Raw genomic sequence first — 56,801 nt, 5'->3', positions numbered from 1 at the left:
AACGTCGTCCTCCTTGTCGGTCGCGTCTTTGCCCGTTGCAACGCCGAGGTGCTTGTTGCGGCGCTTCGCCGCCTTGTCCGGATATTGCGACAGCACGTCCGCTATAAGCTTTTCATGCAAAGCGCCGTTTTTCTCGTAGTCGAGGCTCATAGGGCCTGCCCTCTTTTAAGGTTCGGATGTCGCCTCGCGCTGAGGCGCGTTCTCGGGAAGGACGCGCCGGGTCAAGGGCCGGCGCGTCCGTCGAAAGCGGCGGTTATTGGGCGGCCGCCACCTTCGATTCCTTGGCCTGAAGTTCCGCAAGCATCTGCTCGTCGGTCTTCATGATGCCGAAGTCGAGCAGCATGTCCTCGAGCTCTTCCATGGTGATCGGGGTCGGGACGGTCCCTTGACCCGAATTGGCATGAATTTTCTCAGCCAGGGTGCGATATTCTCCGGCCTGTTTGGAATCCGGCGCATACTGGATGACCGTCATCTTCCTGAGCTCGGCGTGCTGGACGATGTTGTCGCGCGGCACGAAATGGATGAGCTTGGAATTGAGCCTGGAGGCCAGGGCCTCGGCGAGGTCGATCTCGCGGTCCGTCTGGCGCTCGTTGCAGATCAGACCCCCGAGCCTCACGCCGCCTGCATGGGCATATTTCAGGATGCCCTTGGCGATGTTGTTTGCCGCGTAAAGCGCCATCATCTCGCCGGACATGACGATGTAGATTTCCTGGGCCTTGTTCTCGCGGATCGGCATTGCGAAGCCGCCGCACACGACGTCGCCGAGCACGTCATAGGAGACATAGTCGACATTGTCGTAGGCGCCGTTTTCCTCAAGGAAGTTGATGGAGGTGATGACGCCGCGGCCGGCGCAACCAACACCCGGCTCCGGGCCCCCGGACTCTACGCACTTGATGCCCTTATAGCCGATTTTGAGCACGTCCTCGAGTTCGAGGTCTTCCACCGAACCTTCCTGTGCCGCTAGATGCAGCACGGTGTCCTGCGCCTTCGAGTTCAAGATCAGGCGGGTGGAGTCGGCTTTGGGATCGCAGCCGACGATCAGGATCTTCTGCCCGAGATCGACAAGGGCTGCGAGCGTATTTTGTGAGGTGGTGGACTTGCCGATGCCCCCTTTGCCGTAGAATGCGATTTGACGCAAATCTGACATGTTGCCTTCCTTCTTTCGTTCCATCCGTCGCGGAGTACGGTCGGCAGCTCGCGCCGCCCGCCGAGAAGCGTTTCAAAACGCGTGCCAAGTTGGCAGTCGACTTGAAGGGAAACTCTCTTGATTGTTTTTCAGCTATTTAGCTGCGCCAGACATGCGCTCCAACTGGACAAGCCTTTGTCGCGGGCCCGACAAATCGGACGCAATGTGTCGCAGTAAACTGATAAAGCCTGGCGATCGGAGGGTGCCGCAGGTTGGCCAAGACCACAGCGGGACCAAAGAATTTTTAAAATTGGAGACAATCCCACATCAAATCGTGCCACTGGCGAAGCACCCGGGTTTGCCTCAAAACAATGCCAAACCAGTTGAGACCCCAACTGCTTGTTCGGCCGCATCATGCCCCAGGATCGAAAGCGGCATATCCATGCGGCGCGACCCACACGAAACGGATAGGACAGCCTTGGCAATTTATGCGTTTGGAATCAGCGGTAAGCGCAGGGATCCAGGTAAGCTGCGCAATATTCCTGGCGGCCGGTCGCGGACAAGCTCGCATGCCCAATGGCTTGAAAAGTTTGAATGCATCGCAGCCGCATCAAGCGAGCCGGCCGTTTATCCGGCGTAAACTTTCGGACGAGTGGGCTTCATTGTCGGAGCATCTTGACGTTCCGCAGCCGGCGGCGAAACCATCCGGGCAGCCTCCCGAATTAATGTCTCCCGCATCCAAAGGCTTGCCGCATCGCTATTGTGGAGCGCGGGCCATTGGACGGCCTCGGTCAATGTGGCGATCGGAAGCGGAAGCTCCATGATGCGCAGGGGCGTCGTTTTCGCACAGTGCTGCGCCAGCCGCAAAGGCATTGTCCCTATACGGTCGGTACCTGCTAGCATGGGCGGTATCATGCTAAAGGATTGCACCACGACCTCGATACGTCGCTTGAAACCCCGCTCGCGCAAATACCATTCGTCAATGGCAGGCCTAAGGCCACTTCCAAATCTGACCGCAACATGGCCCATCGACATGTATTGCTCGAACGTGAACGGCTCTGATAGCTGCTTGTTCGTACTACACCCTACGCACACGAATATATCGTCGAACAGTGCAGCATGAGGATGCTTCGACATGAACACTTTCGGCATAATGAGGAAGTCGACGTCGCCGCGCTGGAGGAGCTCATCGAAGTCGTCTGAAACAGGTAGAAACTCGAAGCTGATGGCAGGAGCTTCCTGCGCCATACGCTCGACGACCTTTTCAAGAAACACGAGTGTCACGTAGTCGGATAGGATGATCTTGAAGCAGCGATCCGAATGAGCCGGATCGAACGGTTCCCAGGCAATAACGGAGAGCTGGATATACAGCAAAGCCTCTCGGACGGCCACGGCGAGCCTTTCGGCACGTGGCGTTGGGACAAGTTCACGGCCAACCATCGTAAAGAGATCGTCGCGGAAATAGCTTCGCAGCCGCGCGACGGCCGCGCTCATCGCGGGCTGGCTCAGATTGATGCTTCGTGCCGCTGCTGTGAGGTTGCGCTCGGTCATGAGGGCGTCGAGCACGACAAGGAGATTTAGATCAAGACCTTTAAAGCGCATGTTTTCCTTCATCCACGGCGTGGAGGTGTGCCATACACGCCATCGATCATCGTGCCTATTGAAAGAATATAAGTTGACCGAAATCAAGTAAATCGAGTGCACAGTTGCATTGGCTCGCCCGAACGGTCGCATAAATCGGCCTTGGGGATGTTTGGGGTTTACTCTCGTTGCGCGTCTTGGCAACTCTCTTAACCGGGCAACCCCTTTGGGGGCGGTCGTGAGACGACAAGACGTGGAACCTTCCACGCATCGTTGCATGGTATCGGACAAAATTTCGGGCCGACCCAGGAGCTCGGCATAAAGGCCTCCACTCACGTCATCGCGGCAAGAGCAATCGCTTGGTTCGAATATCAGAGCGAACGTGGCAAGCACCCGCCGTTGCCGAACACGCCGCCGTACGGGATCCACGCGAAGGAGATCGGCTATCAGCGCGTTTAATATCCGCTCATCCCCATTCCTTAACGCCTTGGCGATCTGACATCCGGTGGGGAGTCTTCAACAGGAAACTGCCGTACGGAAATGCCGGTGTAGATCGGCATCATGAACGGGTCTCAGTCCCTGAAACTGCGGAGCTGTGTCTTGATTTATCCATATCGTAAATAAGCGTTATCTAAACAATAAATTTGCAAACGAAGTCAAGAATCGGTTCCTATGCCTCCACATTGATCGTTCGAAAACAAACTTTAGGGAAATTGATGTTCAGTCATGCAATCAAAGCCGGTGCTCCCGATTTCCGCTCATTGGGCTAGGTCCGACTGCGCCTAATGTCAAATCTGGTTTCAATAAGAGGAGCAACGAACACATTCCCTTGAACGAATCCTCCCCTGGACAAGGCCAGCAAAGGCGCGTGCGACAGCACACCGCCTTTGCACATTCCGTTGATCCGTTACTGGATTTCATAGCATCAACAGGAACACGTTTTGTCGAGACTATCCGTATCGAGTGCAGGTTCTTGCCCGCAGGAGGAACTTCCATCATCCATGAAAGGCGATCGAATGCTCAGCTCCGCAAACTCCAACCCGAAGGACCTCGAACAGATCGCGCGCAACGGCGGGGTATTTCGTCGGATGGTGTCTCGAATTCCAACCTATCTCACTGATATGCGGGAGAACCCGGCTTGGCTACCAATGTTCCTGCTGGCACGCACGATGCCGTTCCGCAAGGCACATTGGCTGACCGCAAGACAAGCGCCGCGGCAGGAAAGTCGCAAGCCCTCGATGTTTGGTGACCTCAAGGCAGAGACGATCGCAGCCGAATTGAGAAGTACGGGCCTTTTTGCCGGCTTGACGCTTCCCACCGCAATCTGCGAGGAAATTGCCCGTTTTGGACATGAGACGCCTTGCTTCGGCAATTTCGACCGAAGGTTCGACTTCTTGGCCAGCGACCATGTCGAAGCCGAGGGGTGGTTTGGCAGGACGATACTAAGTGGCCACCATTACGAACGGGCGTTACGATGTGATGCCGTCGTTGCCGTTCAGCAAGATCCGCTGCTTCTCGACGTGGCAAGGCATTATCTCGGCGGCAACGCGAGATTGATCACCACGCGGACGTGGTGGAGCTTTCCGACGAAAAACGCTTCGGATGCGGATCTGAGCCGCGCTTCCTTCAAGTTTCACTTCGATCTTGATGATTGGCGGATGCTGAAGTTTTTCTTTTACCTCTCCGACGTCGATGGCAATTCCGGTCCGCATGTCTACGTGCGCGGCAGCCACAACCGTCGGCGCTTGAGGCATCAATTGACTCTGCTCGTTGGCCATCCGGCGCACGAGGTGCTTGATTTCTATGGCGCAGAAAATGCCATCACTTTGACCGGCAAAGCGGGTTCAGGTTTCGTCGAGGATCCTTTCGGCTTTCATATGGGTACCTTGGCAAAGCAGAGGCCGCGACTGATGATGGAGGTCGGTTTTGGCGTCTCAAAACCATCAAAACGCCGTTTCCATGGAGAGCCGGTTCTTCGCTAGACGAGCAACCGTTCCGGCGCGGATCCAAGTTCTGACAGGCCGCTTTCGCCTGTTGGAATGCACTCCGACTGCCTTCCTGGCAGGCCCTCTTCTGCCATGCAGTTGCCGCGCGGCGACCTAAGGGTCGATGATACCGTTTATGATGGAGGGAGTGCCTCGCCGCTTCAAGTCGATCTGCTGCTTTCCTCAACCAGTCACAGACGTTCCGAAAAGCCGATCGCATCGCGAAGGAAACCGTAACCTAGGGCTAGGAACGCCGCCTGCTCGCGATCGTCCGCGCCGGCACCATGACCACCGACCTCAGCTTCGTAGAAGTAAGCGGGGCAGCCGAGTGCCTGCAGCTTTGCAGCCATCTTACGTGCGTGCCCCGGATGGACGCGGTCGTCCCCTCTTCGGGTCGCGAGCAGGATGGGCGGGTAGAATTGCCCGGCTTCGGCCGTGTGATAGGCAGACATTTGACTGAGAAAGGCCCAATCCTCCGGCTTGTCGGGATCACCCTTTTCGTCAATCCGGCTCGCGCCCGCGAGGAGCTTGGTGTAACGACGCAGATCGAGAACGGGTACTGTGCAAAAGAGTGCGCCGAAACGCTCCGGATATCGAGTTAGCATGTTGGCGATCAGGAGACCGCCATTTGAACCGCCCTCGGCAGCGATCCGTCCGGGACGCGTGACACCCCGGCGCACCAGGTCGGCGGCCACGGTGGCGAAATCGTCATGGGCAAGACGCCTTTTCGCCCTTTTTCCAGCCTCGCGCCAGCGCGTACCGAACTCGCTGCCGCCGCGGATGTTGGCCACCACGCTCGTGCCGCCGGGTTCGAGCCACAGCTTGCCTATCGCGGAGTTGTAATGGGGCAGAACCGATTTGCCGTAGTCGCCACAGGCGGTGAGGTGGACCGGCGCATTTCCGTTTCCGTTTTCCGGCCCGACCTGTGTATAGGGGATTATTTCACCATCCGTCGAACCCGCCTCGTGACGCGTGACCAGCAATCCTGATGCATCGAATTTGTCTGGATCGCGTTTCAGGACGACGGGGGCGCCGAGCCGCGGCGCCCCGTTAAGATTGAACAAGAGAAGCTGCGGCGGCGTCACTGGATCTTCAGCCGAGACGAGGACTTCCCCATTGCTCTCGTGAACTTCCGCATCTAAGGGCCAGGCTCGAACAGTCGTCGCAGCGGGCATGGTGTCCAACGTTCGGTGCGTCCAATCCTGTCGTCCAGGCGTGAACATATCGAAGCGAGGAACGAGATTGTCGAGGAGGGATACCACGAGCTTTCCATCGTTCCAGAAGAAGGACTGCAGGGCGCACCTTTCGTCCGGTTCAAACAGCGTAGCAAAGTTACGCGCGCCGGCGATGAACGAGGACAGGGAGATGCCGATCAGTGCGTCAGCTGAATGGGTCGTTCCTCCGACCGTCCATGCGTTACGCAACTTCACAGCCAGCCAATCACCGAAGACGTTCCAGCTAGCATCTCGAGGAAGATCGATCTTGGTCTTCGGACCGCTCCTGTCGCCGATCCAGCCGACCGTACTGAAAAAGCCCCGCTCGATGAACCAAACGCGTTCGCTTGCGGCGGTACGATCCAGAAAGCCGAACACGAGGATGGAATCGGGACCCGCCTCGAAGATAACCGGTGCGGCGAGCGGATCGGAGTCACGCGTCCATAACCGCACTGTGCGCGCATAGCCGGAGCGCGTCGCCATGCCATCGCCGAGAGCGATGGAAAGCAAAAGAGTGTCGTAATCGAGCCAGGCAACATTGCCTTTGGCCTCCGGGAGATTGAAGCCGTCGGTAACGAGGCTTCGCGTGGTTAGATCGTACTCGCGATGCACGACCGCATCGCTGCCACCCAGCGACAGGTGAAGGACGGCGCTTTCGCATCTGCCCGGTTCGATCGAGGCACTGTCCCATATCCAGTCCTTTCCCTCGGCCTTGGCAAGGGCATCCACGTCGAGAACGATCTCCCACTCCGGCTCCGCCGCCATGTAGGCGGCGAGTGTTGTTCTGCGCCACACGCCTCTCGGGTTTTCGGCATCGCGCCAGAAATTATAAAGGTATCGGTCCCGGCGCGTGATCCCCGCAATCTTGTCAGGGCAGTCGAAAATGCCCGCGAGCGTGTCGCGGTCTCCTTCGAACGGCGGCCCGCCAAAACGCGAAAGCGTTCGCGCCGATTGCTCAGTGACCCAAATCAAAGCTTTCTCGCCATCGATGTCTTCGAGCCAGAGATAAGGGTCGTCATCGGGGGCATTCAGTGTCGGCCGAGCATCGATAACACTCATGTGCGAAAAACTCCTAATCGGGAAGAACTCCGTTGTGCGGGGAGGTAAGTCTGTGATGGCGGACACGATGGCCGTACGATCTGTCCCGAGAACGGATGGTATTGTCCTTGCCTGGTTTTGTGTTGCCGAGCCTCCGAAGGTGAGAAACACGTGGCTGTTTTAGCCGACCAAATGGATTTAGCCCTGCCAGAAATCGTTACTGCTCCCGTGGCCGCTGGGCGATGATCTCCGCAAACGGAGCAATCGTCAGACGGTTCGGTCTAGGCTCGCGGAAAGCTCGCACAGAACTAGGGCTCCACTCACCTCCGCAGGAAAAATCGTAGCTGGCGCGGCAAAGAAAAGGCGGTCCTCAATTTGGCGCCAGAACGGCTGTTTCACCGCCGCACCTGCGCGACTCTAATCCGACGAATGCGAAAGTCGGGTAAGCACATGTTCATTGAAACCAGCGGGGTTCATTGGCGACTATTGGTCGAGCCGAGTAATTATGAGAACGCCGCCACTCCAGCAATCGAGCGTTCCGATGCCAGGCAGGTAACGGTCCTTTTGGACTTAATGCGGATCTGCGCCAGACTTGGCATGATGCCTTTCTCCTCCTTTCATCGGATCGATCTCGTCACAGGTCATCGTTTCTATCACCTCCTGGCAAAGGAACTTCAAAAGCCGTGCCAGCTGCGCAAAGAGCGTGAAATGACCGCTATCCCAACGGTTCAAGCATGGATGCGTCAGTTGGCGAACACGTCGGTGTCGCGGACGGAACAAATCCGACATCGTCCCCCGAAGCAAAAACATCGCGAAGATTTATTGAAGTTTCAGGCGAGCGCGTGCCGGTTCATCACAGACCCGGTAATCGCGCCAATCGGCCAGAAAGCGGCAATACCGTCGGGAAGCTGACACACGGTTGACAGTGGCCGAGGCGCTGTTTGGCAAGCTGTTTGCTTGCAGAGCTTGGGGCAGCAAAGTCGACAAAGCATGGTCGGCAGCCAGTGGCGACATTGGGTTCTACTAATCAGCCCACAGGAGGAGCGACGGCGGATGACATGCATTGTCGGTTTGATCAGCGACGGATCTGTTCACATCGGCGGCGATAGCGCTGGTGTGGCCGGCTATTCGCTTACCCTCCGAGCCGATCGCAAAGTTTTCCGCAACTAGGACTTTCTCTTCGGGTTTACCTCTTCGTTCAGAATGGGCCAGCTATTGGCACATTCGCTCAAGCCGCCCAAAAGAGATCCTGAAACGGATGTCTATGCCTTCATGGTGACGGATTTCGTCGACGCGCTTCGCCAGTGCCTGAAAGATGGCGGCTACGCACGGCGGCAGGACGAAGTCGAGCGCGGCGGCACCTTCCTCGTCGGCTATGCCGGAAGGCTTTTCAGAATTGACGATGATTACCAGGTTGTTGAGCCGGTCGATGGCTTTGACGCCTGTGGATGTGGTCAGCAAATAGCACTGGGCGCGCTCTATGCATCATCAAGCTCACCGCCTCGCGAAAGGTTAGAGATGGCTCTGAACGCCGCCGAGCGTTTTTCCGCCGGGGTACGCGGCCCATTTCACTTCGAGACACTCAGTCTCGCTGGGTGATGATGGTCACTACGGCAGTTTATTGTAGCGAGTTCGCCAAAGTCTAAGCTTGACTTTGTACAAAATCTCTTTGGAGTTTCGGGTTTGTAGCGGCGGCGCTGATCTTCCGCGTACTGGCAGCGTGGCGCGCGCGGCACTCTCATTTTGAGGCAATTTGAGCGGGGTGAATCAATTCGCCGCAGTCTCTCTGACTTGCCTGTTTCGCGTGACCGGATTCGAACCGGTGGATGACCGATCATAATGAGAACTGCGTCGGGTCGGGTGATCCTGTTCCGCAAATCCTTCGCCAGTGGCTGTCGTCGTTTCGTCCCTGGTTCACGGCACCCAGCTGGGAGCATCTCCTGGTCCTGGTGATGGGTGCGATCCTGTCTCCAGGCAAACGAACAGTGACGTCCTGTTTGCGGATCACCGGCCGCGCCGAGGCTGGCAATTTTTCCCTCTACCATCAGCTCCTCAATCGCGCGCGTTGGAACCCGCGTACGTTGGCTTCGCGGCTGTTATCGGTCGTTGTCGCCAGCCTCGTACCCGATGGTCCCATTGTGATCGGTATGGATGACACCATCGAACGCCGATGGGGACCAAAGATTGCCGCGCGTGGCATTTATCGCGATCCAGTGCGCTCCAGTCACGGTCACTTCGTCAAAGCCAGCGGCTTGCGCTGGTTGAGCTTCATGGTTCTTGCCCCGGTCCCATGGGCCAAATGCATCAAGGCCCTACCAGTCTTAACGCTTTTATGCCCCTCAGAGCGCTACGACAAAAAGAGGGGACGAAGGCACAAACTGCTGACGGATTGGGCAAGACAGGGCGTGATGCAGCTTTGCCGCTGGCTGCCTGGACGCGATCTCATCTTTGTTGGCGACAGCAGTTTTGCTGTCCACACATTGGCTGCAGCGCTACCAGGCAGAGCCACCCTCATCACACGCCTGCGTCTCGACGCCAGTCTGTTCACCCCGCCAGATCCGCGACACGAACATACGCTCGGGCGGCCCGCACAAAAAGGCATGCCCTTGCCCAAGCTCAAGGCGGTCCTCAACAATCCCAAGACCGTCTGGCAACGCGTCATCGCGTCAACCTGGTATGGCAGACAAACCGATAAACACCTTGATATCACGACAGGCACTGGCTTGTGGTATCGGCGGGGAACCCCACCAAGGCCAATTCGCTGGGTCCTGGTTCGAGACCCGACCGGCCGCCGCGAACCGCAGGCGTTTATGAGCACCAATACCGAGCTCGAGCCGACCCAGATCATCGCCTATTTCGTTCGGCGCTGGCAGATCGAAGTGACGTTCGCCGAAACACGCGCCCATCTCGGTGTGGAGACCCAGCGCCAGTGGAATGGCAACGCCATCATCCGCACAACACCTTCGCTCCTGGCCCTCTATAGTCTCGTGACGCTGTGGGCGGGAGATGTTCTCAGCCAAAGCACGCGCCCTTACGCCGCCGCATGGTACAGGAAAACCGATCTGACATTCACAGATGCGATTGGCGCTGTGCGTCTCGTTTTGTGGAGCGACGATCTTTATCGACACTCACCGTCAAACCTGGAAATGCATAAAATACCGCCAGGGCGACTTGTCCGTATGGCGCAGGCGCTTTGCTTCGCCGCATAATGCACAAAGTCGAGCTAAGAGGCTGACTCAAAAAGACCTCAGCAATATCTTTATCTTGCGAGCCGCCGTGTAAGGATGCGGATGTGGGCGATTGTGATCCATGCCTCGGCGGAGGCGATCGTTTTCTCCCAATCCTTGGCCAGTCTACGGCAACGACCGAGCCAGGCGAAGGTCCGTTCCACCACCCAGCGGCGCGGCAGGACAGTGAAGCCCTTGGCCTTGTCGGAACGCTTGACGATTTCAATTGTCCACTGGCCGAACTTCGCCAATCTCCCCTTCAGCTTGTCGCCCGCATAGCCGCCATCGGCGAAAACATGTCGGAGCCAGGGCCAGCGGTGGCGGATCGATTTCAGGAGACCGAATGCCCCATCACGGTCCTGAATGTCCGCGCCATGCACTATCAGGCCGACCATCAGCCCCAGCGTGTCGACAATGATGTGGCGCTTTCGCCCCTTGAGCTTCTTGCCGGCGTCATAGCCCGAAATCCCGCCGCTTTCTGTGGTTTTCACGCTCTGACTGTCGATCACGCCAGCGGACGGCGAGGCTTGCCGACCTTCCAGCTCGCGCGTCTCCATCACAAGACGATGGTTGATCCGGCCCCATAAACCCATTGCCCGCCATTCGTAGAAATAGGCTTGAACTGTCGTAAACGGTGGAAAGTCCTTTGGCAGCATTCGCCACTGACAACCCGTCGAAGCAATATAAAGCAGCGCATTCACGACCTCGCGAAGATCGGTTCTCCGTGGCCTGCCCAAACGCCTTGGCCCAGGTAGGCAAGGCGAGATCAACCCCCACTCCCGGTCCGTCAGATCACTTGCATAACGACTCGCGCGTCGGGCATATTGCCGACGGGTGAAATCAGTCCAACCCATTGTGGTCTCCGTTCGTCCTAAGCAAACAAACAGAATCACAAATGACTGATTTCACTCAACTCTTTTTCGGTCAGGCTCTAAATCGCCGTCTCTTCTGGCCAGAGATCCGGATCGTCAGCGAGGGCCGTTCGCCGTGAACCGAGACCGACTTCAGTGATATCCAGACGGTTCATCATCAAAAATTGCTCTGTGATCTCGGAAGGGGTTATCCGGTCATGGCTGCGCATGACCGAGCGACTTGTTGACAGCCGGGATGATCTTGTCTCCCCAGAGTTCGATTTGCCGCAGCATCGCCTGATGATCGAAATCGCCCAATTGGCAGTGAATTGCGATCTGGGACGGCTTCAGCACACTGATCTCTTCGAGCAGGCGATCGATCACCCGATTCACACTGCCGATTGGTAGATTGTCGCGCATCGTCTGAAACGACAGGTCCTGCTTGGTCGGGGTTTCCTGCAGAAGATAGCCGTCCTCGGTTTGTTGGCGGCGCTGATGAAGCGCTTCCGATAGCCGGCGCTGGAAACGGGCGTTGTCGAGATAGCTGTTGATCTCCGTTTCGTTATCGCTGGCATAACAACAACGCAACAGCGAAATCTTGGCATCCGCGGCATCCTTACCTTTTGCGAGTGCCGCGTTCTCGACGCTCTCGCGAAGCTTGCTTAAAGCGCCCAAGCCATCGTGGAATGCCGTGACGAAAAGATTGTGTCCTTCCCGATAGGCCCGGCCCATGTTGTATCCGGACGCCGTAGCGATCCAGATTGGGGGGGCCGGCTTCTGGATAGTCCGCACCGAAATCGCCGTCGGTGGTACCTTTAAATATTGGCCATTGTGCTCAAAAATCTTTTGCGTGAGGCCCTTGAGAAGGACGTCCAGATATTCCGAAAAGACAGCGGGCGCCTCATCGATATCGACACCAAAGCGGTCAAACTCAAACTGCTGATATCCAGAGCCGACGCCAAGCTCCAGGCGGCCGCTCGAAACGATATCGGCGAAACCTATCTCGGAAAGCAGGCGCTGCGGTTGATAAAGCGGCAATACGCAAACACCAGTGCCGAGGCGGATGGAGTTCGTCCGGCCGGCGCAATGGGCCACCATCATCAACGGCGATGGAACGAGGCTATAGTTGTTGAAGTGGTGTTCGGCAAACCATGCGGTGTTGAAGCCAGCTTGCTCCGAAAGGACTGCCTGTTCGATTGAGTTGCGGATGATTCTGTCGGCCGATTGATGATAGCCCCGCTGGGAGGCAAGGATGAAGGTCGCAAATTCCATAACGTTTCCTCATTCACGTTGGGTCCATTCGCGAATGGTCAGCGGGCATGTATCCGTGGCTACTGATCCAATCGGCTTTTTTGATATTCGGGGCTTTGAAACAAAATCGCTTGCCGTTCCCCGGCCGCAAGTGCTCCTTAAAACTGTCAAATTCGATGACGCTCCGGATGCCGTTTGGCACACAGTGTCGTTTTCGATTTCCCGTGAATGCTTCCGATCGTGGGTAGAATACAACATTGTCCGAAGTCAGCCGGCGCCGACGTAGAGGGTCGATCCGTTGATGTATGAAGCATCTGGCGAAGCTAGGAAGAACGCGGCGTTTGCCATGCCTTCGAACTGCCCCCCGCCAAGGGCTGGGTTGCGGCGGCTGATCGCGTTCTGTGCGCTATCAGGTGTGTGAATGAAGCCAAGAGCAATCGTCGCAGTCCGAATGCCAACCGGCCCGAGTTCGGCCGCCATGCAGCGGGTCAGCATTTCCAAGCCCGCCTTTGATGCGCCATATGCATGGCGCTGGGCAATCGTCAGGGAGCGGTTGATGGATCCGATATTCAGGATTACCCCGTCGGGCCGCATCATTTTGATAGCCTCACGCGCGCAGGTGAAGGCACCGGTGAGGTTGACATCAATGACGCGCGCGATCTCGGCAGGCGTTTGCTCAACTCCCGACTTGCAACTGTCGGGCCAAGCGGCACTGTTGACGAGGACATCAAGCCCCCCGAACCGCTCCCGCAAATCGTCGAACAGTGCTACCACCTGCATTTCGCTTGCAATGTCCACGGATTTTCCAATGTGCTCGCCGCCGAGGGATTTTGCGAACTTCGCCGCCGCGGCGCCGTTTATGTCGGCAAGTACGACGGTATCGCCATTTGCTGCAAAGCGGCGAGCAACGGCCGCGCCTATGCTGGTCGCGCCGCCCGTGACGAGGACAATCCGCTTATTGGTTGATTGTGGCGGACGGGAAAGTTCGGCTTGTGGTATTTCGCTTACTCGCGGGTGCGCGTCGCCAGGCTGGTTGAAGGACATCCACCCGCCATCAATTGTCAGCACCGTGCCGTTGATACAGTGCGCATCCGGGCTGGCGAGAAACCGCACGGCTCGTGCAATTTCGTCCGGACGCGCCATGCGCCCCATCGGCACACGGCTGCGCACCGCCTCTAAGTTCGTCTGGCCAGCGTGTTCCAATTGCGCGACCATCGGCGTTCGCACATAGCCCGGCGCCACTGCCATCACGCGGATGCCAAGTGAAGCCAACTCGCAGGCGAGCGACTTCGTAATCGAGATAAGGCCCGCTTTCGAAGCAGCGTAGGCGTTGCGTTTTGGATTGCCAATTATCCCGGCCATCGAGGCGACGTTGATAATCGCAGCACCTGGCTGCATCCGCCGTGCGGCTTCGCGAGCCATGAGGAAGGGCCCGATCAGATTTACCGCCAATACGCGTCGGAAGTCGTCGATGGGGGTCTGCGTGGTCGCGGCCATGCTGGGCCCCATCGCCGCGTTATTGACAAGAACGTCGATGTGGTCGAACTGCGCGTCGATCCGCTCATAAAGGACAAGGATGTCCTCTTCCCGTGAGACATCGAATTCAAGTCCGAGATCCGCAGCGCCGAAACCGCGAGCCAGTTCAAGCACACCGCTGTCCGGGAGGTCCGCGGCAACAACAATGTCCCCGACATTGAGATGAGCGTCGACGAGTGCGCGGCCGATCCCGCCTGCAGCGCCTGTAATGATGACGACGCGTTGCTTTCTCATGAGGAATTCTCCTGACCGTTTCCCGGACCTTTTTTCCGGACAACCATCCCGACATGGCGGTAGACAGAAAGGTCACGTTTCCATTTCGCCGCCGACGAAGATCTGAAACCGCTCATCACCGAGGCGTTTTCGCCATGTGGCCTTCACGTTTCTGAAGAAAACGACGGTTCAAGAGCGCATAGACCGGATCGATTGGATATGATGCCCCGATCGGCTGCCGGAGACCGAAACGCTCCGTCTCGGAGGTCACTGGCGCGGGCTGTTCCTCGAACCAATCGTAGACGACAGTCCGCTCGGCGATGCGCCACTCACCTTCCCTTTTCTGAAACAGATCGCAATAACGGCCGCACAAGAGAACCTGACGTAGTGTCCTTGCCCCGTCCGGTCCGCGTTGCAGCGCAGTGAAGTAACTCTCGACGGCAGCCTCCGCCGGGTCGATGAACTCGATCAGAATGTTCGTGATCTGATGGATGTTGCGCTGTTCGGTCTTGAAGACACCGCGCGCGAACTCTATGAACCCCTCTGCCGAGCCCGAATAAGCGCCGTGATTGTCATGCGCATCCGGCCAGTACGCACTGCGCAGCGCCGCCTCGTCTGCCCGATCTATCCCGCGACAGTATCGATAAAGACAATCACGGATCGCCTCCCGATCAAGTAATTCGGTAATTTGTTCGTGGCGCATCGCTTTGTCGCTAATTTCAAGATGGGAAGAGGCATTCGTACATTGAGCGACGCCGCAACGGCGCCAGGATATTCGGAGCCGGCGGATCATCGAGGAGATGCTACACTTTGCACCTGGCACGGGGCGGCCCGCCAATATGCTTCTCATCTGTCAAACCGTCGTTTGGTTCGACGTCCGTAAGTTCGCTCAGCCGCGGCTTAAAGTTGTCGGGAATATGGCACGTCAGACCGTTCGCTCTTTTGGCTTCCATTGTTCTCTTCTTTGACAAAATCCGATTGGACGATTTGATACGGTCCGCCTTTTCTCCTGCCGACCGGATCGAATAATCGTTTACAGGTCAGCATCGCCATTCCAGCACCCATCCCATTCAAATCTCACGCCAACGCGACCCGTGTCGCCGGACGGAATGGTTTCGTTCGTCAATTTCAAATGTTTAGCGTGGGACGGCGAGAAATTGACTTAACAAAACCCGTGTCGGTTATCTGACGAATTGGACAGTGTGTGCGTTTGAATCTTCACGACGCCGCCTCTGAGGTGTTCGCTATCTTCAGCCCTAAGTCGGTAGGAAACATTGAGAAAACTTTTCGCGGGCTCGCTCTGCAAAGTTGGCATGGTTTTTGAGGTTGTTGCGACGCAGTGAGAGCCGCCGAGACATATTTCTCTCGTTGGTCGCTGCGTGGAACACTGGATCATGTAGGCCTACAGCTAAATGAAAGGCCCGTCAGCTTGAGCATCCCGGACAAAGAGCCGTAGCACGTTCGAGACGTCTCCAACATCGTTCGGTGAAGAATTGCGGAGAAATGGAGGAAGAGCGACTTTTCAAACGCGACGAAACTTCTCGACATTAGGTTCAACGTAATCGAGCTTGCTCTCCCAAATGGCGTTGAACGGATGCAGTTGTACGCTGCGGCTTTTCAGAAGGTCTCAGTTCTCCATCTGACATCGAGAAGCCCGCAAAACCTACATGGCGCCTTCACAGTGGCAGGGCGAGGTTCAGGCATGTTCACCCAAAGTCTTCCCCCATGCGGCTTTTCAATAGTTGTCAAGTTCCACGGAAGCCTCATGCATGATCTGTCGGTTTTTAGGACGGCTGTCGCCGAACTCGAGCGCTTGGTCGAGCGTGGACATCGAATTTTGGTCGTTCCTGGCGGAGACTTAAACGACAAGGCGATTGAGCGTGTTGAAGACCTATATCCTCCCCCATCGGTGATGACCCATCACGCGTGCGCTCTTGTCCAAGATGAGACAGGATATTTGCTGGCGAATCGTGCCTTCTCTTCGAAACTTGTTCCGTCTGCAACGTTGAGCGAATGTCGGAGCCTGGCAAAGGTTGGCAAAATTCCGGTTCTGCTTGCCTCGCGCATGCTCTTCACAACGGATTCGGTCGAATGGAGTTTGGACATAACGTCTAACGCTGTGGCGGCGTGGATTGCGTGGGTAACCAATGCTCCGCTACTGGCAATTCTGACCGATGTAGACGGCGTCTATCGCAATGCGGCAACTCACGATCCGGGGGCGTTGATCGAGGAAATAGATGCCCACGATCTTGCCGAGCTTGGTCATGCGTCAGTCGATGCTTGTGCAGCTCATTTCATGTCATTGCGGGGTGCTGCGGGGGTCGTTATCAACGGCACCCATCCAAACCGGCTGCGTGATTGGACCGAGGGAAAGCATGTGAGAGCGACCTACATCACCACAAATGAAAGGGTCCCATCATGTTCTGCTTAGTTAACGATAATGCCGACTTCAAACGGACGATCGTGGTACCTTTCTGCGGCACGTTCTTTCAAAATCTCGTCACCGATCACAGTGACGGCGGCTCCGCATCCTCGATAGGCTCGATGATATCGGGGCGGTCATTCAAAGCCCACATCCTTGCCGATCGGCCACATTGTCATCAGCTCGGCGGGAAAGTGTCTCATTAAGTCGTCCGGATCGGGCTCCGCAGACACCGTACCGAGGCTGACCGCTTCAGCTTACAAATGCTAATCACGCGCGCAGAGAGATACCGATTTTCGCCGAAGACGGTTCACCATAACGCAGCGGGTCCGTCGTCGAGCTTCGCGACCTCCTGCCCAATCGGCCCGGCGCTTGCTTCGGCGATGATCCAGTTGTACGCGGCCCGCATACCTGCAATCGCTGCACGCATCGCATGGTTGACCCAGACGACATTCGAGATGCCAGCCTCATGATGCGCTGAAATGACTGTGCGATAGTAATTCGAAGGCGCAATCATGATAGGAAGCCGTTTCCATTGCTTCGCAAAGGTGAGAACCTCGTGCGTCTTCGCTTCCCCCGAGTGGATCAGGATTGCATCGGCGCCGGCGTTCGCGTAGGCGTCCGCGCGCAATAGTGCCGCCTTGAGACCGTAACCGGCGATCAAGGCTTCGGTGCGAGCGACAAGCACGAGGTCGTTTCCCGTGGCATCCTTAATCGCCTTTAGGCGGCCGGAAAACTTTTCGATATCGTCCAGCGGAGGACGATTGCCGACAGAGGAATTCATTTTCGGGAAGCTCTTATCATCGATGCACACACCAGAGGCACCATGCTGCAAGAGCCTTGCTGTCATTAACCGCGCGCCATTCATGTTCCCGAAGCCGGAATCACCGTCAGCGAGGATCGGCAGGCCGCTGGCGTCCGCCATTCGTTCCATCACCTCTATCAAATGTGTCCAGCTTGCCTCCTTGACGTCGCGATAGCCGAGGCTCTTCGAAATGCACGGGCCAGACGCCCAAATGGCCTTGAAGCCCGCCTGCATGGCGACCGCCGCGGAAAGCCCATCATGCGCTCCCATCAGGTGCGTCAGGTCTGGGGAGGAAATCAGATCGCGGAGCGATTTCGTCGGATCCTCAATCGCCCCGATGCTCTTTGGAACGAAAACCTTTTGATCCATGTCATGCTCCATCAAAAATCGGAAAGTTCCAAGCGCAGCGAACAATCAAAGACGCAAGTTGCATGCCGGATGAGCGCGGGCGGCCGCACTGCACGACTTGCCCCGGCCGGCGGCCAGGCCTTGTAATCCAATCGTCGGTCTCCCGACATTCTTGTCCCGTTTCGCACATCAAAAGGTTGGCGAATGACCCCGCGAGGGAGAACCTAATCATTCAATAGCGATGACACGGCACGAACTTTTAATCTCATTGCGACCGGACACGCGGGCGCCTTGCCGAAGAGCTGGAGGGTGGCGCACGTCCCGATCTGGATATGATCGAGAGCAACAACAGCGGCACATCAGTCGGTGCAATGAGAAGAGCTGTCTCGGCAAATCGCTATGCCTAAGAACGCGAGCACGGCGGCCACGTCAAAGCCTGCCGGCGGTGCTCGTTCAAGGATCTGACATGACTATCCGAAACGGTTCCGTCTTTTGCGAACATCGGACGCTTGCCGATAACAAGCGACCCAACCGATGTCACCGCGGCGGAGGTCATTCGAGGTGAGAAGGTTGGGTCAGCGCCCTTGTCGGAGGCGCTCCTACTCAAACCCAGGCTCCTTCCGGCAGTACAATGATTTTCTGCATTTAAGGCAAATGGCATGGCGCTTGCTTGATCAATATATATCGACCGAGATCGGATATGCAGCCGCAATCGCCAAACATCGCGTCAATTGTCGGTATGAGGAACAGTTAGATGAACATCAAAAAGAAGGTTCCCTTCGTCACATTCCGGACGCGTGTTCGCGATGAGGCCCTACCAGGGCCGAACCCTTATCGGTGGAAAGACAAGACATCCGACGACTATTTCCGCGGCAAGCGCGTCATCTTGTTTTCGCTGCCAGGCGCCTTCACCCCCACCTGCACCAACCAACAGCTACCGGATTTCGAAAGGCTTTATGGGGAGTTTCAAAAGAAGGGCATCGATGAGATTTACTGTCTCTCCGTAAACGATGCATTCGTCATGAACGCCTGGGGCAAGTCCGTAGGGCTTCTCAACGTCAAGCTCATCCCTGACGGGTCGGGAGAATTTACTCGCAAGATGGGCATGCTCGTTGCCAAGCACAATCTCGGTTTCGGAATGCGCTCCTGGCGCTACGCGGCGCTGGTCGATAACGGCGTGGTAGAGCAGTGGTTTGAGGAAGAAGGCTTCTCGGACAACTGTCAAACCGATCCCTACGGCATTTCATCGCCGCAAAACGTCCTGGAAACGCTGAAGGCCACGGCCGCAGCATAACCACCGGAGGACTGAAGCCTCATAAAATGAAAAATTCGCGCGACGAAGTACCAAGATCGATAGGGGTTTCTCTCTTAGGATGCAGTATTTAGCAAACCTTCTCCAGCGCCAAAAGCAATCGCTGGTTATTACGCCTCAGCTCATCCAATCTATTCGCTTGCTGCAACTGGCGCATGGCGAACTGCATCAGTTCATCGAGCAGGAATTGGAGAAGAACCCGTTTCTAGAACTGGCTTCAAGTGACGGCATCGCCTCTGACGATGTCGTCTCGACCTCGGAGAACAGGCCCGATAGTGCCACACACGATGGCAAGGTTGATGCGCCGACAAGGCTCGAGGCTCCCGAGCCACTTGGAGAATGGAAATCAATTCGAAGTTCCGCCAACGCGTCGTCAGAGCACCCGCCGGGCTTCGAGGAGTTTGCTGCTTCTACTGAAACATTGCACGACGATGTCGCCCGGCAGATCGCCCTCACAGCATTCAGCTCACGAGATCGGCTGATTGCCGGTGCGCTTGCCAATCATCTGGAAAGCACTGGATATCTTCAGGTGCACCTATCAGAGCTGGCGGCAAGGCTGGGTGTCCACGAGGCTGACGTCGAGCGAGTCCTCGCGACCTTGCAGGATTTCGATCCACCTGGAATCTTTGCACGAACTCTTAGGGAATGCCTCGAGATACAGTTACGGCAGCAAGATCGGTTCGACCCTGCTATGGAAGCGCTGGTCGCAAATCTTGAGTTGGTTGCACAACGTGACTTTCGCGCATTGAAGCGGCGCTGCGGTGTCGACGACGACGACCTTCTCGACATGTTGCATGAGATCCGGACACTCGATCCGAGGCCCGGAAACCGGTTCCAATCGGGACGGCCGGAGGCCATCATACCGGACGTTCGAGTTCTGCCCTCGACCGCAGGCGGGTGGCAGATCGAACTCAATCCCGAGATGTTGCCCAAGGTGCTCATCAACCAAACCTATTTTGCCGAAGTCTCTCGTCTGACCGCGCATGATACCGGTGATCAGGCATTCCTCAACGAATGCTTCCAGAACGCGAACTGGTTGGTTCGCAGCCTCGATCAGCGGGCCAAGACGATCCTTAAGGTAGCAACTGAAATCGTCCGCCAGCAGGATGTCTTTCTGGAACGCGGCACTGCCTATCTTCGGCCTCTCAATCTTAAGACTGTCGCCGACGCGATCGAGATGCATGAGTCGACGGTGAGCCGTGTGACTTCGAACAAATACATGCTCACCCCTCGCGGCGTGTTCGAACTGAAGTATTTTTTCACGGTCGCGATTGCATCCTCGGAAGGCGGCGAGGCACACTCGGCCGAAGCGATCCGCCATCGCATCAGGGCAATGATCGCCGCGGAAACGGAGGACAGTGTGCTCTCCGACGACAATATGGTCGCCCAACTTCGGGAAAGCGGGATCGATATTGCGCGCCGCACCGTCGCAAAATACCGGGAAGCAATGAATATCCCCTCTTCCGTTCAACGTCGTCGAGAGATCCGTGCGGGATTTGTATAGGCGCCGACCAAGCGCTGACGATCTTGCACTGCTCGCGAAAGCGACTTAACGACGGGCTTCATCCGTTTCGGGGCCGAAGCACGCGTTAAAATCACTGCATTCCTGACAGCTGGGAGCGGCGCAGAGCGAGAAACCTTCAGCCTCGCAGAGCTTGCGGTAAAGGTACTTCTTCCACCTCATATTGTTGGTATTGCCTGCCGCTAGCGTCGGAAAATGCATGGCAAACAACCGACCAAGCTCGGCTCGGTCAAATAGACCAAGGTCCTGCCATAGATGGTCGTCGCGCAGGGCACGGCGGGCAATGATTTTAGCAAACCGGGCGCTGAATGGATCGTTTGGACGGGCATGCGAAAGTAGCAAGTCACGCAGGAGCTCTTCCTCCGTGCCGAGCTCTGGATCGCTCGCCTCTTCCGGAAAAAAGGCGTCGATGAGCTTGGCATGAAAACTTCGTGTCAGGATGTCCCGCAGCTCGGCGCGAGAAAGCCCGGTCGCCTCGGTCGCCGACGCCTGGCCAGCTTCAATCTCCTGAAGCGCTCGCGAAAAGACACAGGTAAGTACATAGTCGTCAAAGTCTATCTCCAAGCCCATTCGCAGCCATAGCCTGGCATTGGATGACTGTGAATGTCGCCACCGATCAGACATTAGTATCCTGGGACTGATGCTCTTTCCCTTTAAGATCTGGAATTGATGCTGATCTGACACGGCGCTTTTGCTCCTTCGTTTCATTGATCAAGGTCGCCTGCAGCTATAGCGGCCATGACGAGAAAGCTTCAAAAATTATGCCAGCCTGGCGATAAACAGCGTCGGCACAACTCTCCGGGAGTTTCTCAACAACGTGATGAGCGTGCAAATACAGATTGGCCAACGCAAAATGTCGGCTAATCGACAAACCAGACAATCGTTGTTGGTACCCAGGGCCTTTCCCGGTGCGCCTGCTACAAACCTTTTCCCAGCTACGATGACGGCAACGGCGTGAAAATGGCGCAGTGATGTCTTTGGCGGGCGTCCCCAAATCACGGGTGACTGCTCCTTTTTGATGTTGGACGTTCAGTGATGTCGGGCATTGTCGGGCATGCGCATGCATATTGCCAGCGGAAGATCCGACGCCTGCTCAATGCTTTTCTCTTTGGCACGGCACATGCAAGGTCATTTGCAAATTTCCCGACGACCAATGAGAACCATATTTATGATCACGCTCACAGAGAACGCCGTTGCCGCCATGAAGATTGCGCTCAGCCGAGCGGACGAGCCGGCCGAAGGCCTGCGCATCGCGGTCGAGACCGGCGGCTGCGCCGGGCTCAAATACCTGATGGGACCGGAGAGCGGCCCACGCGAGGGCGATGCGATCATCGAAACAGGCGGGATTACACTGTTCGTGGACGTAGGCTCTCAACCACACGTCAACGGCATGACGGTGGACTTCGTTACACGGCTGGAGTCCTCAGGATTTGTCTTCGACAACCCCAACGCGGCAGAGATGTGCGCTTGTGGCAAGTCCTTTGCCTGACCATCCGGGGTTGGTGTGAAAAGTCATGCGGAAGTATCGCGGCAAGCTCAAGACATCATTTTGCGATCACAAGGGCGCCCGCATTCTGCAAACAGCCAAATCTGAAAACAAGGTCGCATCTGGGGATGCGGTTGAATTAATGATGGGATTCGATCGGCCGACGGAAGCGATCAGTGCCGCAACACTGCAGTCGCTCCGAACCCGTTTCGCGATCGCCTGCTCGTCCGAGTTCATCGAATTTATTGTGGGCAAGAGCGCCTATGAAGCCATTCGAAACATCAATTGCGACTTAACGTATGTTGTCGACCGGCCGCCATCCACCTCGCCGTCGCCGTTTGCCTCATGTGTGGCGCAAAGTCGCGCGATCCGGTCACATGCTTCACAGCTGTCGAAGAAGCGACTGTTACGGTCCCTGCGGCGCTGTTCATTGAAGGCCTCGTTAGGTCAGAGACGAGTTTGTCGGCAGGCACAAAGGAAGGCAGCGTACTCGAGGTCCAAGAAATATCTTTGTAACCGACGGGGTTTTTCGGCGGCATGTCGCCGCGGATCGAGGATGCTTGGAGCTCGCCTGAACAAAGTTCACCGGAGCCTGAAATTGCCAGATAACGTTCCTGCAGCCAATTCGACCAATCGAACGCTGCGGCGATTGTTCTTGCCCGAGCAGTGAACGACGGAGCCTACCCGAGGTCACTCCGCCAACTGAGGATCGCTTCCATGAGATCTGTCTATCTCGACAACAATGCAACGACGCGAGTTGATCCTGAAGTCGTACAAGCGATGTTGCCGTTCTTTACTGATCAATTTGCCAATCCTTCGTCCAGTCACAGTTTTGGTGCCTCGGCAAGTGCCGCGATAATGACCGCGCGCAAACGATTGCAAGCTTTGATCGGTGCAGAGTTCGAGCATGAGATCGTCTTTACCTCCGGCGGCACGGAAAGCGATAATGCAGCGATCCTGTCAGCGCTCGAAATCATGCCCGATCGCACACAGATCGTGACGTCCGCAGTCGAGCATCCGGCCGTGCTAACGCTCTGCGCGCACCTTGAGAGGACGCGTGGCATAAAGGTGCACAGGATTCCAGTCGATCGGCATGGTCGCCTCGACCTGCGCACATACCGGGCTGCCCTCACCCCACATGTTGCACTCGTCTCGATCATGTGGGCAAACAATGAAACGGGCGCGATTTTTCCTGTCGCTGACCTCGCTAAGTTGGCCAAGGAAGTTGGCGCTTTTTTCCATACAGACGCAGTGCAGGCGGTCGGCAAGCTGCCGATGGACCTGAAATCGAGTGCGATCGACATGTTGTCGCTCTCGGGCCACAAGCTGCACGGACCCAAAGGGATTGGTGCGCTTTGGGTAAAGCGCGGCGTGCGCTTCGATCCGATGATCAAGGGGGGACATCAGGAGCGCGACCGGCGCGCCGGCACGGAAAATACCGCTGGCATCGTCGGGCTCGGCAAGGCCGCTGAACTTGCGTCGAGCTTCATGAAGGAAGAGAACGGACGAGTAAGATCGCTGCGAGATCGCCTGGAAAGAGGGCTTCTGCAGCGCATCCCAGATGCGTTCGTCACCGGCGATAAGCAAAAGCGGTTGCCGAACACCTCCAACATCGCCTTCGACCAAGTCGACGGTGATGGCTTACTGCTTCTCCTCGACCGCTATGGCATCGCCTGTTCTTCCGGCTCGGCTTGCACTTCTCAGTCGCCGCAGCCGAGCCATGTCCTGACCGCGATGAACATTCCCGATATCTCGAGCCACGGGGTCATTCGCTTCTCCCTGTCGCGTGATAATTGCGAGGAGGATATAGATCGCGTGCTCGATGTCTTACCCGGAATCGTCGGCAGTTTACGAGATGGTTCTTCGTTTAAGCCGACGCCGGCAAAGCGGCGAAGACCTTTGGCTTTTATGAAGCCTACGGAGACGGACGGAAACACCTCATGAAGCGGTTCACTTTCTGAAGACTCGATCTGGCTTGACGGAACCAGGCGATGTTCGTCGCTGTTGCGAGGCAGAAGAGCTCGGACTGGCAAAGCCACTTGTAGCCGTAAGAGCGAGCACTTTTCCTGCGGGGCTTTCGCGACCGCGGGTCATCGCACCGGAGCACCACAGAGCATCGTTCCAAACGGGGAGAATGTTATGAACAGTTTTTGCAACGCCAGTCGAACCAGCGATACGGCCGAAATCCTCGCGCGGTTGAAAAATCTGTCTGCCGCGGAGGAGTTTTTCGCGCTGCTTGACGTCGCCTATGATCCGAAGGTGCTTGACGTCTCGCGGCTTCACATCATGAAGCGGATGGGACAATACCTCGCCGAAGAGGATTTCGCCGATCTCCCGGAACAGGTGATTGCTGCCAGAGCACGCGCCATGCTTGAACGCGCCTACGAAGATTTTGCGACGTCCTCGCCACTTGCGCACCGGGTCTTCAAGGTGCTCAACGATCACAATCCGGCCAAGCCTGCCCAACCGGGTCACACGTTCGTGCCATTCGATTCTATCTTGAAGCGTTTCGGCAGGGAGTGAATGCGACATGGTTCCGGCTTGAACGATGTCGCGAAGCCGACAATGGCGAGTCCAGTGTCGGCACCTCAGCATAAATCATTGAAATTTCAAAGGGATGCCACATTCAAAAACCTTGGCACAGATAGTGCTTTAGAGGACACGAAGCGCCAAACCCGCCATTTAACAGCAGCTAGGAGACCACATGCACGTCGTAGTCTGTATCAAGCAGGTGCCGGACTCCGCACAGATTCGCGTCCATCCTGTAACGAACACGATCATGCGCCAGGGTGTGCCGACCATCATAAATCCTTACGATCTATTCGCCCTTGAAGAAGCACTGCGGTTGCGTGACGTGCATGGCGGCGAGGTCACCGTGCTCACGATGGGGCCGCCCATGGCAGAGGATTCGTTGCGCAAGGCGCTCACTTACGGTGCGGATCGGGCGGTATTGTTGACCGACCGCTATTTTGCGGGATCCGATACCCTGGCGACTTCCTTTGCTTTGTCGCAGGCGATTGCAAAAATCGGCGAGACCTTCGGCGCCCCCGACATCGTTTTCACGGGCAAGCAGACCATCGACGGCGACACTGCCCAAGTCGGGCCGGGCATTGCTAAGCGCCTCGACCTCCTGCAACTCACTTACGTTTCGAAGATTTGCTCCCTCGATCTTGATGCACGCGAAATTAAGGTCGACCGCCGTTCGGAAGGCGGTACCCAGATGCTGCATGGCAGGCTTCCCTGCCTCATCACTATGCTGGAAGGCACCAACGAAATCCGCCGCGGCTCGCTTGATGACGCGCTACGTGCCGCACGCAGTCAGATCGTAAAATGGAGCGCGGGCGACGCCGGCATCGAGGACCTCAGCAAGTGTGGACTGCGTGGTTCGCCGACGGTCGTCAAACGCGTCTTTGCCCCGACAGTAAGGACGGAAAAGGCAGAGCAAATCACCACCACCGATAAGGCGCTCGGCGATCTTGCTGATGAGTTGATTGTCGAAATCTTCGCCCGTCAGCCGGCGCTCGAACACGAACTCGCCTTCGACGCCAGCGCATAACGGCAAGGAGCCATGACGTTGACCGCAAATCAAGAAATACCGCGCCCAGCCGTCGGCCGCGCGGGAATGAAGAAAGAACTGCCCGATCATTTCAAAGACTACCGCCATGTTTGGGTCTTCATCGAAGTGGAGCGCGGAAATGTCCATCCCGTCTCCTTCGAACTGCTGGGAGAAGGCCGCAAGCTGGCGGACAAGCTTGGCGTCAAACTCGCAGGTGTCGTGCTCGGACCTCCGGGGGACGCCACGCAGCTGGCCATCGCAGAGGCGTTTGCCTATGGCGCCGACGTTGCGTATCTGGTGGAGAACCCCCTGCTCGAAGACTATAGGAACGAGCCCTTCACCAAAGCTCTGACAAATCTCGTCGCCACTTACCAACCCGAGATCCTGCTTCTCGGTGCGACGACGCTTGGTCGCGACCTTGCCGGTTCCGTGGCGACGACCTTGTTGACGGGGCTCACCGCGGACTGCACCGAACTCGATGTGGATGCGGACGGTTCGCTTGCCGCAACGCGGCCGACTTTCGGCGGCTCTCTACTATGCACAATCTACACGCTCAACTGCAGACCGCAGATGGCGACAGTGCGGCCAAGGGTCATGGCGATGCCGCAGCGCACGAACAAGCCTATCGGCTGCGTCATTCAGCATGGGGTCCTGATGGTCGAGGAGGAGATCGTCACCAAAGTCCTCGGGTTCATTTCCGACGTGCAATCGACAAATTCCAATCTCGCCTATGCCGATGTGGTGGTGGGCGGCGGCCTCGGTCTTGGAACATCGGAGAACCTGAAGCTGGCGAAGAATCTCGCGCGGGTAATTGGAGCCGAATACGGCTGTTCACGGCCGCTGGTCCAGAAAGGCTGGATGCCGGCTGATCGGCAGATCGGGCAAACGGGTAAGACTATCCGGCCGAAGCTCTATATAGCGGCCGGGATTTCCGGCGCCATTCAGCACCGGGTTGGCGTCGAGGGCGCTGATCTCATTGTGGCGATCAACACCGATCCGAACGCGCCGATTTTCGACTTCGCCCACGTTGGCGTCGTGACGGATGCGATCCGCTTCTTGCCGGCCCTCACTGATGTTTTCACCCAACGGCTGTCGCCGCACAGTCGCGATAAGCTTGCGAATTAGGGGGCACGGGTTATGAGCGGGGAAAAGTTTGACGCCATCGTGATTGGCGCGGGCATGGCCGGGAATGCGGCTGCTTACACCATGGCGAGCCGTGGCTTGAAAGTCCTGCAATTGGAGCGTGGCGAGTATCCGGGCTCAAAGAACGTCCAGGGCGCAATCATGTACGCGAACATGCTGGAGAAAATCATCCCGAATTTTCGAGATGATGCGCCTCTTGAGCGGCATCTCGTCGAGCAGCGCTTCTGGATGATGGATGACACATCCCACGTTGGGATCCAATACCGATCGGATGATTTCAACGAGTCGACGCCAGAGCGCTATACAATCATTCGCGCTCAGTTCGACCGTTGGTTTTCGCGTAAGGTGCGTGAGGCGGGAGCGACAGTCCTTTGCGAGACGACGGCGACAGAACTTGCCCAGGAAGGGGGCAAGGTGATCGGCGTGCGCACTGACCGTACTGGCGATGTCATACTTGCGGACACGGTCGTTCTTGCGGAAGGCGCCAATGGGTTGCTCGGCGCCCGGGCCGGTTTGCGTCAGACGCCGACTTCGGAGAGCGTGGCTCTCGCTGTCAAGGAAATACATTTTCTGCCAGAAGACGTGATCGATCAGCGCTTCGGTCTTCATGGCAACGAGGGTTGTGTGATCGAGGCGGCCGGCACCATCTCCCGCGGCATGGCCGGGCTCGCCTTCCTTTATACCAATAAGGAGTCGATCTCTCTTGGCATCGGTTGCCTCGTCTCCGACTTCGCCGCAACGTGCGAAAGCCCTTACGAGTTGCTCGAAGCGTTCAAGAACCATCCGTCGATCAAACATCTGATCGCGGATTCGGAAGTCAAGGAATATGCAGCTCATCTCATTCCCGAAGGTGGGTACAAGGCAATTCCCGCGCTCTTCGGCGATGGCTGGGTCGTTGTCGGCGACGCAGCACAGCTCAACAATGCCGTTCACCGCGAAGGTTCCAATCTCGCCATGACGTCAGGTCGCATCGCCGGGGAGGCTATTTTCGAGGTCAAGAGCCGCGGAGGTCGAATGACCAAAAGAAACCTCGCACTATACAAGACGATGCTGGACGATTCCTTTGTCATTAAAGATCTTAGGAAATACAAAGACATGCCGGCCCTACTTCATACCAATTCCCGCAATTTCTTCATGACATACCCGAAGTTGATGTCTGAAGCTTCGAAAAATTTCATGCGTGTCGATGGTACGCCGAAGATCGAAAATGAAAGGGCGACAACGGCCGCTTTCATAAAGGCGCGTTCGCGCTGGGGGCTGGTCAGCGACGCGGTGCGTCTGGCATTGGCTTGGCGTTGAAGGAGAAATAGGATGACCGTTGCAGTGACGAAGTTGCGTGTTGAGGACAAGCTTTTCCAGAATCGCTATCTGGTTGATCAGGGACGCCCGCACATTAAGGTGCGGCCGCACGAGCATCCGAGTGCAAACCTTTTGGCGCTAACACGCATCTGCCCGGCAAAATGCTATGAACTGAATGACAAAGGCCAAGTGGAGATTGCCGCCGACGGCTGCATGGAGTGCGGCACATGCAGGGTGCTGTGTGAGGCAAGTGGGGACATCACGTGGAACTATCCACGAGGCGGCTTTGGTGTTCTCTTCAAGTTCGGGTGAACAATTTATTGTTAAACTTTTGAAAAACACATTATGTCGTCACAGCCAGGCGCTGCATCAATTTTGACAGGAACCAGCTTGCAATTTCAGAAACTACCATTAGAGTTTCCGCTTATACAAATAAGCACAAACAGTGGTTGGAATGGGGGCATTCTACACAGCTAGGGGTGTTGAAAATGACCCGCATTCTACGCGATTGCGTCGATGAAGTTGGACCTTTGCCCGGGGTATCCAGCAAAACGCCTGAAGTCGGAATCTCCTGCAGCGGGATCTACGAAATATCGAAGCTCCTAACGGCCGCTGCCCCGCTGGAGATCACGCTTGTCAAGGTCGCCAATATCCTCCCCACGTTTTTGCGAATGCGTCATGGGGCAATCGTTATATGGGCGAGCGAAGGGGAGCCGGAAATTACCGCGTCGGCCGGCGTCGCCGATTCTCGTCAATCCGGCGCACGCCACACCATCCCACCGGCTGCAATGGATCAGATCGTGACGACCGGACAGCCGCTGGTGATAAGGGAGACCAGTAAATCCGAACTTTTTCGGGCTGACCCTCAGCCGTCTTTGAGCAGCGACACGATCCCCATCACATTTATCGGGGTTCCTTTGAGGGCTGCGCACAAACTGGTCGGGACGTTATGGATCGACCGCTTCAGGGACAGCGCCACTGAACTGCGTCACAACGAGGATATTCGCTTCCTTACCATGGTCGCCGATCTTATCGGCCAGACGATCGCGTTCCACCGAGCCCTGAGCACGTCCGGTCCGCAAATCATCCAGCTGCACCGGAAATCCGCCGAAGGGGGACGGAATGATCCGAGCCAAAACTCAAGAGCCAAAGTCGACTGGATCGTCGGAGAAAGCCCTGCAGTCAGGCGGGTGTTGGAAATCGTCTCTGCGGTGGCTATGACGAATACCACAGTGCTTCTGCGGGGTGAAAGCGGCACTGGCAAGGAATTTTTCGCACAGGCCATTCATGAGCTTTCCCCTCGCCGCAAGAAGTCTTTTGTCAAATTGAACTGCGCCGCACTGCCTGAAGGTGTCCTGGAATCGGAACTCTTCGGACATGAAAAGGGCGCTTTCACCGGTGCTGTATCGCAGCGCGCGGGGCGTTTCGAATTGGCAAATGGCGGAACGCTGCTCCTTGATGAAATTGGCGAAATTTCGCCTGCCTTTCAAGCCAAGCTTTTGCGCGTGCTGCAGGAAGGCGAGCTGGAGCGGGTTGGCGGAACCAAGACCCTCAAAGTCGACATCAGACTCGTATGCGCAACCAACAAGGACCTCGAGGCGGCTGTTGCAAATGGCGAGTTCAGAGCCGACCTTTACTATCGCATCAATGTCGTGCCGATCGTCTTGCCACCACTCAGAGAGCGGCCCGGAGACATTTCGCGCCTTTCAAAAGTCTTTCTCGACCGTTTCAACCGGGAGAACAATCGCGAGCACGCCTTCACGGCGCAGGCGCTAGACCTGATTTCGCAATGCTATTTTCCTGGGAACGTCCGCGAGCTGGAAAATTGCGTGCGTAGGACGGCGACGTTGGCGCGCTCGAAGACGATCGTTCCCTCGGATTTTGCGTGCCAGAACAACCAATGTCTTTCGGCTCGTCTTTGGAAAGGCGACGGCGGCGGCCGCGAGGGTAAGCCTATCGATGAGCTCACTCGGGGTGGAACAACGCCGGCAGTATCGCCGCTCTCTACCCAACCAGGCAGCGTCTCGCATCCCGAGGTAGCGCCCTTCAAGGCCTGCGACCCCAATGGTCCGGCTTGCCCAGCCCTATCACCGCGCCTCACAGAGCGGGACCGGCTGATCGAGGCAATGGAGAAAGTCGGATGGGTTCAGGCCAAAGCGGCTCGTATGCTCGGCCTCACGCCCCGTCAGGTCGGCTATGCTCTGCGCCGGCACAATATCGAGATGAAAAAGTTCTAAGCCTATGTCGTTCGTCAGGTCGGAAATGCGCTCTCGGCACTCTACGTGACAGAGGCGCGTCGCATTCGCGACGAGATCCATGTGCCGATTGTCATGAACGAACGAAATCGTGCGGGAGCAAGTGTATGCAATCCAACGCGAAACACTAAAACGCCGGACATAAGACAATCCCGGGCCCTGGCATAGGTCTTGCAGTTTGAACTGCAATCTTCACCAGCAACGGAATTGCTAGATGACCGCATCGATGATTTCGCTTGATCGCTCGGCCAGCGCCAAAACGTCCGACAATAGGCTGACCAATGCGAAGTCCGACAGCTGCAAATCCTCATCCTGCGGCTCAACCGCAAAACCGGATGACATGGATCCAGCGACATGGGAGAAGATAAAGGATCATCCCTGCTACTCGGAAGAAGCACACCACTATTTCGCGCGCATGCACGTCGCCGTCGCACCGGCTTGCAATATCCAGTGCAACTACTGCAATCGGAAATATGACTGCGCAAACGAAAGCCGGCCCGGTGTCGTCTCGGAAAAGCTGACGCCAGAGCAGGCGCTGCGCAAAGTTATTTCGGTCGCCAACGAAGTGCCGCAGCTTTCGGTCGTCGGAATCGCCGGTCCGGGCGATGCCTGTTACGACTGGAGGAGAACCAAGGCGACCTTCGAAAAAGTTGCCGCGGAAATTCCCGACGTCAAGCTGTGTATCTCCACCAACGGGCTAGCATTGCCAGATCATGTCGATGAGCTTGCACGCATGAATGTCGATCACGTGACCATCACAATCAACATGGTCGACCCGCAAATCGGCGCAAAGATATATCCCTGGGTCTTTTACAATCACCGGCGCTACACCGGCATCGAAGCCGCCGAAATCCTGCACAAGCGACAGATGTTGGGTTTGGAAATGCTGGCGGCGCGGGGCATCCTCGTCAAGGTCAATTCGGTCATGATACCCGGGGTCAATGACGAGCACCTGATCGAGGTGAACAGATGGGTGAAAGAGCGCGGCGCGTTCTTGCATAATGTGATGCCCCTGATTTCGGACCCAGCGCACGGCACTTACTATGGCCTGACCGGACAGCGCGCTCCGCGGGCAATCGAATTGAAGGCGCTTCAAGGTCGTCTCGAAAAAGGCGCCAAGCTGATGCGTCATTGTCGGCAATGCCGGGCCGATGCCGTCGGTCTGCTCGGCGAGGATCGTGGCAAAGAATTCACGCTCGACCACATTCCCGATGCAGTCTCGTACGACGAGCGCAATCGCGAGGCATACCGGGAAGTAGTGGCGCGGGAGAGAGGCAATCACGCAGCAGCCAAGAGCGAGGCGATCGAAATGGTCAAAGCAGCCGGCCCCGACGGGTCGCTTCACGTCGCGGTGGCGACCAAGGGCGGCGGCCGCATAAACGAACATTTCGGCCATGCGAAAGAGTTCCAGATTTATGAAGCCTCTCCGAGAGGAATCGCCTTCGTGGGGCATCGCAAGGTCGAGCAATATTGCCGCGGCGGTTGGGGTGACGACGCTACACTCGACGGTGTGATAGTTGCGCTCGAGGGGATCGACATCGTGCTCTGCGCAAAGATCGGAGATTGCCCTAAAAAGCGGTTGGCGGACGCGGGCATTCGAGCAGTGGACTCTTATACCTATGAGTACATCGAAACCGCCATCAGCATGGTTTATGCCACCGAGTTTGGAGTCGACCTGCTGACAGGGACGGCGTGAATTTTTTTAGTTTAACCTCCTCAGGAGTTGAAAATGGCCTTCAAGATCATCGCATCCCAATGCACCCAGTGCGGAGCCTGCGAGTTCGAATGTCCATCAGGTGCGATAGAACTGAAGGGCGAGAACTACGTGATCGATCCGAAGAAGTGCACAGAATGCGAGGGAGCTTTCGAGACGCAGCAATGCGCATCGGTATGTCCGGTACCGAAGACCTGCGTTCCAGCCTGATCGCCTGTTCGCTGGCCGCCGAAGGCAATATCTCGTCCAAAGGTTTGACCTCCGCGGTTAAGCCGAGCAGTCTCAAGAAAGTGAGGCACCACCGTGGGCATAGGACGCGAACAAGAAGTGGAAATCGGCTGTTCACCGCAATTTCTACCAGGCGAGCGGGTTCGTGCCACGCGCCACATAAAGAATGACGGCACCTATCCCGGCAAAGACGTTGGCGAAAACCTGGTGCGAAAGGGCGATGAGGGTTATGTGCGCGACATCGGCACCTTTCTCCAGCAGTTCTATATCTATGCGGTCGAATGGGTGGATCGCGGCACCATCGTCGGCATGCGCGCGCGTGAACTGACGAGCCTCGACAAAGCCGCAGCAAGCATTGCCGAAACGACTACCAGCGCCAGGGAAGGAATAGCCCCGTGAAAGTGATGATCCGCAGAACCGGAACCGGCTTATCGGCATATGTTTCCAAGAAGGATCTCGAAGAGCCGATCATTGCTATGGAAAATGAAAATCTATGGGGCGGCTGCGTGCTGCTTAGGAATGGATGGAGGCTAGCCCTGCCCGATCTGCCAAAGGACACGCGCCTGCCCATTACGGTCGAGGCAAAGAAGATATCTGAGGAGGACTAAACGCTGCTAACGAACGACAAAAAGCGACAGCGGCATGCCCGTGCTTCCTAAATCCGATCATCTTTTGGTCTGCCGGGGCGATTACGCCGAAAAGCAACTTTATTTGCTGAAGGAAGCGCTCGCCGCAGACGCAATAATCCCATATCTCGGTCCCGGGCTTCTCCGGCAAAGTTCGGCGGCACCGCCTGTACCTGATGGTCCAGAAGGCGTTGCAGCAGCTCTTAACACACGGGCGACAGCACCTTCCAAGATACGCAGCAACATGTGGTCGGTCGCACAGTTTATCGAGCAGCGCAGGCATCGTCGGACGCTTCAAGCCTGGATGGCGGAGATATTCGCCTCATCCGCGCCGCTGACCGGCCTCCATGCCTGGCTTGCAACGCTGCCACTCTCGCTCATCATCGACAGCTGGTACGACGGGACGATGCGCGCGGCTCTCGTGGCGAATGGCCGAACAGACGTGGTCGAGATACAAGGCGTTACGCGGGCAAATGAGAACCGCGATATATGGACGAGAACCTACGATTTGTCCGGAAAGGAACTCAGGCCCGGTCCGGCAGCAAAAACGGTGTTGTATACGCCTCATGGAAGCGTTCGGCCCGCTGCTAATTTTCTCGTGTCAGATGCGGACTATGTCGAAGTTCTGACAGAGATCGATATCCAGACGCCGATCCCCGAAGCCGTCAAAGCACGGCGCACCAACCGCGGCTTTTTCTTTCTGGGCTGCCGCTTCGACGATCAGATGTTGCGCATCTTTGCCCGCCAGATCATGAAGCGCTCCAACGGCCCACACTTCGCTGTGATTGATGCCAAAACCATGACCAAGAACGAACGCCGCTTCTGCACGGAATGCGGCATCACCCTGATTGACCTGCCGATTGGTGAAGTTGCGGCTGCTCTTGTCAATCCGGCATAGCCGCAAGCGTGAGCCAGGGAGCGCTTCGCAGCGGCACCGATCGCTTGCTCAAACTGAGAGCGAGTGACGAAGAGCGTGATTTATGGGCACGAGAGACTGCACCATCATTGTTGGGACGACGGCTAGAATCCCCAAAATCAACATCCCGACAACCGTCTTGGCCAGGCCCGAGCGTTAGGTCAGGCGGGGGCTTAATCGCTACACGAAGAACTTACAGCAAAGCGCAATGGCAAAAACCCCAAACGGCCATGCAATGACTAGCATGGCGCTGGCCCACTCCTGCTCGACGGGCGGCAGATTTTCTTTGTCGTTTGCCGCTGATTTCATGGTCCCCTCCACGATTAAGCTCAAATCCTATCAGGCATTTTAGCCTTGTCGCATCAAAGATGATGTCAGCGCGTCACACGGCCGGCATCTCCTAAATCACCTCCATCATTCCACCTTTCCGGGCCCGCCTTGCGTGGGCTTTTATGGGTGCGGCGACGATATCGTTAGCCGTCTGGAGGCCCGCGGTTTCGTCCCCAGAGATTGTATCGACAATATCGAATATTTTTGGATTACCGAACACGGTCTCGAAGCATATAAGGCTACAGCCACATCCCTCGGAGACGCCCAAATGATCGACGAGACGAGAGAATACCTACTGGATCACCGCGGCAAGCTGTTGTTCCAGATCGAGCGGGCGAAGCACCACCTTGCCGGTCTTGAAGCTGACGAGATCAAGATTATCAACAGCAGGGCGTCCCTGCCGGCGGCCGATATCGCCAGTATCACCGGGGACTTGGCCGAGCACCTGAGAAGCGAGATCGAGGCGCTCTGTTGGGCGATCGACCACATTGACCATGAGCTGGAATATCTGCACGGCGACGATGAATTTGAGCCGTTCACAGGGCGCCACGCTCGCACGCATAGTTGACTCGACTCTTAGATCATTCCCGATAATCATTGCGGTAATTGGGGGATTGCTATGCATCACGCCGTCGTCGTTGCCGCACTGTCGCTCATCATGGTCCCTTCTGCCTTTGCGGCCAGCGACAACGATCTGACGCTCGCGATAACCATGAGCAAAGGAAATCCACCGTCTTTTAACGGGATAACCAACCTGGTGGACGGCACATTGATCTCATTCACAGTCAGGGGTGATTTGCCAGGTTGCATCCAGCGATGTGGCTACGAGGGCGATGCCAGGACGGAAGGTGGCCGGTTCCATGTGGAGATCATCTCAGATCGATACCTTGAAGACGATAGCTATACCATTGATGTGGTCACAACTGATCAAAGCCGTCGCCTCAAGTTTCCGACGTTGGACCCGACCGACAACAACCACATGATTAGATGGACAGCTCGCCTCGAGGTCGACGCCGACGAGTCCAAGATTGTGCCCGGAACGGCTCGGCTTCTTCCATTCTTATACGATGCCAAATACTTGCGAGATGAATCCGATCACGGACATCAACCAACCCAATGAACTGCGCGCAATATTAGCGCAACTTCACCGCAACGCCTCGTGGTCAGGAACCTTTGCTGCAGCTAAAGGTTACGTCCCAGAGGAGTACTCAGATGAGCAACGACATCAACAAGCGTGCCCCAGATCTCAGAACGACACCGGTACGTCGCCAACCTTGGATGCCATGGGTTGTCATTCTCGGGATTATTGTAGTCGCAGCTCTCGCCTGGGCTTTCTGGCCCCACACCAGCACGACAAATCCCAACGCCCCAGCCCAGACGACAACGACACAGCCGACCACCACAACGCCGCCCGCGAAAACGCCCGCTCAGCAGTAAAGTGGCGGCGCCGAGAAGATGCTCAAAGAAATGATGCCTCAGGTTGCGAGAATGTTGCCTGGAGTGTAAACGTGCGTTGTATACTCATGCACGATCGGAGAGCAGCGGATGGTTTCGGATTCTCCCGAGATGGGGTCACCGGTATCCAGCCCGGCGGAGCGGCATGATGAGGATGGTTCGACGTTTTCCCAATATATTCGAAACCATGAGGCAATCTTTGGTCTGCGTGACCTAGAGATTTGTCAGCTTGCTTTCGAGCAGATTTTCTCAAGATTGAACCTAATGAAAGATGTAAATGAAGCCCAGCGACTGGCACCAATCGTTGTCACTCTTTATAAGCAAGGCATTCATGACGAACGCCACCTCGCCAGACTTGCTGGTGCATGGCCACTTTTAGCGAACCCCTTCTTGGTAAAATACTTTGCCATTGATCCGTAGTCGGACGATTGGGGCAAGAAGCCCTTGATTATGAAATTTCCAGATAGCGAAGCGATAGGAAGCATTGGCAGAATCTATCGTTCAGGGCTTGATTCCACTTCTGCATGCTTGAAAAAAAGCGGAGGCCTAACCCCAGCTTCCGCGCGCTCGCTTTGCCCAGCTTCGCGCGGCGGCCCCTCCAACTATTTGGCGAACAAAGATAGCCGATCTACATTACCGCTGCAGGGACAACCCTTACGATGAGAACATCATGGATGGGAATAGAGTTGAAGGAAATTGGAAGCAGATCAAGGGCAAGGTGAAAGAGCAGTGGGGACAGCTCACGGATGACGACCTTGGATCTAATCGACGGACGCCGAGATCAGCTCGAAGGCAAGATCCAAGAACAACGCTACGGCTTGGAAAAAGATCGGGCGCGGCGCGACATCGACGATTGGTACAATCGACAGACCTGGGAGTAACAGGCCGCGTTGTACCATCGGACTGCATGACAACGGTATTTCGTACAGCAATGCCCAAGCACACCCACAAAAAGCCCCTATCCGAATAGGGATAGGGGCAGAGTTTCCATCAAGTGCTCGTTTCAATTACGGTCGTGGGCACGGCCGACTGTTGAATTAGAACATGGTAATGTCATCAATGATATACGCCCTTTGAGGAGGCACTCCTCGACAAATTTCCTTGTATAATCGACCGTATTGTAGATCGGCGGTGACCTGCCACTCTGCGGTCTATGACAACAAACCTTAAAGACTTGTCGGTTTGCCTGCGTTGGGCGGCTTCATCCTCGCGGGTTCTGGCGCCACCGGTCTTGATGATGTCCTCGCGCCGACGGGCGAAGTTTTCCGCGGCGGAATGGAGGTATTGCGGCATGCTGCTTCCGAATGCCTTCGGCCCGACCCTTACGGGCTACGCGATATCCGTCTCCATCGCCTCGATCAGGCGCTCCAAAATCATCTCTCCCAGGAGTTACGCCATTCATTGCATCCGTTCACGACGTACATGGCGTCACGCCAGATCGTTGCCGGCTCGTCCTTCTTGAAATAATCGATGATCCATTGGGTAGCGTGCAGCATGCCGGTAAGCTCGATGACATTGTTCGCGGTCTCACCGAAGCCTGCGGACAATGCAGCGATTTCCCGGCCGTCCTTGTAGACGACGACCTAACCGCCGCTTCCAGGATTCGGTTCGCAGGCCCCATCACGCCGAATGGTATTCGAATGGGCTATTAAGTTCTGCCTGGCGACTCTAGCTAGTTTCCGTCCACGAACATCAAGTTATTGATATTATTAAGTGAATCTGAATTTTGCGCAAGCAAGGCCCGGCGGTTTCAGGTATACTTTGGGCTCATGCCACTGATTCCGAAGCACAATCTGCAACCGCCGGAGCCGACAATGCGCCAGGAACGCACCGTCCAAGCCAGTATATTCGATCTTTTCGCCACGCACGAGATCGGCCACGAACTGAAGTCGATGTCGCAGTGGCTGGACGAGCACCACGATCTGTTTGGCTTGGTGGGGCGGGATCTGGGTCGGCACGGCGTCAAGGCCACCGGACGGCAAGGGCTGCCGGCCGAGGCAGTGCTGCGTTGCGCATTGCTCAAGCAATACCGGCAGCTGAGCTACCAGGAACTGGCGTTCCATCTCGAGGACTCCGCGTCGTTTCGGGCCTTTGCGCGCCTGCCGTGGTCATGGAGCCCGCAAAAGTCAGTGCTGCAAAAGACGATCAGCGCGATCCGACCCGAGACCTGGGAAGTGATCAATCGGGCGCTGCTGTCGAGCGCTCGGCAGGCGAAGCTGGAAGACGGCACGGTCGTGCGGCTGGACAGTACAGTGACCTCGGCACTCATGCACGAACCGAGCGACAGCAGCCTGCTGTGGGATGCCGTGCGGGTCATGGTGCGCCTGCTGAAGAAGGCAGATACCTTGGTCGGCGCCGGCCTGGCATGGCGCGATCATTGCCGCGCGGCCAAGAAGCGTGCCCGCGAGATCCAGTTCACACGCGGTCAGCCCAATCGGGTCCGGCTCTACCGTGAGCTGATCGCGATCGCCTGCGCGACCTTGGCATACCTGAAGCAGGCAACCGAGCGACTGGCAGCGGCGAGCAATCCGCTCGTCCAACTCTGGCAGGCCCAGGTTTGCCGCTATCGACCGCTGATCGAACGCATCATCAAACAGAGCGAGCGGCGAGTACTGGCGGGCGAGAAGCTGCCGGCGGGCGAGAAGCTGGTAAGCCTGTTCGAACCCCATGCCGATATCATCGTCAAAGGTAGCCGCGAGACCGAATACGGCCACAAGCTCAACCTGACCACCGGCAGAAGCGGCATGATCCTCGATCTGGTGATCGAGGCAGGTAATCCGCCCGACAGCGAGCGGCTGCTGCCGATGCTGGAGCGCCACATCGCCGTCTATGGAAACGCGCCGCGGCAGGCGGCGGCCGACGGCGGCTTTGCCAGTCGCGGCAACCTGGCCACAGCCAAGACCTGGGGCGTTCGCGACATGGCATTCCACAAGAAAGCTGGCCTCAAGGTCGAGGACATGGTCAGAAGCAATTGGGTCTATCGCAAGTTGCGCAACTTCCGCGCCGGTATCGAAGCCGGAATATCATGCCTCAAGCGTGCCTACGGCCTGGCACGCTGCACCTGGCGGGGCCTTGACCACTTCAAGACCTACGTCTGGTCCTCCGTCGTGGCTTACAACCTCGTCCTCTTCATCCGCCTCAAACCGACCTGAACTCCGACCAGCTTTTAGAATTGCGCCGTCGCTACAATGCCGGCCTCGTGGCGTACGCCTCAGCGCCGCCAACTGTATACTGCCCAATCACAAGCGTTCATGATCCTGTCCGTCGCCCCAAAACCACTCTCACCGCAAAGGACAAACCCTTGTAAACGCGCTTAAATACGCCTGTTTGTGGACGGAAACTAGCTACGGGGAGCCCTGGGCGCTTTGCGGCGGACCGAGCATGGCGGGCGGATGATGAATTTCCGCGCTCGTCGTTCTTGCGGAACCGACTGCCGCCTTCTAGATCATGAACAATGTCGACGCCATGTCGGATCCCTGCGAACGGAACTTGACGCGGCTGCCAATCAACTGTTGCGCATGAAAGCCGCCTCTCGATCAGTCTTGAAAGCCTGACGTCGGCGCCAAGGCCTCGCAGATAGTCGCGTAGCGGACAAAAAGAGATTCTGGAAACACGTAGGCGATAAGCGAACCCTGCATGTGCGAGGGGTACCCGAATGCGAATACAGGATCTTTCGAAGATGAGCATCACGCCGCCCTCCTTGGAACCAAGCATCTGATCGCCAGTTTTGATTGCGGAGGAATAATGCCATGACCACACAATGGTGGGATAAAACTCTGATGCTGGAAACGAGACAGGCCGGCAGAGCGGTCGCGATCAACAGCGCCGAGCGCGCTGCCGATTTCCTGCTCAACGAATGGCCGGCAGAGAATACCGGCGAAGCCTATGAAGACGCCAAGAGAGCGGTTCTTGCAGCCCATGAGGGCAGAATAACTGCCGAAGAAGTGCGAGAGGCGATCATTAAGGCGGCCCGAGAGGATGGGGTCTTTGTGTACGGCCGGTGAGGTCATGCCTGCCTCCCGAATATATGTGGGAGGCAGCGATAGGTTTTTCTTCAGCGTCTTCGCGTCTTCCCCTCTGCGCGCGCTGCGAACTTATCAACGCGCCGATACATCTCCTTTTCGATAGTCTTGCCCGTATCGACTCGTATGGCGAAGAACCGATCGCGTAAGGCGAGCGCATCAGCTTCCGACTTGCAATCAGCGATGATGTGAGATCGGGGAAGCCTCTCCCCTTCCTCCACGTACCGGCAGGAGCCAAATGCAACGAAGGTTTTTGGCATAACCTTCTGGACCTGCAGGACGAAGAAGATTTCCTCGCTGCGATGAGTGTCCATCCAGTATTTGAAGGTGTATTCTCGGTAGGCTGCCGTCATATGGTCCGTAAAGCTGGTGAAACGCCAGCACCCGCTGGCCTGGCCGGCTACTCTTCTCAGCGAAGCAGCTGCAGGAGATTTTCGGCCCTCCCCTGTTGACAGGCTCTCAGTTGCTAAAATTCCTGTCTGCACTGGGCCAGTGAGCTATTTCTCCTCCATTCGGCTTCGAAGGAACTCTTCTATCTGAAGCGCTAACCTCGCTGGCTCCTGGCCCATGGTTTTGAGGTGAAGTTCCGGATTCTCCGGAGCCTCATAGGGAGACGAGACGCCGGTGAAATTGGCAATGTTTCCGGCAAAGGCCTTCTTATAAAGCCCTTTCGGATCTCGGCGCGCACATTCGTCTAAAGGCGTGTCAACAAAGATTTCGATGAACTCGCCTTCGCCCATGAGCTCGCGCGCCATACGCCGCTCGTCTCGGAAGGGCGAGATGAAGGAGCAAATTACGATCAGCCCTGCGTCCGCCATCAACTTGGCGACCTCAGCGACGCGGCGTATGTTCTCGACCCGATCAACTGCGGTAAAGCCAAGGTCACGATTAAGCCCGTGGCGTACGTTATCTCCGTCCAATAGATAGGTATGCTTGCCGCAAGTATGCAGAAGCGCTTCGAGTGCATTGGCGATCGTCGACTTGCCCGAACCGGACAGACCGGTGAGCCAAAGGACAGCAGGCTTTTGGTTCTTGAGAGCCGACCGCGCGGCCTTGTCGACGTCGAGCGCCTGCCAATGAACGTTGTCGGCACGACGAAGCGGGAAATCAATCATGCCGGCGCCGACGGTCGCGCTGCTTACCCTATCGACGATGATGAAATTGCCGGTTGACCTATTTTCCTTGTAGGCGTCAAAGACGATCGGTCGTTGCGTCATGATGTTGCAGACGCCCACCTCGTTCATCTGAAGCAGTTTGGCCGGTTCGCGAACGAAGCTGTCGACATTTAGTTGGTGCTTGAGCACAGTCACCGTGGCGCTGACACTGTCCGTCTCCGTCCGCAAGAGATAGCTTCGTCCGGGGAGCATCGGATTGGCATCGAACCAAATAAGATGCGCCTGAAATTGGTCCGAGACAAAAGGTCTTGAGGCGGGGTCAACCAGCATGTCGCCCCTCGAGACATCTACCTCGTCGGCAAGAACCAAGGTTACCGGTTCCCCTTCTGCGGCAGATATCTGGTTGCCATCAGGGGCAATGATCGCCCTGACCGACGATCGCAGACCTGATTTTGCAACGATCACCGGATCGCCGACCGCAATTTTTCCGGATGCGATCCGGCCCGCGTAGCTCGAAAATCCGCATTCGGCCGCATGACGAGCTGAACAGGAAAACGAAAGGGTTCTTGCCTGTCAGGTGCGTCGAGTTCCACCGTTTCCAGATATTCAAGAAGCGGGGAGCCTTGATACCAGGGTAATTTCCCCGATTTCGAAACAACATTGTCTCCGAAGCGGGCGGACATCGGAATGGCCATTACGCTGGCAAAACCCAGCTTCGCCGAGAAGCGCACGTATTCGGCCACAATGGCATCAAATATCGGCTCGCTGAAATCGATGAGATCGATCTTGTTCACAGCCAGGACGACATGGCGAATGCCGAGAAGCGAGGCGAGATAGGAATGCCTGCGTGTTTGCTGGAGTATGCCTTGGCGGCTGTCGACGAGGATGACGGCAAGGTCGGCAGTTGATGCGCCCGTCGCCATGTTGCGCGTATATTCGAAGTGGCCTGGCGTGTCGGCAACGATGAACTTGCGCTTCGACGTGGAGAAATAGCGATAGGCAACATCTATGGTGATGCCCTGTTCGCGCTCCGCCTCAAGGCCGTCGAGCACCAGAGAGAAATCGATTTCCTCGCCATTGCCGCCGCGGATGCCCCCGTGGCGAAGGTCTGCCAATTGGTCTTCGAAGACCAGTTGCGCATCGCAGAGCAGTCGCCCGATCAAGGTCGATTTGCCGTCATCGACCGAACCGCAGGTAATGAATCGAAGAACCGGTCCTTTGTCCTCTTGGACCAGATGCTCTTCCATGTCATGCGGCGATATCGAAAAAGGATATGGCATCAGAAGTACCCTTCCCGCTTCTTCTTCTCCATTGCGCCGGCCTCGTCGAAATCGATCAGCCGGCTCTGTCTTTCGGAGGTGCGTGCCTCCACGATCTCGCGCAGGATTTCCGGCACCGTCTCCGCACTGGATTCGATCGCGCCCGTCAAAGGGTAGCAGCCGAGCGTACGGAAACGGATCATGCGCTGCGTGACCGTTTCGTCGGGCTCAAGCGGCATGCGCTCGTCATCGACCATGATCATCCCCGCACCGCGCTGAACGACGGGCCGCGGCGCCGCGAAATAGAGTGGCACGACCGGGATGTTTTCCTTTTGGTTGTATTCCCAGACGTCGAGTTCCGTCCAGTTGGAAAGCGGAAAGACGCGCATCGTTTCGCCTGCGCTGACACGCGTATTGTAGGTTCTCCACATCTCCGGACGCTGGCGTTTCGGATCCCAAGCATGCTGTGCGTTGCGAATGGAAAAGATCCGCTCTTTGGCTCGCGATTTTTCCTCCTCGCGGCGTGCGCCTGCGAGCGCAGCATCGAAACTGAATTTGTCCAACGCCTGGCGCAGCGCCATGGTCTTCATCATGTGCGTGTGCACGTTGGAGCCGTCTCGAAACGGGCTGATACCCTGATCGATGCCATCCTGATTGACGTGGACAATCAATTTCAGGTCCATTTCCCGCATCATGCGGTCGCGGAAATCGATCATCTCCCGAAACTTCCACCGGGTGTCCACATGAAGAAAGGGAAAGGGCGGTTTTCCCGGGAAGAACGCCTTCATTGCGAGATGCAATAAAACGGAGGAGTCCTTTCCGATGGAATAGAGCACTACCGGATTGGAAAAGGTCGCAGCGACCTCCCGAATGATATGGATGGCTTCGGATTCGAGGTATCGCAGATTGTCGAAAGACATCTCATTTATCCTTGCGGAGCCGATGCGTCGTCAAGCTCGAAGAACTTCGCGTAGGGGCCGCCTGCAAAGTGCCGCCGTAGCTCTACAAAATTCCGCAGCGAGCGAGCGAGCGAGCGTGTTTCCTGCCGTTGAATGGTGGCGCGATTGGAAAACCGATGCGCGGGAGCTCCCAGGAAGGCCAAAACGGCTGCCAGGCATGCGCTCGGTTTAAGAAGAAGATCCTGGTATTCGATCATCAGCAGTTTGCTCGGATCAAACGCATCCTTGACCCGCGCATGGAAATCGTCGGCAGCTTTGAAATAGGCTTCGCATTCGTTCACTGACAGCGAGACACTTGGGGGCTCATTACGGTCCGGGCTGAATTTCAGCCACTGACCCGTTTGCCTTGCCTGCACCAGCGATCGTAGGGATTCCAATGTATTGCGAGTAAGCAAAATGACTTTGAGGCCTTGCCAGCGAGCCAATTCGTCGAAAAAGCCTGGACGCTCATAAAATTGAGGCTCGTTAATTTTACAGCCGACATGCGTCACCTTCTTCTTGGCTGGTGGATAGCGCATGTAGGCGAGCTCGAGAAGCTCGCGATCGCTGTGCCTCAGGCGATCCTTATCGGGCCAATTTTCATCATAGCTGTTGAGCAACTCACCGTTGCTCAAGATATTTGGATGATCGTTCAGCAACGCTTCGAGATAGTGCGTCCCAGTTCGCGGCATCGCAAGGATTACAAATGGCTCCGGCGACGGTAGGGAATGGATCATTGCGCATGTTTCCAACTGTTATTGATCACAAAGGTGGGGATGGCGCCCGCACAAGAACTTCGCCGTTGCGCCGACGAGCGTAAGGGCTCTCCGGCTGGTTCTTTACGCCAGGCTATTGAAAGACGTTCGTACTGCGGTCTGGCCAGTGCAGCTGAAACAGATCGGTATGATCCGTCTGCAGCCTTTGAAGGCTGGCATCGACTGCTTCGAAAAGGTTTGCGCGCGTGTAGCTGACGCGGCCGTCCAGGATATAGGGCAGGTTTGCTTTGGCTGGCCGGACGGGACCGACCGCTTTGGTCGAAAGCACCACATCCTGCCTGCGGCCGGTTTTGCGCAGCCAACTGTCGATATAGCGCGCCGAGAGACCGTCGTCCCGACGCGCGGTGGTACAGGATACATCTCCGCCGTGTCGACAAAGTTTACGCCTACATCGAGAGCCGCCCCGAGTTGCGCGCGTGCCTCGGCTTCCGTGTTCTGCTCTCCCCAGCCCATCGTACCCAAGCCGAACGCGCTTACTTTCAGGCCGCTGCGGCCGAGTCCGCGATACTGCATTTCATCACTCCGTTTCGTAAGCGGTCACGGCTTCAGGGCATCAGACGGCGCCGCAGAAGCGTTGCCGAAAGGAAGAACGGCAATGCCGCGTAAAGGCAGAGCGCACCGACATGCAGGCCGACGCTTTCCGCCGGCCGGCCGAGCATTGCTGGACGAATGAGGTCGATCGCATGTGCGAGCGGCAGCAACTGCGCCATTTCCTGAAATCCGCCCGGCAGTTGCGCGACCGGAAAGACCGCGCCGCAGAGGAACAACATCGGCGTGAGGACGAGCGTCTGGTAGAAAATGAAATAGTCGTAACTGGGTGCGAGTGCCACGACGACCATGGCCACGCTCGCGAATGCAAACCCTGTTAGCGCAATAACCGGCAGCACGCAGGGGATCGACGTCCACGCCGCATAGCCGAGCATAGTGGCGACGATCAAAATTCCCGTCCCGGCCAGAAACGCCTTGGTGGCCGCCCATGCCAATTCGCCGAGAATGACATCGCCGAGCGTCAGTTGTGTGTATAGGATTGCTTCCCAGCGGTGAGATTGCATGCGAGCGAAAGCCGCATAAATCGTTTCGAAGGTAGCAGATGTCATGGAACTTGCCGCAACCATGCCGCCCGTCAGAAACGCGATATATGGAGCCCCGTCCACGCGACCGACCATTATGCCGAGGCCGTAACCGAGACCGAACAGGTAGATCATGGGATCGGCGAGATTCCCGAGTATCGACGCAAGCGCAACCTTCTTCCATGCCAGATAGTTGCGGCGCCAAACCGCAATCCAGTTCCAAGCGTTAGCCGGCAGCGTTGTCGCATAACCTTCACCCATCATTCATTTCTCCATCTCGCGCCCGGTCAGCCGCAAAAAAACATCCTCCAGATTCGGTGGCCGCTGCAAAAGACGCAGGCCCGTTCGCCCGCGCAGTTGCGCCAAGACCGGCTCCGGATCGGACGCGTAACAAAAGAGCGTCTCGCCGCTCACCTCGAACCGTTGCGCATATGGCCGGATCGCTGAATGCAGTTCATGCGGATTGCCGCCGTATATTTCGATCACCTGGCAGCCGATCTGCTCGTCGACAAGCGCATGCGGGCGGCCCTCGGCGATGATGCGTCCCTTCTCGATGACGCACAGGCGATCGCACAAACGCTCAGCTTCTTCCATGAAGTGGGTGGTCAAGATAATTGTCTTGCCGCGCGCCAGAAGTGCCCGCAGGCGCTCCCAGATCAAGTGGCGCGCATGCGGATCAAGGCCCGTCGTCGGCTCATCCATGACAAGCAGCTGCGGGTCGTTGATCAGCGCACGCGCCAGTGTCAGGCGCCGCTTCATGCCGCCGGACAGCTCGGAAACGCGTGCATGCGCCTTGCTCTCAAGGCGCGCGAACTCGAGCAGTGACGGGATAACCTTTTCGACCTCGCGTGTGCTCATGCCGAAATAGCGTCCGAACACCACAAGATTTTCGCGCACAGTGAATTCGGCGTCGAGGTTGTCGAACTGAGGGACGACGCCGATGCGCCTGCGTGCCAAGCGGGCGCGCGCCGGCACGGGTACACCGAGCACGCTGATCTTGCCGGAATCAGGAAGAGTCATGCCGAGAACCATTCGCGCGATTGTGCTTTTTCCCGCGCCGTTCGGCCCGAGCAGGCCAAAGCATTCTCCCGCTCCAACGGAAAACGACAGCCCGTCGACGACGGTCCTTTCGCCGTAAGACTTCGTGACACCGGCAAGTTCGATTGCTACCGTGGACATGTGCTCATCTTCATGTTGTCTGCGACGCCAACTGGCGCCAATTCGGCGACCCGCTCCTTGGTGAAGAGCACGCCGTTGCACCATACATGGTCGATGCGTCCCCATTCGCAGGCTGCGGCAGCATCCGGGAAGAAGCCCCGTCCATGGAGGTTGGCACTCGTGTTGCAAAGCAGCGGAATGCCTGTGAGTTTTTCATACTCGATGAGGAGTTCGGTAACTGCGTGTTCAGAGCTCCTGGAAATGGTTTGCAAACGTGCAGATCCGTCGAGATGGACGACAGCGGGAATCTTGTCCTTCCACTCCGGGCGCGTCTGGTGGTCGAACAGCATGTAGGGATCGGGCGTTCCGGGACTGAATATATCCGGCGCGAGGTCCTCCAGGCATATTGGCGCCACCGGCCGGAAGTGTTCGCGAAATTTGACTTCGTTGAGATAGTCTTTCATTTGCGGCGACGTCGCGGCTGCGAGAATGCTTCTGCCTCCGAGCGCCCGGGGTCCGAGCTCGGCGCGCCCGGCAAGAAAGACAACGGGCTTATTGCTGGCGAGGATCGTGGCGAGTTCTAATATGCTGCACGGGGCAGCCTCCCATCCGGGCGGCGCATCGCCGTTTTTCAAAGCCGGGCCGCTGTAGACCGACCACTCCAGCGGCACAAAGCCTTCATGCGCCGCCATGGCGCTGCAGGCGGCACCGATTGCAGAACCACTGTCGTTCGGAAATGGCGGAACCCAGACGGCATCGAACAGGCCCGTCTCGCGCAGTGCACTGTTCCATTTGATGTTGAGACCACAGCCGCCGGCTATGCATAAATTACGCGGCCCTGGCAGTGAGTGGCGCTGCATGGCAAGCGCCATTTCACGGACTAAGAGAAGCTCCAGGAAAGAATGGAATGATGCAAGCACGTTTTCGGGCGCCTTATCCTCCAATCGGACCACGCTGGCATCGAAGAAGTCATGTACGGCTATAAGGGAAGATTCAGCGTCGTTGATGTTTGCGCGATAGCGACAGGCTCGCTCGGCATCGCCTGAAAAGTGCTCCTCGTAGAGCTCTTCGAACACCGCGACGATGTCTTCATCAATCGAGCTAAGCGCGATATAGGCCATCAGCTTGCCGGCGACACCGAGGTCCCAGCCCGCGCGGCTTGGCTGCTTATATGGCCCGAAGTAATGGCCCGCGGCAGCGTAAGCTTGCCCTATCATCGGGAATAAGGACTCAAGGAACCGCGCTCCGTGGCCATCGACGTGATAGAGGCGCGGGAAGATGCAGCCACCCCATACCAGGCAGAACGCGGCTTCACCAGCCTTGGCGAATGGACTGGTGCAGTATGCGGAGGCCACATGGCCGGTAACATGCGGATAGCTCTTATAAGAAAGAACCCGGTCGTCGAGAATAAGGCCGGAGCCGTCGAGCGAATCGAGAAGACCGTCGGGGTGGCGTTCAACGTAGGGCGCCCCCGTGAGAGTGACGGGAGCCGCGCCGCTGAGGACCTGGAAACGCGACTCGATCTCACCATCCCATCCGTCGATGACGAACTGATCGACGTCGCTTGGATTAAGACCGTGTTCCGCCAACGCGGTGACAATTGCGTCGAGATTGTCGATGGTTTGGTATCGGCGATTGTTGTCTTGCTTCTCCTGCTCAATGCAGAAGACTAGCCGTCCGTCCTCGATAAGGGCGATCGCCCCGTCATGGGTCAGCTTTATACCACAGATGCGCATAGTGTCTCCATGTCTAAGCTCGAAACTTCAATTGATTAGGAAGAGGAAACCGGATTGCGGAAACGGACGAGCAAGCAGTCTTCGTTGTCCGAGTCCCCCTGTAACTCAAGACGCTCTACCTCGACCAACATTTCGGTGAGAATGGCAATGACCGTCTCAGCGCCGGTAACATGACCCCAGCGCTGGCAGTTCGCATCGCGAGCCGAGCCGAAGACCAGATGCCCGCCCGGCGCAAGCATGCGAAGCAGGTTCCCAACTGCCATTCGCATCTCGGCAATGTCTCCGAGGTAATAAAGAACTTCTGCAACCACGATCAGATCGAAAAGCTCTTCAGAGGAAAACTGTTGTACGTCTGAGACAACCCAGCTGATATGTGCCGGCTTGTTCATGCGCCGGCGTGTTCGATCAATCGCTTCTGGCACGACATCGATAACGGTGAGGCGCTGGCAATGGGGCGCCAGTTTTTCCGTGAAGGCGCCGGCCGCACACCCGACTTCGAGTGCATTTGCGATGGGCCCCTGGGCAAGCGACAGCAGGAGCATTTGCGCGTGACGCTTGCGTTCGAACGGATTTCCGTCGAGGCGCCACGGATCATCTGCAGCCAGTTCGCGATTTAAAAGTTGATAATTGTCGTGCGTTTTCAAGCCGTCTACCTTGATAGAGCGATCATTACTGGTCGGTGCAAATGCCGTCATATGCCATCGATCTGGTAGCATCTCTCGCAAGATTGTGCCGGCGAAGCGGAGCTTCATTTTCTTGCGATTCTCTCGGGCTTGATGCAGCAACCGGGTCTTGGATGGCGTCCAGCTTTCCACCCTTGCCTGTTGCCTTGGCAGCAGAGCCGCGCGACAGCCAATCGCTATTGCTCAACGTACAGAGCGCGTAGGCCTTCAAGGGCAGCAGGAAAAAGATGTTGATGAAGGTATGCAGGGAGAAGCCGATAAATCGAAATTGGCGAGCACGAACCGCTGCGACGCTGCAGCGGATCATGGTCATCGATGCGATCATCAGGCATGTCCACCAGGGCACGGTCCCGGTGAGCGCGAACTGCGCTAGTCCGGTTAGCACCGATAGGGCGAGCAAGAGCGGTCCGAGGTTCTGACCAATGACGTCCAACGTGAGAAAACGGTCAAGACCAGGCAGAAGGTTCATTGCAAGCAACGTGTCACGGAAAGTGCTGCGTGCCCAGCGAAGTTGTTGACGCAGATAAGGGCGCAGCTTGTTTGGAACAACAGTTGCCGCGATGGCGGTTGGAACATATTCGGTTCGAAATCCGGCCTTCAACATGAGAATCGTAAGATGACGATCTTCGCCGAAATCGCTTCGCTTTCCCCGGAACATTTGCGTTTCGTACTGGTCGAGTAGCATGGTAAGCGCAGTCCGGCGGTACATGGCGCATGGGCCACAGCAGCACATGACAGCACCGAAACGAGCCTGTGCCGCGCGCTCCTCATTACAGGCCAGCCAGTATTCCATGTCGATCAAACGGGTCAACCAGGTCTCGTGGCGGTTGCTGGCGGCAAGCTGGCCCATAGCCGCGCCAATTGCCGGATCTTGCATCTTGAGTGCAAGTTTCACGACGACGTCTGGGGCGAGAATGGTGTCGGAGTCGACGTTGAGGACCAAATCCCCAGAGGAACGGCGTATCGCTGCTATCTGCGCCTTGCGCTTTCCAACATTCTCCCTGAGCAGAATGAATGTGAATCTTGGATCGCGTGCAAACGCCGTGTGGACGGGCGTGATGGCGTCGCGATTGCTGGAACCGTCATCAACCACATAGACATTCAAATCCCCAGCGTATTCTTGCTGCGCGATGGACTCCAGGCAGTCCCAGAGTGTGCCCGGATCCTCATTGAAGGAGGGTATGATGACATCGACGCTCGGCCATTGCGCCGAAGCAATGGGCTCTGCAGAGGTCGATGGCTCCTCGATTGGCCGAGCATAAACGACCTGCATGCTTTTATAAGCCGTCGAGAGCATCGCATAAAGCGAGATAGCGGCAGTGCTGGTTGCGTCGAGCAGATTCATGAATATCGCTTTCAGTGATGTTGAGGAAGCGAGCGGATTAAAAATCCGCGGTCGCGCACGACTGGGATGATGCGAGAGAGTGCCATGATGGTATGACGGCGCAGACTGCTATCTACGCTCGGCTTCGCCTCGCTTGGAGGGCATCCGTCGTGCAACAGAACGATTGCCCCGGGACGGATAGAGGCGAGCACTGCATCGACAATGGCATCGACGCCAGGACGAGACCAGTCTCGCGGGTCCACAGACCAATGGACGGCCGCCAGCCCTGCGCTCGCCGACACGGAAAGAACGTCTTGGGTCCAGCTCCCGTAGGGAGCGCGCATATATTGCACCGACGCCTGCGGGCATGCAGTCTTGATAGCCCTGCTCGCCTCAGATATCTCATGTTCTATTTCGCCGGGACCGCAATTGGACAGGTCCGGATGGGTCATCGTGTGATTGGCGACCTTGTGCCCTTCGGCGATCATTCGTTGGATGAGTTTCGGCCGCTCGGCTGCGTAAGTTCCGATAACGAAGAAGGTTGCGGGCGCCTGATGTTGCGCCAGCACGTCTAGAATCTCAGGCGTACAGAAGGGATGAGGTCCGTCGTCAAATGTCAGATAGATGCTCGGCCGGTCGGTGGCGTCATCGCACGCATTGGGCATTTCGTATAAGCAATCGAGTTGCGTCATAGCTCTGGCCCGTTCCGATCGATTACCGTGCCGGCAGGCCAATCGGAGATGGATCTTCCAATCGGCAGGACGATGACAAGCGCGTCGTCAATGCGTGTGGGCGGCTTGTCGAGGCGCGCCTCCGGTAGAGTGGACGACACACGAATCCCCGATAAGATCGTTACCGGACCGTAACGGCCGAACCTTTCGATATGCTTTTGCAATGCGGGCCGAACGGTGCCGAAAGCAAATGGAACGGCGAGTTCGCGCAATACAGGAAGCATGGCGTGAACTGAATGCCCGATCCCCAATCCCTCGAGATCCGGACGTACGCCATATAGTCCGAGCTCACCCACCAACTGATCAATTGCGCCAATTTTAATAAATCGGCGCAGCAAGCCCAGATGAGCCGCGACACCATTAGCATCATAGGCGATGAGACGAAGTTCGGGCCTTGCTCCCGCCCAGCTTCGACTGCCCTCGAATGGTTTTGCATTAAAGGGCCCGGTTGGCCCATAGGTCATCCGAAAGAAGTCGGCGAGCTCGATATGCTCGGCGAGTTCCAACTCGTTTTCCCAGCACAGTCTCCACCGCACCTTTGAGCGCATGCAAAGACCTCCTTTTTCCTGCTGTAGTTCTGAGGGAAACATCGTGTGATTGCAGCAACTGCTCGTCTACCCACGTCATACGCCCCAGGCGGTCGCAACGGCATACAATCGTTATAGTAGAACCTTTCTATTTCGCTCGCGTCTGAGATGATCAACTCTCTGAATACTTCCGACCGTCGTCGGTCGTTCGTAAGCTTACGCCGATGTACTCGTCTGCTAATCGACATACTTGTCAGGTTATCGACATTTTCCTCATGCACCATCATGCCGAATCGGTAAAATTGATTGTTTGGATGGCAACCATCCACATCTTGAATGAAGGAAAAGATGCGCTTCAAAGGACTGGACTTAAATCTTCTCGTCGCGCTCGACGCATTGATGACCGAGCGTAACCTGACGGCCGCGGCACGCAGCATCAATCTCAGCCAGCCTGCGATGAGCGCTGCTGTGGGCCGATTGCGTGTCTATTTCGAGGATGAACTGTTTACGATGAATGGTCGCGAACTTGTCCTGACGCCGCGTGCGAAGGGCCTTGTTTCGGCCGTACGTGAAGCCTTACTCCATATCCAGCTTTCGATCATTTCCTGGGAGCCGTTTGATCCCTTTCAGTCGGATCGCCGTTTCAGGATCATTCTTTCCGATTTCCTCACACTCGTGTTTATGGAAAAGGTCGTGAAGCGTGCTGCGCGGGAAGCCCCAGGCGTGAGCTTCGAATTCCTGCCCCTCGCCGATGATTACGACGAGCTTTTGCGCCGTGGCGAAGTCGATTTTATCATTCTCCCGGACGTGTTCATGCCAACTGGACATCCTCGAGCGAAACTGTTTGAGGAAAGGCTCGTATGCGTGGGCTGTGGCAGGAACCAAGAGCTATCACAGCCGCTTACATTCGACAGATACATGTCCATGGGGCACGTCGCGGCCAAATTCGGGAATTCACGAAGACCATCAATCGAAGAATGGTATTTGCTCGAACACGGTTTTAAGAGACGTATCGAGGTCGTCGTGCAGGGCTTCAGCATGATCCTGCCCGTTCTGTCCAATACCAATCGCATAGCGACCGTGCCGTTGCGACTGGCGCAACATTTCGCAGAAGTTTTGCCCCTTCGGATCATGGACCTTCCACTGCCGCTTCCCCCATTCACAGAGGCCGTTCAATGGCCTGCGCTTCAAAACAGTGATCCGGCGAGCCTATGGATGCGCGGGATTTTATTACAGGAAGCATCGCGCCTTGCCCTCCCGTCGGCAGAGCATTGAGTGGATGCCAGCAATGTTGCTGGAGCCCATCTCATGCGGATACTCGCAAGATCGGCTTAGAGTTTATAGGGAAGAGAGGCCATCGAAGCACCTGGCTTTCAACGGATCTGGCAAGTCGGCGAACGGTGCAAGGCAGATTGGCAGGAATGTCTTTGATGCCGTCGATAGAACGCCAGTTTAAAATAACAATGTGTGTGAACTTGTACCGCCAGCAGGTAAACATTCTGGTCAGCGGTAATGTGCTTGGTGGTGCAAAAGGGGTGGAATACACGCATATCGAAAAGTACCGGTACGGATCATGTCCCAGGACGTGGTGTAGCTTAGACGACCACGGCTCATCCCAGAGGGTCGGATGAGTATCAGCTTGCTGCTGGCAGGCTGATGAGCGGATCATCGCTCATTGTGGCGATTGTCTCAAGTGTCATGTAGCGGGATCGCTGGACGGCCCATTCATCGTTCTGTTCGAGCAGCAGCGCACCGACCAGGCGCACGATGGCGTCGTCGTTGGGGAAAATGCCGACGACCTCTGTGCGCCGCTTGATCTCACCGTTCAATCGCTCAATGGGGTTGGTCGAGTGAAGTTTGGCCCAATGCTGCTTGGGAAAGGTCATGTAGGCGAGCACGTCTTGCTCGGCACTGTCCATGAGACTGGCGAGCTTCGGTACCTTTGGCCTGATCTGGTCGGCGACGTTGCGCCACTGAGTGCTTGCGGCCTCCGGCGTGTCCTGAGCGAAGGCCGTTGCAATGAACGCGGAGACAACCCGGCGTCCGCTCTTTCCAGCATGGGCCAAGGCATTGCGCATAAAGTGCACCCTGCAGCGCTGCCAGGTGGCGGAAAGCACTTTCGATACTGCGGCCTTGATGCCCTCATGGGCATCGGAGACGACGAGCTTGACGCCGCGCAGCCCCCGCCTGATCAGCTTTCGAAGAAACTCGGTCCAGATCGCCTCGGCCTCGGACGTGCCGATCTCCATGCCGAGCACTTCGCGTCGGCCATCGGTGTTGACGCCGACGGCGATGATTACGGCGACGGAGACAATACGACCACCGCGCCGAACCTTGAGGTAGGTCGCATCGATCCACAGGTAGGGCCATTCTCCTTCGATGGGCCTGTCGAGGAAGGCCTTCACCTTCTCATCGATCTCCTCGCAGAGCCGGGACACCTGACTTTTGGAGATGCCCGACATGCCCATGGCCTTGACGAGGTCATCAACAGAGCGGGTCGAAACACCCTGGATATAAGCCTCCTGGATGACCGCCGTCAGAGCCTTCTCGGCCATGCGGCGCGGCTCCAGGAAGCTCGGGAAGTAGCTGCCGGTGCGAAGCTTGGGAATGCGCAGCTCGACGGTGCCCGCCCGTGTCTCCCAATCCCGGTCGCGATAGCCGTTACGCTGGGCCAGCCGGAAGCCATTCTTCTCGCCATAGGCCGCGCCGGTCTTCGTGCCGACCTCCAGCCCCATCAGCTTCTCGGCAGCAAAGCCGATCATCTCCCGCAGCAAATCGGCATCAGCGCTCTTCTCAACGAGTGAGCGCAGGTTCATCATGTCGTCGGTCATCGGTGGTGTCCCTCAGGTTGGCTCTAAGCAACCCGACCCTACCGGAAATCACCGATGGCTATGAAATCCAGCTACACCACTCCATGGGACACGATCCCGGTACGGCTTAGCCACACTTCTGGTGCGGCATTCCACACTCCGTTACCAGCCATGCGAAAACCGCCAATTGATAGACCGACGTCGTCGAAAACTATGCCGATGCCCGTTGGATGCTTCACCACACTGGAGAGGCATTGCGATCATTTCTGTCTCAGCTGAGCAGCAATCATGTCGCGACTGGCGTTATGGATCAGCAGCGTTTCGTAAAAAACCGTCAGAATGTTTTCCGCCAATTCCGTATCCAAGTGTTGCATACGAAGGACAGTCACCTTTCGCTCCTGCCGTGAAACCTGTTCTTCACTTTCGGCAATATGGCGATTTGCGATATCAAGGTCGGCTTGAGTGAATATCATTTTGGTTTCTCCCTGAGATCGGCATCCCTGGGAAGTGGCACTCGCACTGAAGCGCTTCCCTGTGTTCCGTCGGAACCCAGTTCATCGCGGTTCGGAAGAAACGAAGATGACGCTACACTGGTGGACGCTACCAGTGACGCTCGAAACGCGTCGGGTCGGTCAATATCTTACCATAGGTAGTGCGGACAAAGCAGCAGAATACATGTTCGAGGAGTGGCCGGGAAATGTCACGATGGATTTACTTCAATTAGCGCAACGCATTTCGGTCATTTGCTGCCGTCAATTTGCTTACCAATTGCGATTTCGACACCATTGCGGCATTCAGGATCGCCTACTGTCTGGCCATCATTTTGGCCGCAGGTCTCGCCTATGCGACCTAACAAGCTGAAAACATCTCGCAGAGTCTCTTCGTCCAAGGTCCGCAACTTTTCGATTGAGGCCAATAGCAGAACCGCTTTTGCTTCAGTCCCACCCCAGAGATGGGGTGCTGCTGGCGCGATAATTTCCTCCGGAGTGGCGTCCAGAACCTCACAGAGATGAATTAGCCGGCATACCGTCAGGCGGGAGATCTTATTTTCGTAGCGGCCGTAAACCTGTTCGCTCAGCCCAAGCAGGGGCGCAAGTTTCGATCGAGGCAGTTTTCGTCTGTCGCGGGCGCCGCGAAGACTGGTGCAGATCTGTTCTTCCAGTTCGGCGCTAAGCACAATTCGCCCATCAAAAGGCTTCCGATAGACAGGTTTGTCTATGCGTGGGTCAACGACCTGCTGTAAACCGAGTTCTTTAATCCATTGCTTCAAAGATGGACCTGCCATTGCTGAGACTGAGGGTTAACGCGCAAGATCTCTTTTATACGGAAAAACGTTAAGGTTAAAACCTGTAACGTTGCATTTTTGATCATTTTTGGCGCATCTTTCTATCAAGCGAATTCGTCAAACGTGCACTAATTTCGCATATTATTATTGTTTTTCAATACATAATTGAAATCGGCACTGGTTTCTCTTGGTGCAAGAAAAAACACAATCGCACCAAATTGGCTATCGCCAGGTTACGCACCGCACTGGCATGGCGTTCCCGACCGATCCGATATCGTGAGAAACGCATCAATGCGATGTCTAGAATCTGTAGGGTGGTTTTCCTGTGGTTTTTGTTCACTGCGACCCCGAAGCGGCTCTCTGTCGCTTAGGTCTGATGATCGACATGCGGGAACGCGAGATAGGCCATCAGCCTCAGAGGGGATCGCCGAAACCCGTTCATAGATCGGCTCCTCCAGATCGTGTTTTTTTGAGGTCACAAGTCGGGACGGGCGATCGGGTTATCCAGCGCTCTCCACGCGTTACGCTTACTGAAAATTGCATACTCAGCTCAAAAAATGAGTCGACTGACATAATGCTTTCCATTTTTTTGCCGAAAAAACGCAAAATATATTTGGCTCACCTTCAAGCGTTCTCACTAAAGGTATCCTATGAAATACCAGCTCGATTCAACTGATTTCAGTACAAATCTTTAGAATTTCAGCCGACCCGGAAAGCTGTCCAGATTGCGAAACACGTGCCAAATCGGCGCGTACGGCAATTTACAACGCCCTATGAGAACAGCATATTGCGTCGCGCCGCCGCTATCTATGGTTGGTATCACAGCTCTCCCTTCTCCCTCATCTCTGTGGGCACGAGATCGCTTCAAATAGGAGGCTAAAGCAAATGAAAAATATCGTGTACGTGTTAGAGTCGGATACCGCCCGTTTTGGGGCGGTTGAGCTTCAGGATGGAAGCATTGCTCCGATCTATGACTTGATTGGTAGCAGGCTAATCGAGATGATCCGCTTTGACGATATGCACTCGCTGTTCGTAGATGAAGAAGCGTTGCGTGATGGGCTAACCGCCTTTACAATCTTTGATGGCTGTCCAAAGCCTCTGGCGGGGAAAATTGTCCTTGTGGGAGGCGACTGCGGACAACCTTATCGTGCCCCATTGATCACGATTGCGGATGCGGCGGCACGCTTCCGATGTTGCCGGCCGGTGCTCGATCCAGTCTTTGCCACGGCCGGCGATATGACGCCAAAGGGTCTTATAGTTGCCGGGGCACTGGCAAGCTTGCAAGTCCGCATTGATCGTCGCTCTCCCGTGCTCGAAGAGAGCGAAAATCGCGGTTTGATACAATAAATCCGACCGCCACGCTCGCGAAAGATCGCGCGGGCATGGCGGCAAAAGCTTAGGTATTCGGTTTCAACTCACTCACTCATTTGCCAGGCGGCAACCCCTTAATGAATTTGCTGCGGTGGCGCTGCCGCTAAATAGGCTGGCAGATCTCAGGGAACTCCGGAAAACGCGCGCACCGTTTGCAGGTCTGAGATGGCGATCCAACGCACCTCGGGTAATCATTGCTCCAGGAGATCAGATCTCAAAACCCAAAATGAGGGGATGGAGTTTACGTCGACCACGCACGGCACAATCCTCCCGCCTCTTGTGATAGCCCCCGGGTCGATGATGACCAGCTGGGAAAGCGGGCTGTCGCTATTCATCCAGCCATCCACGTTTCGCACGCTGATCCTCAACGTCAAGTACGGGAGGAGCATTGCGTTTTCGGTCAAGCGTCATTGGCTCCATGTCCGAGCATCGGCCAATTTGAGAATTTTGTCCGTAAGGCGAACCAAATTTGATCGGTCGAAACGGTATCGAAATGGCATTTAGACTTTCAAAACAATTAATAAAATCAATGCGTTAGTTTAGTCACTATCCCGCTG

The 56,801-nt window shown here is 56.5% G+C and carries 52 protein-coding genes and 5 pseudogenes (1 of these 57 only partly in view); 29 read left to right on the top strand and 28 right to left on the bottom strand.

Annotated elements, in window-relative coordinates; all coding sequences use genetic code 11:
- From nifD to RTCIAT899_RS20970, 3 genes are all read right to left on the bottom strand, one after another.
- Window positions 1-150, bottom strand: the start of a protein-coding gene (gene nifD, locus RTCIAT899_RS20980; RefSeq protein ID WP_004126105.1) for a nitrogenase molybdenum-iron protein alpha chain. 1,353 nt of this gene lie to the left of the window's left edge; 150 of the gene's 1,503 nt are visible here — the first part of the coding sequence; it begins with the start codon at window positions 148-150; its stop codon lies off the left edge, out of view.
- A 103-nt stretch (window positions 151-253) separates the two neighbouring features.
- Window positions 254-1,147, bottom strand: a complete 894-nt coding sequence (gene nifH, locus RTCIAT899_RS20975; protein ID WP_004126102.1) for a nitrogenase iron protein — start codon at window positions 1,145-1,147, stop codon at window positions 254-256.
- 606 nt (window positions 1,148-1,753) lie between these two features.
- Window positions 1,754-2,728, bottom strand: a complete 975-nt coding sequence (locus RTCIAT899_RS20970) for a LysR family transcriptional regulator (RefSeq protein ID WP_004126101.1) — start codon at window positions 2,726-2,728, stop codon at window positions 1,754-1,756.
- 995 nt (window positions 2,729-3,723) lie between these two features.
- On the opposite strand from RTCIAT899_RS20970, the gene RTCIAT899_RS20960 reads away from it, so the two are divergent.
- A complete protein-coding gene (locus RTCIAT899_RS20960; protein WP_004126098.1) occupies window positions 3,724-4,689 on the top strand; it encodes a phytanoyl-CoA dioxygenase family protein in 966 nt (321 codons plus the stop codon).
- A gap of 194 nt (window positions 4,690-4,883) precedes the next feature.
- Here RTCIAT899_RS20960 and RTCIAT899_RS20955 read toward each other — a convergent pair whose 3' ends face one another.
- Window positions 4,884-6,965: a prolyl oligopeptidase family serine peptidase gene (locus RTCIAT899_RS20955; protein ID WP_004126095.1), complete on the bottom strand. Its 2,082-nt coding sequence runs from the start codon at window positions 6,963-6,965 to the stop codon at window positions 4,884-4,886.
- 429 nt (window positions 6,966-7,394) lie between these two features.
- Here RTCIAT899_RS20955 and RTCIAT899_RS33240 point away from each other — a divergent pair, with 429 nt between their 5' ends.
- From RTCIAT899_RS33240 to RTCIAT899_RS20940, 3 genes and pseudogenes are all read left to right on the top strand, one after another.
- Complete coding sequence (locus RTCIAT899_RS33240) at window positions 7,395-7,856, top strand: hypothetical protein (RefSeq protein WP_028755198.1); 462 nt, start codon at window positions 7,395-7,397, stop codon at window positions 7,854-7,856.
- 141 nt (window positions 7,857-7,997) lie between these two features.
- Window positions 7,998-8,543 (top strand): annotated as a pseudogene (locus RTCIAT899_RS20945) (hypothetical protein).
- A gap of 227 nt (window positions 8,544-8,770) precedes the next feature.
- Window positions 8,771-10,153 (top strand): IS701 family transposase, encoded by a 1,383-nt coding sequence (locus tag RTCIAT899_RS20940; RefSeq protein ID WP_004126092.1) that lies wholly within the window; start codon window positions 8,771-8,773, stop codon window positions 10,151-10,153.
- Window positions 10,154-10,203: 50 nt separating this feature from the next.
- Here RTCIAT899_RS20940 and RTCIAT899_RS20935 read toward each other — a convergent pair whose 3' ends face one another.
- From RTCIAT899_RS20935 to RTCIAT899_RS20920, 4 genes are all read right to left on the bottom strand, one after another.
- Window positions 10,204-11,025, bottom strand: coding sequence for an IS5-like element ISRtr3 family transposase (locus RTCIAT899_RS20935; RefSeq protein ID WP_004126090.1), 822 nt, complete (start codon window positions 11,023-11,025; stop codon window positions 10,204-10,206).
- Between the two features lie 213 nt (window positions 11,026-11,238).
- Entirely contained in the window at window positions 11,239-12,294 is a 1,056-nt protein-coding gene (locus tag RTCIAT899_RS20930; RefSeq protein ID WP_004126087.1) for an LLM class flavin-dependent oxidoreductase, read from the bottom strand.
- A 246-nt stretch (window positions 12,295-12,540) separates the two neighbouring features.
- Window positions 12,541-14,043, bottom strand: coding sequence for an SDR family oxidoreductase (locus tag RTCIAT899_RS20925; RefSeq protein WP_004126084.1), 1,503 nt, complete (start codon window positions 14,041-14,043; stop codon window positions 12,541-12,543).
- Window positions 14,044-14,158: 115 nt separating this feature from the next.
- Window positions 14,159-14,725, bottom strand: a complete 567-nt coding sequence (locus RTCIAT899_RS20920) for a nuclear transport factor 2 family protein (protein ID WP_004126081.1) — start codon at window positions 14,723-14,725, stop codon at window positions 14,159-14,161.
- A gap of 999 nt (window positions 14,726-15,724) precedes the next feature.
- Here RTCIAT899_RS20920 and RTCIAT899_RS20915 point away from each other — a divergent pair.
- On the top strand, window positions 15,725-16,453 hold the full coding sequence (locus tag RTCIAT899_RS20915) for an amino acid kinase family protein (protein ID WP_004126078.1): 729 nt from the start codon (window positions 15,725-15,727) through the stop codon (window positions 16,451-16,453).
- Between the two features lie 76 nt (window positions 16,454-16,529).
- Here RTCIAT899_RS20915 and RTCIAT899_RS34190 read toward each other — a convergent pair.
- Window positions 16,530-16,677: pseudogene (locus RTCIAT899_RS34190) on the bottom strand (SOS response-associated peptidase); the annotation flags it as partial.
- A gap of 77 nt (window positions 16,678-16,754) precedes the next feature.
- Window positions 16,755-17,618 carry an isocitrate lyase/phosphoenolpyruvate mutase family protein gene (locus RTCIAT899_RS20910; protein WP_240535520.1) on the bottom strand — a complete coding sequence of 288 codons (864 nt, stop codon included), beginning with the start codon at window positions 17,616-17,618 and terminating at the stop codon, window positions 16,755-16,757.
- Window positions 17,619-18,351: 733 nt separating this feature from the next.
- On the opposite strand from RTCIAT899_RS20910, the gene RTCIAT899_RS20905 reads away from it, so the two are divergent.
- Together RTCIAT899_RS20905 and rpoN are read left to right on the top strand one after the other, a co-directional pair.
- On the top strand, window positions 18,352-18,891 hold the full coding sequence (locus tag RTCIAT899_RS20905; RefSeq protein ID WP_004126073.1) for a peroxiredoxin: 540 nt from the start codon (window positions 18,352-18,354) through the stop codon (window positions 18,889-18,891).
- 79 nt (window positions 18,892-18,970) lie between these two features.
- Window positions 18,971-20,413: an RNA polymerase factor sigma-54 gene (rpoN, locus tag RTCIAT899_RS20900; protein ID WP_004126070.1), complete on the top strand. Its 1,443-nt coding sequence runs from the start codon at window positions 18,971-18,973 to the stop codon at window positions 20,411-20,413.
- Between the two features lie 45 nt (window positions 20,414-20,458).
- Here rpoN and RTCIAT899_RS20895 read toward each other — a convergent pair whose 3' ends face one another.
- Entirely contained in the window at window positions 20,459-21,115 is a 657-nt protein-coding gene (locus tag RTCIAT899_RS20895) for a nitrogen fixation protein NifQ (protein ID WP_004126068.1), read from the bottom strand.
- Window positions 21,116-21,599: 484 nt separating this feature from the next.
- On the opposite strand from RTCIAT899_RS20895, the gene RTCIAT899_RS20890 reads away from it, so the two are divergent.
- The 14 genes from RTCIAT899_RS20890 (at window position 21,600) to RTCIAT899_RS20835 (ending at window position 33,636) form a co-directional block, all read left to right on the top strand.
- Entirely contained in the window at window positions 21,600-21,920 is a 321-nt protein-coding gene (locus tag RTCIAT899_RS20890; protein ID WP_004126065.1) for an iron-sulfur cluster assembly accessory protein, read from the top strand.
- 25 nt (window positions 21,921-21,945) lie between these two features.
- Window positions 21,946-22,587, top strand: coding sequence for an iron-sulfur cluster assembly scaffold protein (locus RTCIAT899_RS32315; protein WP_004126062.1), 642 nt, complete (start codon window positions 21,946-21,948; stop codon window positions 22,585-22,587).
- Between the two features lie 47 nt (window positions 22,588-22,634).
- Window positions 22,635-23,861, top strand: a complete 1,227-nt coding sequence (nifS, locus tag RTCIAT899_RS20885) for a cysteine desulfurase NifS (RefSeq protein WP_004126059.1) — start codon at window positions 22,635-22,637, stop codon at window positions 23,859-23,861.
- A 195-nt stretch (window positions 23,862-24,056) separates the two neighbouring features.
- Window positions 24,057-24,440, top strand: coding sequence for a nitrogenase stabilizing/protective protein NifW (gene nifW, locus RTCIAT899_RS20880; protein ID WP_004126055.1), 384 nt, complete (start codon window positions 24,057-24,059; stop codon window positions 24,438-24,440).
- A gap of 181 nt (window positions 24,441-24,621) precedes the next feature.
- The gene (locus tag RTCIAT899_RS20875; protein WP_004126051.1) at window positions 24,622-25,473 is read left to right on the top strand and encodes an electron transfer flavoprotein subunit beta/FixA family protein; all 852 of its coding nucleotides are present in this window, start codon (window positions 24,622-24,624) and stop codon (window positions 25,471-25,473) included.
- A 12-nt stretch (window positions 25,474-25,485) separates the two neighbouring features.
- The gene (locus RTCIAT899_RS20870) at window positions 25,486-26,598 is read left to right on the top strand and encodes an electron transfer flavoprotein subunit alpha/FixB family protein (protein WP_004126048.1); all 1,113 of its coding nucleotides are present in this window, start codon (window positions 25,486-25,488) and stop codon (window positions 26,596-26,598) included.
- A 12-nt stretch (window positions 26,599-26,610) separates the two neighbouring features.
- Window positions 26,611-27,915, top strand: a complete 1,305-nt coding sequence (locus RTCIAT899_RS20865; RefSeq protein WP_004126038.1) for an FAD-dependent oxidoreductase — start codon at window positions 26,611-26,613, stop codon at window positions 27,913-27,915.
- 12 nt (window positions 27,916-27,927) lie between these two features.
- Complete coding sequence (locus tag RTCIAT899_RS20860; RefSeq protein ID WP_004126035.1) at window positions 27,928-28,227, top strand: ferredoxin family protein; 300 nt, start codon at window positions 27,928-27,930, stop codon at window positions 28,225-28,227.
- A gap of 176 nt (window positions 28,228-28,403) precedes the next feature.
- Complete coding sequence (nifA, locus tag RTCIAT899_RS20855; protein WP_004126033.1) at window positions 28,404-30,152, top strand: nif-specific transcriptional activator NifA; 1,749 nt, start codon at window positions 28,404-28,406, stop codon at window positions 30,150-30,152.
- Between the two features lie 232 nt (window positions 30,153-30,384).
- Complete coding sequence (gene nifB, locus RTCIAT899_RS20850) at window positions 30,385-31,866, top strand: nitrogenase cofactor biosynthesis protein NifB (protein ID WP_004126030.1); 1,482 nt, start codon at window positions 30,385-30,387, stop codon at window positions 31,864-31,866.
- Window positions 31,867-31,899: 33 nt separating this feature from the next.
- Window positions 31,900-32,094, top strand: coding sequence for a 4Fe-4S binding protein (locus RTCIAT899_RS32310; protein WP_004126027.1), 195 nt, complete (start codon window positions 31,900-31,902; stop codon window positions 32,092-32,094).
- 93 nt (window positions 32,095-32,187) lie between these two features.
- Window positions 32,188-32,511 carry a nitrogen fixation protein NifZ gene (locus RTCIAT899_RS20845; RefSeq protein WP_004126025.1) on the top strand — a complete coding sequence of 108 codons (324 nt, stop codon included), beginning with the start codon at window positions 32,188-32,190 and terminating at the stop codon, window positions 32,509-32,511.
- Window positions 32,508-32,720, top strand: coding sequence for a putative nitrogen fixation protein NifT (gene nifT, locus RTCIAT899_RS20840; protein WP_004126022.1), 213 nt, complete (start codon window positions 32,508-32,510; stop codon window positions 32,718-32,720). Before RTCIAT899_RS20845 ends, nifT begins: the two co-directional genes overlap by 4 nt.
- A gap of 34 nt (window positions 32,721-32,754) precedes the next feature.
- Window positions 32,755-33,636: an SIR2 family NAD-dependent protein deacylase gene (locus tag RTCIAT899_RS20835; protein WP_004126018.1), complete on the top strand. Its 882-nt coding sequence runs from the start codon at window positions 32,755-32,757 to the stop codon at window positions 33,634-33,636.
- Between the two features lie 198 nt (window positions 33,637-33,834).
- On the opposite strand, the gene RTCIAT899_RS34410 is transcribed toward RTCIAT899_RS20835, so the two are convergent.
- Window positions 33,835-33,963, bottom strand: coding sequence for a hypothetical protein (locus tag RTCIAT899_RS34410; RefSeq protein WP_276307846.1), 129 nt, complete (start codon window positions 33,961-33,963; stop codon window positions 33,835-33,837).
- Between the two features lie 289 nt (window positions 33,964-34,252).
- Between RTCIAT899_RS34410 and RTCIAT899_RS20830 the strand changes: the two genes are divergently transcribed.
- The 4 genes and pseudogenes from RTCIAT899_RS20830 to RTCIAT899_RS20815 all read left to right on the top strand — a co-directional run bounded on the left by RTCIAT899_RS20830 (window position 34,253) and on the right by RTCIAT899_RS20815 (window position 36,320).
- Window positions 34,253-34,552, top strand: a complete 300-nt coding sequence (locus RTCIAT899_RS20830; protein ID WP_037136675.1) for a hypothetical protein — start codon at window positions 34,253-34,255, stop codon at window positions 34,550-34,552.
- 51 nt (window positions 34,553-34,603) lie between these two features.
- Window positions 34,604-35,104, top strand: coding sequence for a hypothetical protein (locus tag RTCIAT899_RS20825; protein WP_240535519.1), 501 nt, complete (start codon window positions 34,604-34,606; stop codon window positions 35,102-35,104).
- A gap of 425 nt (window positions 35,105-35,529) precedes the next feature.
- Window positions 35,530-35,859: a hypothetical protein gene (locus tag RTCIAT899_RS20820; protein WP_240535518.1), complete on the top strand. Its 330-nt coding sequence runs from the start codon at window positions 35,530-35,532 to the stop codon at window positions 35,857-35,859.
- A 250-nt stretch (window positions 35,860-36,109) separates the two neighbouring features.
- Window positions 36,110-36,320, top strand: a pseudogene (locus RTCIAT899_RS20815) (CsbD family protein).
- 492 nt (window positions 36,321-36,812) lie between these two features.
- On the opposite strand, the gene RTCIAT899_RS33540 reads toward RTCIAT899_RS20815, so the two are convergent.
- Complete coding sequence (locus tag RTCIAT899_RS33540) at window positions 36,813-36,986, bottom strand: ribonuclease H family protein (RefSeq protein WP_154660803.1); 174 nt, start codon at window positions 36,984-36,986, stop codon at window positions 36,813-36,815.
- Between the two features lie 267 nt (window positions 36,987-37,253).
- On the opposite strand from RTCIAT899_RS33540, the gene RTCIAT899_RS20805 reads away from it, so the two are divergent.
- A complete protein-coding gene (locus tag RTCIAT899_RS20805) occupies window positions 37,254-38,591 on the top strand; it encodes an ISNCY-like element ISRtr6 family transposase (protein WP_004126005.1) in 1,338 nt (445 codons plus the stop codon).
- Between the two features lie 597 nt (window positions 38,592-39,188).
- The gene (locus RTCIAT899_RS20800) at window positions 39,189-39,443 is read left to right on the top strand and encodes a DUF982 domain-containing protein (protein ID WP_004126001.1); all 255 of its coding nucleotides are present in this window, start codon (window positions 39,189-39,191) and stop codon (window positions 39,441-39,443) included.
- A 50-nt stretch (window positions 39,444-39,493) separates the two neighbouring features.
- Here the strand turns inward: RTCIAT899_RS20800 and RTCIAT899_RS20795 are convergent, their stop codons facing one another.
- The 12 genes and pseudogenes from RTCIAT899_RS20795 to RTCIAT899_RS20740 all read right to left on the bottom strand — a co-directional run bounded on the left by RTCIAT899_RS20795 (window position 39,494) and on the right by RTCIAT899_RS20740 (window position 50,799).
- Window positions 39,494-39,814, bottom strand: a complete 321-nt coding sequence (locus RTCIAT899_RS20795; RefSeq protein WP_004125998.1) for a hypothetical protein — start codon at window positions 39,812-39,814, stop codon at window positions 39,494-39,496.
- A 144-nt stretch (window positions 39,815-39,958) separates the two neighbouring features.
- Window positions 39,959-41,856 (bottom strand): annotated as a pseudogene (gene nodQ / locus RTCIAT899_RS20790) (bifunctional sulfate adenylyltransferase/adenylyl-sulfate kinase NodQ).
- Window positions 41,856-42,755: a sulfate adenylyltransferase subunit CysD gene (gene cysD / locus RTCIAT899_RS20785; protein ID WP_004125988.1), complete on the bottom strand. Its 900-nt coding sequence runs from the start codon at window positions 42,753-42,755 to the stop codon at window positions 41,856-41,858. Before cysD ends, nodQ begins: the two are co-directional and overlap by 1 nt.
- A 5-nt stretch (window positions 42,756-42,760) precedes the next feature.
- On the bottom strand, window positions 42,761-43,510 hold the full coding sequence (locus RTCIAT899_RS20780) for a sulfotransferase domain-containing protein (protein ID WP_004125985.1): 750 nt from the start codon (window positions 43,508-43,510) through the stop codon (window positions 42,761-42,763).
- 118 nt (window positions 43,511-43,628) lie between these two features.
- Window positions 43,629-44,062: pseudogene (locus tag RTCIAT899_RS20775) on the bottom strand (aldo/keto reductase); the annotation flags it as partial.
- Window positions 44,063-44,094: 32 nt separating this feature from the next.
- Window positions 44,095-44,880, bottom strand: coding sequence for an ABC transporter permease (locus RTCIAT899_RS20770; RefSeq protein ID WP_004125979.1), 786 nt, complete (start codon window positions 44,878-44,880; stop codon window positions 44,095-44,097).
- 3 nt (window positions 44,881-44,883) lie between these two features.
- Window positions 44,884-45,798, bottom strand: a complete 915-nt coding sequence (gene nodI / locus RTCIAT899_RS20765; protein ID WP_004125976.1) for a nodulation factor ABC transporter ATP-binding protein NodI — start codon at window positions 45,796-45,798, stop codon at window positions 44,884-44,886.
- Entirely contained in the window at window positions 45,786-47,513 is a 1,728-nt protein-coding gene (gene nodU, locus RTCIAT899_RS20760; RefSeq protein WP_004125972.1) for a nodulation protein NodU, read from the bottom strand. Before nodU ends, nodI begins: the two co-directional genes overlap by 13 nt.
- Before the next feature lie 35 nt (window positions 47,514-47,548).
- Window positions 47,549-48,265: a nodulation methyltransferase NodS gene (nodS, locus tag RTCIAT899_RS20755; protein WP_004125970.1), complete on the bottom strand. Its 717-nt coding sequence runs from the start codon at window positions 48,263-48,265 to the stop codon at window positions 47,549-47,551.
- Complete coding sequence (gene nodC, locus RTCIAT899_RS20750) at window positions 48,183-49,541, bottom strand: chitooligosaccharide synthase NodC (RefSeq protein ID WP_004125966.1); 1,359 nt, start codon at window positions 49,539-49,541, stop codon at window positions 48,183-48,185. Before nodC ends, nodS begins: the two co-directional genes overlap by 83 nt.
- Before the next feature lie 11 nt (window positions 49,542-49,552).
- A complete protein-coding gene (gene nodB / locus RTCIAT899_RS20745) occupies window positions 49,553-50,212 on the bottom strand; it encodes a chitooligosaccharide deacetylase NodB (protein WP_004125963.1) in 660 nt (219 codons plus the stop codon).
- A complete protein-coding gene (locus tag RTCIAT899_RS20740; protein ID WP_004125955.1) occupies window positions 50,209-50,799 on the bottom strand; it encodes a NodA family N-acyltransferase in 591 nt (196 codons plus the stop codon). Before RTCIAT899_RS20740 ends, nodB begins: the two co-directional genes overlap by 4 nt.
- Before the next feature lie 327 nt (window positions 50,800-51,126).
- Here RTCIAT899_RS20740 and RTCIAT899_RS20735 point away from each other — a divergent pair, with 327 nt between their 5' ends.
- Window positions 51,127-52,053 (top strand): LysR family transcriptional regulator, encoded by a 927-nt coding sequence (locus RTCIAT899_RS20735; protein WP_004125953.1) that lies wholly within the window; start codon window positions 51,127-51,129, stop codon window positions 52,051-52,053.
- Window positions 52,054-52,412: 359 nt separating this feature from the next.
- Here the strand turns inward: RTCIAT899_RS20735 and RTCIAT899_RS20730 are convergent, their stop codons facing one another.
- The 3 genes from RTCIAT899_RS20730 to RTCIAT899_RS20720 all read right to left on the bottom strand — a co-directional run bounded on the left by RTCIAT899_RS20730 (window position 52,413) and on the right by RTCIAT899_RS20720 (window position 54,873).
- Window positions 52,413-53,609 (bottom strand): IS256 family transposase, encoded by a 1,197-nt coding sequence (locus tag RTCIAT899_RS20730; RefSeq protein WP_015341997.1) that lies wholly within the window; start codon window positions 53,607-53,609, stop codon window positions 52,413-52,415.
- Between the two features lie 239 nt (window positions 53,610-53,848).
- Complete coding sequence (locus RTCIAT899_RS20725) at window positions 53,849-54,061, bottom strand: hypothetical protein (protein WP_004125950.1); 213 nt, start codon at window positions 54,059-54,061, stop codon at window positions 53,849-53,851.
- A 266-nt stretch (window positions 54,062-54,327) separates the two neighbouring features.
- On the bottom strand, window positions 54,328-54,873 hold the full coding sequence (locus tag RTCIAT899_RS20720; protein WP_004125942.1) for a helix-turn-helix domain-containing protein: 546 nt from the start codon (window positions 54,871-54,873) through the stop codon (window positions 54,328-54,330).
- A gap of 885 nt (window positions 54,874-55,758) precedes the next feature.
- Here RTCIAT899_RS20720 and RTCIAT899_RS20715 point away from each other — a divergent pair.
- Window positions 55,759-56,220, top strand: coding sequence for a DUF3846 domain-containing protein (locus RTCIAT899_RS20715; RefSeq protein ID WP_004125939.1), 462 nt, complete (start codon window positions 55,759-55,761; stop codon window positions 56,218-56,220).
- The last annotated feature ends 581 nt before the right edge of the window (window positions 56,221-56,801 follow it).

This window comes from Rhizobium tropici CIAT 899, from assembly GCF_000330885.1.
Taxonomy (GTDB): Bacteria; Pseudomonadota; Alphaproteobacteria; order Rhizobiales; family Rhizobiaceae; genus Rhizobium; species Rhizobium tropici.
Note: the sequence above shows the minus strand (reverse complement) of the source record. Positions and strands in the feature narration are given on the sequence as shown.

Excerpts from the sequence above, each read along its gene's own strand:
- nifH (WP_004126102.1), bottom strand. The coding sequence starts at position 1,147 with ATGTCAGATTTGCGTCAAATCGCATTCTACGGCAAAGGGGGCATCGGC.
- RTCIAT899_RS20970 (WP_004126101.1), bottom strand. The coding sequence starts at position 2,728 with ATGCGCTTTAAAGGTCTTGATCTAAATCTCCTTGTCGTGCTCGACGCC.
- RTCIAT899_RS20960 (WP_004126098.1), top strand. The coding sequence starts at position 3,724 with ATGCTCAGCTCCGCAAACTCCAACCCGAAGGACCTCGAACAGATCGCG.
- RTCIAT899_RS20955 (WP_004126095.1), bottom strand. The coding sequence starts at position 6,965 with ATGAGTGTTATCGATGCTCGGCCGACACTGAATGCCCCCGATGACGAC.
- RTCIAT899_RS33240 (WP_028755198.1), top strand. The coding sequence starts at position 7,395 with ATGTTCATTGAAACCAGCGGGGTTCATTGGCGACTATTGGTCGAGCCG.
- RTCIAT899_RS20940 (WP_004126092.1), top strand. The coding sequence starts at position 8,771 with ATGACCGATCATAATGAGAACTGCGTCGGGTCGGGTGATCCTGTTCCG.
- RTCIAT899_RS20935 (WP_004126090.1), bottom strand. The coding sequence starts at position 11,025 with ATGGGTTGGACTGATTTCACCCGTCGGCAATATGCCCGACGCGCGAGT.
- RTCIAT899_RS20930 (WP_004126087.1), bottom strand. The coding sequence starts at position 12,294 with ATGGAATTTGCGACCTTCATCCTTGCCTCCCAGCGGGGCTATCATCAA.
- RTCIAT899_RS20925 (WP_004126084.1), bottom strand. The coding sequence starts at position 14,043 with ATGAGAAAGCAACGCGTCGTCATCATTACAGGCGCTGCAGGCGGGATC.
- RTCIAT899_RS20920 (WP_004126081.1), bottom strand. The coding sequence starts at position 14,725 with ATGCGCCACGAACAAATTACCGAATTACTTGATCGGGAGGCGATCCGT.
- RTCIAT899_RS20915 (WP_004126078.1), top strand. The coding sequence starts at position 15,725 with ATGTTCACCCAAAGTCTTCCCCCATGCGGCTTTTCAATAGTTGTCAAG.
- RTCIAT899_RS20910 (WP_240535520.1), bottom strand. The coding sequence starts at position 17,618 with ATGGATCAAAAGGTTTTCGTTCCAAAGAGCATCGGGGCGATTGAGGAT.
- RTCIAT899_RS20905 (WP_004126073.1), top strand. The coding sequence starts at position 18,352 with ATGAACATCAAAAAGAAGGTTCCCTTCGTCACATTCCGGACGCGTGTT.
- rpoN (WP_004126070.1), top strand. The coding sequence starts at position 18,971 with ATGCAGTATTTAGCAAACCTTCTCCAGCGCCAAAAGCAATCGCTGGTT.
- RTCIAT899_RS20890 (WP_004126065.1), top strand. The coding sequence starts at position 21,600 with ATGATCACGCTCACAGAGAACGCCGTTGCCGCCATGAAGATTGCGCTC.
- RTCIAT899_RS32315 (WP_004126062.1), top strand. The coding sequence starts at position 21,946 with ATGCGGAAGTATCGCGGCAAGCTCAAGACATCATTTTGCGATCACAAG.
- nifS (WP_004126059.1), top strand. The coding sequence starts at position 22,635 with ATGAGATCTGTCTATCTCGACAACAATGCAACGACGCGAGTTGATCCT.
- nifW (WP_004126055.1), top strand. The coding sequence starts at position 24,057 with ATGAACAGTTTTTGCAACGCCAGTCGAACCAGCGATACGGCCGAAATC.
- RTCIAT899_RS20875 (WP_004126051.1), top strand. The coding sequence starts at position 24,622 with ATGCACGTCGTAGTCTGTATCAAGCAGGTGCCGGACTCCGCACAGATT.
- RTCIAT899_RS20870 (WP_004126048.1), top strand. The coding sequence starts at position 25,486 with ATGACGTTGACCGCAAATCAAGAAATACCGCGCCCAGCCGTCGGCCGC.
- RTCIAT899_RS20865 (WP_004126038.1), top strand. The coding sequence starts at position 26,611 with ATGAGCGGGGAAAAGTTTGACGCCATCGTGATTGGCGCGGGCATGGCC.
- RTCIAT899_RS20860 (WP_004126035.1), top strand. The coding sequence starts at position 27,928 with ATGACCGTTGCAGTGACGAAGTTGCGTGTTGAGGACAAGCTTTTCCAG.
- nifA (WP_004126033.1), top strand. The coding sequence starts at position 28,404 with ATGACCCGCATTCTACGCGATTGCGTCGATGAAGTTGGACCTTTGCCC.
- nifB (WP_004126030.1), top strand. The coding sequence starts at position 30,385 with ATGACCGCATCGATGATTTCGCTTGATCGCTCGGCCAGCGCCAAAACG.
- RTCIAT899_RS32310 (WP_004126027.1), top strand. The coding sequence starts at position 31,900 with ATGGCCTTCAAGATCATCGCATCCCAATGCACCCAGTGCGGAGCCTGC.
- RTCIAT899_RS20835 (WP_004126018.1), top strand. The coding sequence starts at position 32,755 with ATGCCCGTGCTTCCTAAATCCGATCATCTTTTGGTCTGCCGGGGCGAT.
- RTCIAT899_RS34410 (WP_276307846.1), bottom strand. The coding sequence starts at position 33,963 with ATGAAATCAGCGGCAAACGACAAAGAAAATCTGCCGCCCGTCGAGCAG.
- RTCIAT899_RS20830 (WP_037136675.1), top strand. The coding sequence starts at position 34,253 with ATGATCGACGAGACGAGAGAATACCTACTGGATCACCGCGGCAAGCTG.
- RTCIAT899_RS20825 (WP_240535519.1), top strand. The coding sequence starts at position 34,604 with ATGCATCACGCCGTCGTCGTTGCCGCACTGTCGCTCATCATGGTCCCT.
- RTCIAT899_RS20820 (WP_240535518.1), top strand. The coding sequence starts at position 35,530 with ATGGTTTCGGATTCTCCCGAGATGGGGTCACCGGTATCCAGCCCGGCG.
- RTCIAT899_RS20805 (WP_004126005.1), top strand. The coding sequence starts at position 37,254 with ATGCGCCAGGAACGCACCGTCCAAGCCAGTATATTCGATCTTTTCGCC.
- RTCIAT899_RS20800 (WP_004126001.1), top strand. The coding sequence starts at position 39,189 with ATGACCACACAATGGTGGGATAAAACTCTGATGCTGGAAACGAGACAG.
- RTCIAT899_RS20795 (WP_004125998.1), bottom strand. The coding sequence starts at position 39,814 with ATGACGGCAGCCTACCGAGAATACACCTTCAAATACTGGATGGACACT.
- cysD (WP_004125988.1), bottom strand. The coding sequence starts at position 42,755 with ATGTCTTTCGACAATCTGCGATACCTCGAATCCGAAGCCATCCATATC.
- RTCIAT899_RS20780 (WP_004125985.1), bottom strand. The coding sequence starts at position 43,510 with ATGATCCATTCCCTACCGTCGCCGGAGCCATTTGTAATCCTTGCGATG.
- RTCIAT899_RS20770 (WP_004125979.1), bottom strand. The coding sequence starts at position 44,880 with ATGGGTGAAGGTTATGCGACAACGCTGCCGGCTAACGCTTGGAACTGG.
- nodI (WP_004125976.1), bottom strand. The coding sequence starts at position 45,798 with ATGTCCACGGTAGCAATCGAACTTGCCGGTGTCACGAAGTCTTACGGC.
- nodU (WP_004125972.1), bottom strand. The coding sequence starts at position 47,513 with ATGCGCATCTGTGGTATAAAGCTGACCCATGACGGGGCGATCGCCCTT.
- nodS (WP_004125970.1), bottom strand. The coding sequence starts at position 48,265 with ATGAAGCTCCGCTTCGCCGGCACAATCTTGCGAGAGATGCTACCAGAT.
- nodC (WP_004125966.1), bottom strand. The coding sequence starts at position 49,541 with ATGAATCTGCTCGACGCAACCAGCACTGCCGCTATCTCGCTTTATGCG.
- nodB (WP_004125963.1), bottom strand. The coding sequence starts at position 50,212 with ATGACGCAACTCGATTGCTTATACGAAATGCCCAATGCGTGCGATGAC.
- RTCIAT899_RS20740 (WP_004125955.1), bottom strand. The coding sequence starts at position 50,799 with ATGCGCTCAAAGGTGCGGTGGAGACTGTGCTGGGAAAACGAGTTGGAA.
- RTCIAT899_RS20735 (WP_004125953.1), top strand. The coding sequence starts at position 51,127 with ATGCGCTTCAAAGGACTGGACTTAAATCTTCTCGTCGCGCTCGACGCA.
- RTCIAT899_RS20730 (WP_015341997.1), bottom strand. The coding sequence starts at position 53,609 with ATGACCGACGACATGATGAACCTGCGCTCACTCGTTGAGAAGAGCGCT.
- RTCIAT899_RS20725 (WP_004125950.1), bottom strand. The coding sequence starts at position 54,061 with ATGATATTCACTCAAGCCGACCTTGATATCGCAAATCGCCATATTGCC.
- RTCIAT899_RS20720 (WP_004125942.1), bottom strand. The coding sequence starts at position 54,873 with ATGGCAGGTCCATCTTTGAAGCAATGGATTAAAGAACTCGGTTTACAG.
- RTCIAT899_RS20715 (WP_004125939.1), top strand. The coding sequence starts at position 55,759 with ATGAAAAATATCGTGTACGTGTTAGAGTCGGATACCGCCCGTTTTGGG.